Here is a 45,872-nt window from a genome sequence, read left to right as displayed (position 1 = left end):
CAATAAAATATATATTATAGTGAAAGCAATGAATCTCTGTATCAAAGAAATCAGTTCCTTAATGAGAGGCGGAGACTTGCCGACATAATATATTTTTCTTTTATAAAAGAAAGTGATTCTTGGTACTACTTGTGTATTAAGAACCCTCTTTATCCAAGCCAAATTGTAATTCAGACGAATACCGAGGAATTTGTAATCAACAAATTGCTCATAGTTTAAAATATAGTAGTGCGTTTTTATGTAAAGCTTGCTTCTAAAATATGTGTTTTGGATTTGATTTTGTTTTGTTGTTAACTCTGAAACAAATAGTTCAAAAGAATCCCAGTCCAACAAATGACTTTTATCATTGTTGTCGCTTTGTAATATTCTCTCACTAAACCCACCACGAAGATTGTAGAGCTCAATGTTTATAGTCTTAATCCTTGTCTTGTCTTTATAGAAATAAACGAAACCACGTATCAGCTCGATATCTTCGTTTGAAATATTATTTAATTTAACTTCTATTATTTCCAATATCCCTTTTTTAATTTCATCCTTATAGTATCTATGAACACTAACATTTACAAAATCCCCTTCTGTTTCATAATCGAAGGGAGAATATAAATGCTCTTTTATTCTTTCACGTGACTTCCGGTCACTAACTCGCAGCAACTTTAAGATGCTCACTAACACAATTATAATAAGTAACAAACTCCACGAGCTATAAAGCACTTTCATTCCACTTGTAAGTAACCTCTCCTTTTGAGTATCAAATCCCTTTAACACCCCTAAGTTAATGACCACCACAAAAGCAAGTGACAACAAATATATCCTTTTATTGATATTCTTTAATAGCTCCAGTAGATCTTTCATAGCTCCCTCCTATCAATTACACCTGAGGATTTCCGATAACTCCATATCTACGAACTTTGCAAATTAATCTTTTCATAAGAGTATTCGCGAAATTATTGAATTATCCTGCCCGTTAACTAATACTAAGCTAATCGGCAATTGGACAAATTCTTGCTCCTCGACATGTATCGAAACTTTCCAACAACACAATTCCGCAAACTGCCCATTAGTTAAACAAAAGCATCCGAACACGCTGTTACCAGGAGCAGTTCGACGTAGCAGCGTTATAAAACCAAAAAGCCGCTAATATAGCGACTTTAACGAGTCCGGGGTTTTATCCCTCGATGATTTTTTTTTAAATTCCTCAAGATCTGCTGTTTCTTCCATAAACAAAATATAACGTCACGGACGACATAATCATCAAGATCACCGAATAAACCAAGGTCAACGCTTTGGTATCCGCGAGCGCCTGCGCATCCGTGCTGTTCTTGATGACGACGCCTAACGGCTGGTACACCGGATGATAGAGGAACACGGTAACGTCATAATCAGCCAAAATTCCGTTGAAATTCAGTGCGAGAACCGCTAAGGTCGACGGTAGAATGATCGGCAGCAATACTTTTCTGAACGTATAGAACGGTTTGGCGCCCAAATTCCTTGCAGCGTCCTCCAGATTGCTGTCCAGGCTGAAGAAGGAGGCCTTGACCATTCGCAGAGTGAAAGGAATATGAATGATGACATACGCAATCAAGAGCATCCAGACGGTGCCAACCAGCACCGTATTCCCGATAATCAGCTTCGGCGTGTTAAAGGTGACGATCAGTCCGACCGCAATCAGCGTCGAAGGCAGAATCCACGGAATCAGCATTGCATATTCCAAGGCAAGCGCCCACTTGTTCTTATATCTATGCAATATTCTGGACGCGGCCAGCGCCAATGCGACGACAATCACGGAGGCTGCTGCGGCATATAGAATACTTACCAGATAAGGCTTGAAGGCCGACATGGATGAAAACACTTGAATGTAATTATTCAAGGTAAAGCTGTTCAGATTCAACGTAGCGGTAGAGATACTAGCCGCATCGGTGAACGAAAAGATGATGATCAGCACAACCGGAACGATATATAGAACAAACAGGCCGTAAGCCAGAATATGAGCGGCGATGTTGCCGAATTTGCTCCGGATTTTTTGTTTGACCAGCTCCGATTTGACCTTGGAGACCGACATGAAGTTGCCCTTGCGTTCGAACCGGATCATTATGGTCAACAACACCAGCGTGGCCACTCCAAGAATAAGTGCCAATAGCGCAGCCAAGTCCCTGGACGTCATGCTTCTCGAGAACGTCAGAATCATCGGCGTAATCGTCTGGAATTCCTTGCCCCCGAGGATCAGCGGCGCAGACGTTGCAGCCAGGCCAGTAAGAAAGGTCAGGATCGTCAGTGCATAGATTGTAGGCTTCAGCACCGGAAGTACAACCCGCCTTAGGATATACCAAGTAGACGCCCCCATATTTCTTGCGGCCTCCACCGTTTGGAAGTCAATTTTGCGAATCGCATTGCTCAAGAATAGAAAGTGATTGGATGTGCAGGCAAACGTCATGACGAATAGCACCGCCCAGTAACCATGAAACCAAGTTGCATCAAATGAAGGGAACAAGTACACCAGGAGCTTGGTCATAAAGCCCTCTTCGCCATAGACGAATTTATAGCCGGACACGAGCACGACTCCGCTGTAAATCAAGGTCGTAAAGTAACCCAATCGCAAGATCTTCGCGCCTTTGATTTCGAAGTATTCCGAAATGAGTACCAGTGTAATGCCCACCACATTTACCGTAATGATGAGGGAAAATGCGAGAATAAAGCTGTTATACAAGCTTCGCATCGCGCGTTCGGACGAGAGCAGCTTCTCTGCCGCCTCCAGTGTGAATTGGCCATCCTTAAAGAAAATCTCGCCGTAAATATTCAAGTTCGGATAAATCAGAAAGGCAATAACAAACCAGACAATCAGTCCGTATAACAGGATCGAGACAGGGTTGATGGAAGCCAGCCGGGTGCTCAGGTTCCGGGTCTTCATGCTCCCCCCTCCTTCATCGGATATTGCAAAATATCGCAGACCGGGAGGTAGATGTCCACATCGTCGCCGACCTCGTGATGAAATAACCGGCTTTCTTTTTCGATCGTCTTTAGTTGCCCGCCGCCTTTAATCTCCAATACATACTTGCTGTATAAACCGTAAAATTCCCGGTCCGCGATCTTGCCTTTCAGTTGGACCGTATCGATACCCTGCAGGGGCAGCAGGCTTACCTTCTCATTGCGGATATAGGCGATATTGCCCGGCTGAACAACATCTTTAAGCGGGCTATTCTCGATCATCCCCGGATCGATCCGGTTAATATCTCCTATGAAATTGCATACAAACTCCGTTTGGGATTGATTGTAAACCTCCAGGGGCGTACCGACCTGCTCCAAGACCCCATGATTGAATACACCAATCCGATCGGACAGTGTTAACGCTTCTTCCTGGTCGTGTGTGACATAAATCGTTGTGATCCCGAACTTCTTCTGCAGTTGTTTCAGCTCGTTCCGAAGCTGTACCCGCAGCTTCGCGTCCAGGTTGGATAAAGGCTCGTCCAGCACCAAGATGCTCGGCTGCAATACGAGCGCCCGGGCTATCGCCACACGTTGTTGCTGGCCACCGGATAGCTCCGATACTTTTTTGAACAGCTGCTCATCTTTTAAATCCACTTTCCGGGCAATGTCCTTTACTTTCTGGTCCACTTCCGCCTTAGAGAACTTCTTGACACGCAAGCCGAAGGCGATGTTCTCATACACATTCATCGTGGGAAACAGCGCATAGCTTTGAAATACCATCCCGATCTCTCGTTTTTCGATCGGCAACCGGGTAATGTCGGCGTCTTTCAGCAGGATCTGTCCGCTTGTAGGCATAATAAACCCGACCAGACTGCGGAGGGTCGTCGTCTTCCCACAACCCGAGGGCCCGAGGAATGTGAAGAATTCCCCTTCCCGAATATGCAAATTAAGGTTTTTAACCGCATGAAATTCTCCGAATTTTATGTCAACGTTCTGGAATGTAATCATCTTATTCGCTTCCTTTATGTTGTACTTGAATGAACGGCTGCATATGGAGAACACCAATATGCAGCCGGTTTGACTCCATTCCGTGATTTATGGCATAATCTCGAGCTCAATCTTCTCTGCCCACAGATCCATGTTATCCGCAATAAAGGCCCAATCGAAATCTTGTGGTTTTAAGGAATTATACAGCTCCTTGACCGACTCGTTGGCTTGCTCGACCGCTTTCGTATTGGCAGGCATGGCATTGAACTCCGCCGCAAAATCTCCTTGAACTTCGCTCGATCCGAGCCATTCCACGAACCGCTCCGCCGTTGCCTGCTTCTTCGTTCCGTTTATAATTGCTGCATGTTCTACTACCATCGGTACGCCGATTTCCGGACTGACAATCCCTGCTTTCACGTTATATTGCTCTTCCTTCTGCTGCAGGGTTCCGGAGACAAGGGCTCCTAGTGGTGTTTTGCCGCTGGCCAAATTGGCATAGAAGTCTTCGCCTTCGACCGCGCCAACGCCATTGTCATACAATTGCTGAATTTCATTCCAGCCTTCATCGGATATGCCGAGGTCACCATTCGGATCTTGGAATCTTGTCAGAATGCCCGCAACGACAAGGCGAGGCGTATTTTGTCCTAGCAGCGTAGGAGCTTCATACTTCCCTTTATACGCATTGTTCTTATAAAGGTCCGTCCAGTCCTTTGGTGCAGTGTCGGCCGTGAATTCGTTCGGATTATATCCAAGCAGAATCGCTTGCTTCACAAGACCATGATAGTAGCCTTCCGGATCGTTCAACCCTTGTTCAACATCTCCGGCCCAGCTTGGAACAAACTTCGCCAGAACGTCTTCCTTCTTCAAATTCTCATAAAGCATGTTGTTCAGGCCGTATACAACGTCCGCGATCGGATTGTTCTTCTCGGCAATCAACCGGTTCGTCAAGTCAGCGCCGCCCGCGCCGACGATTTCGATATCAAAGCCCGCGCCTTTCGCTTTCTCGATCAGCCATTCGCCGCGGCCGTCAGAGTTCGCATTCGTGTACACGATCAGCTTCTCATTCTTGACCGGTTCGGTAGTTGAAGAATCCGACGCAGCCGGTGTTCCTGCCGGCGCTCCGGACTCCGAAGGGCCTCCGTTAGTACTGCTGGCATTGTTGCCGCCTCCGCAAGCCGATACAATCACACACATAATGAGGAGTAACGCCATGGATAGTTTTCTCATGATTCTTTTAACACTCCTTTGATCGATTCCTTTTGTTTGAATTTAAATGTTTAAGATCAACCCGTCATAAGCTGGCACAATACCGACGGGATCGAAGATGCGGACAAAATCCTCGTGAAGCAGCTTGGAATTATGACTAAAGTGGGTGACGACGATTTGTCCTTCAGGCTTCAGAATGTTTTCTTTATGGAACTCGCGCTGCGCCTCCAGCACTGTTTCCACACACATATGATTGCGGTCGCGGGAATTCCCCGTGTATCCGTGGGTGCAGTCGAGGATGGCGCAATCCAGATTTTTACCCTTTAGCCACGCCCACGTCGCATCCGGAAACCAACCTGAATCATGTCCGTACAGCAGTGTTTTTCCTTCCTTTTCAATCACGTACAACAGGCAGGTCTCCATGCGGTCATGATCTGCCAACAATGGCGTTACCCTTGCATTGCCCATAGCGAACGTCTCAAACGGGCGCACCAGATGGAATGCATACCTTTGTCCTTCGAATCGGCCGATGGCGGCACGCGTGTGGTGCATCACGGCGTCATTGCCGTAAATGTGCATCGGAAGCTCGAGGCCATGCGCAATCCCTTCCCTGCGGCATTCCAGATCCGCAGCATTGTAATGGTCCGAATGCGTATGGGTGACGAGCAGGTGCTCGATGGCCCCCAGATCAATGTTGTCCCGCAGCGCCTGCATATAGGAGTCCGGGGAATAGTCAAACTTGATGACATCGTCAATGATGGCGGAAGTTCGCGTGCGTATATTTTTGCCTCCAAGCTCCCGCGCTTTGCTGCAATGCTCGCAGCGGCAAAATGCATTGGGAAAGCCTTCTGCAGCTGCGGTTCCTAGAAAGTGAATCTTCAAAAGTCATTTCTCCTTGTCATGCAAACTGTAGCAATCCATTCTACGTCCTGAACAGGACGGATTGTCGTTCTACAATCGATGTTTGAATTTTAATGGTGATTGGATTCTCGTTGGAGTTGCCGACGCGCTTCATCAGCAAATCCACGGCCGATCGGGCAAGCTTCTCGGTATCCTGCCTTACCGTCGTGAGCGGGGTCGGAATATATGCCGCTAACTGGATATCGGAGAACCCGACGATGGACAGCTTTTCAGGAACCGGAATCCCCATTTGCAATGCGGTGTGAATTGTCGAGATCGCGACATGGTCATCCCCGCACATGATGGCCGTCATCCGGGGGTTGTCCTGAATAAACCGCTCTTGTTCCGAATCGCGCTCATTAATGCGTCTGGTATCGCAAGCGACGGTTCGAAAATGAATGTTCTGGTATTGTACCGGAATTTGATGGTCGAGAAGCGCTTGAATATAACCTTGATACCGCTCCCTCCTACTTGTGATATGATCGATCGCGTTCGAAGTATATCCGATTTCGCGGTGCCCCTTCTCGATCAAATACTTGGTCATTTGGTAAGAGCCCATATAATGATCGTGATATACGCAATCGATCTCCACTTCATGGAAAATGCGATCGATGATGACAAGCGGCAGTTTTTGCAGCTTTAACCGTAATACTTGATCGCTGCAGGTCTTTCGCCCTTGGGGAAATAGGATAATGCCAGTGATTCCTCCTTCGGCCAGCCTTTCCAGACAATGATCCTCATCGTCGCAATCCTTCGTCATTTTTAGAATGAGGTCGCAGCCGTGCTTTCGCACTTCAGCCTCGGTGGCGGCGATGATTCTGGACGTGTAATCGGACAGGTGAGGCATGATGAGCGCGATCTGCCCGAACCGCTTCTCGGCGGCCGGAAGCACCGCGGTATCCTGGGAAGAAAATCCTCCTTGCGCCCTTCCGTCTTGCGGTTCAGCAAGGAATGTTCCTCTTCGGGGCAAACGGTACACCAGTCCCTCCTCGGCCAGCTTTTGCAGCGCTAACTTACTTGTCATTCGGCTCACGCCGAACAGCTTGGCAAGCTCGCCTTCCGATGGCACCGGATCATGCGGACGCAGCCTGCGGCTTTGAATAATCTCGATGACCTCATCGGCCACCCGGTGATAGAGTTGGTTCTGTTTGGTCAAACGAATATCTTTCATCAAATATCCCTCTAATCGTTGAGTCGACTCGAATCCGCAAGGGATCTAATTTGAACATAAAGAATGTCACTGACATATTCAATGATATCTATGTAAAAGTCTTGTAAAATCTAAGTTAAATCGAGTTTTTGAGTTCTATAATCACAAAATACATATCAGTGATATATGAAATTTAATGCGAATGCTTGCGATCAATGCTCACTATGCGAACGATTGCCATTTCTCTGATCAACGAAAAAAAACCTGCCGGTTAGGCAGGTTGGTTTAATAGAGCTTCAATTTATCGATGCAGGATAATTTTTTTGAGAATGGCCAATCAATGTTCGGTACCGATCTCATAGATGTTATGCAGGGTATGGATGTGCAGCGCTCGTTCATCATCTGACTCTGCGTTCATATACCATTCTACAAGCCTGTATCCAAACATAAGTAGAATCATCTCATAAACGCAGTTATCCGTGATGTGTGAAATGTCCGCATATTCCGAGAAGCCCTTGTAGTACGCCGGGATACATCGACGGTAGTATGCAACCATATGTTCAACATCGGCTTCGTCTGCGATAAGACTTGCCATATCTTCACCTAAATAGCCCCATCCACTGGTATCCCAGTCGAGGAGTATGATTTTACCTTCGGAGTAGAATATGTTTGCCACCCAAAAATCCCTGTGGCAGAGCACGATGGGCAGCTTTTCAATCCGGCTCAATATTTCGTCAGCGCGTTCATCAATGCCGATGAGCATGTCACATATAAGTTTCGGGATTTCACAATCGTCAGAGCGTATATAACCGTACACGCTATCCCATGACCGATAATGAAGATAGAAGTTCTTCATATAATCCACGTTGCTTAGGTTGGTCAGGTCCTGTAACAGAGCTGGCTGTTCTGCATATAACTTGCCTTGGAACCTTCCTAGTTCCTCAGCTGCGTGTTCATACATGTCGCCGGTCAAATCTACACCCGATATGCCGTCGATATATTCCATCCATATCTTCGTTTCGTTTTCTTCTTCGCTCGTCTCGGCGTGATAACATTGCGGCCAGCGGAAAGATTCGGAAAATAGAGCGTCGAAATGGGATCTATACAAATCGTATTCCCTGCGCCACGAATCAGGATCGCTGTAGCGTTCCCATTTCTTCTGTGTCTTTAAAACCATTTTATAGGGGAGTTTCCTGCCGTCAGTGGTTTCTGCATTACCCGTTACGAGTTCTACATTACCCACTGTACCACCATGTAATGGTTTGGTTTGGAAGTCGGCGCAGATTATTTTTGTTCCGAGCATTTTGCTTAGGACCTGTGTTAACGTTTCGTTCTTTATCACGCTCATTGTGATGTCCTCCAATATCCAATAGATACAATTTCTCGCGTATCCTTGTGGACCTGTGGTTTATATAATACTTGGATTCACTGACATAAAATCACAATCCTATATAAACATCATATTTGAAAAGAAGACATCAAAGAAAGGTTGACTATAGATTTAATCAATTACTACCTCTTCCTGCCCGAGCTTGATGAAATCGCGAATGGAGCGGTAATCAGACCTTCCCTTTGTCCTTGGCTCGGGACATGACCTTCTACCGACAAACTATAAAGCCGCCAAGCAAACGACTTTTGCATGGGACATGTTCTTCGTTCGTGAAACATTGGTTATCTTGCCATTTATTGAACGATTCAGTCATTACTTAAAAAAGGCAACCGATCACATTCGACGGCTGCCTGTCTAGAACATCACAACTAGCTTCTCGCCCTTCTCTGAGCTATTTGGGCGCGAAAAGGCGAGGGCTTCAGCTCGCCCTCGCCAGTTTTGCGCTGCGAATTGATGCGGTAGTGTATACCACGAGCGCTGTCCAGATGAGCGCGAATCCGATGAGCAGAACCGGCGACACCGACTCCTTGAACACAAATATGCTCAGTAACAGCATGATGGTCGGCCCGATGTACTGTACAAAGCCGAGCGTGGACAGTGTCATCCGGGCGGCCGCCCGTGCAAAGAAGAGCAGCGGCAGCGCCGTTACCACGCCGGAAAGGAGCAGTTCAATAAACATCGGCGCAGGCAGCGTCCACGCCGTTGTCTTTCCGGCAGCGGCCAAATAGATCCAGTAGCCGAGTGCGATGGGCAGGACGACAGCTGTCTCCGACAATAAGCCCACCGAGGCGTCTTGGGCGATCTTCTTCTTCGCAAGGCCGTACAAGCCGAACGATACGGCGAGCGAGAGCGCAACCCATGGGAACCGCCCGTAATCGATGGCGATGACGAGCACCGCAGCGCCTGCGATGGCAATCGCGAGCCACTGGCCCCGGTTAGGCTTCTCCCGAAGGAAGACGACCGCCAGCAGCACGTTCAGCAGCGGGTTCAAATAATAGCCGAGGCTGGTCTCGACAACATGGCCGTTGTTGACGGCCCAGATGAAGATAAGCCAATTCAAGGCGATCAGCAGTCCGCTGGCGGTGAGCGATAGGATGAGCGAGCGGCTAGCCGCCACCCGCTTCATATCCCCCCAGCGGCGCTGAACGGCAACGAGAATCCCCATGAAAACAAACGACCAGACAACCCGGTGCGACAGAATCTCGCCAGCCGGCACATCGTCAAACAACTTCCAATAAAGCGGGAGAACCCCCCACATGATATACGCAATAATTGCGTTGACTAACCCATTGTTCATCAATATGTTCCCTCTTCTCTCTCTCCTGTATCTGAACGGATTATACGCCTGAACCCCCGGGGAAGTAAAGTAGATATATGAAACCCCGGGGGCTTGATAGCTCGTATCTTAGCCTCCGGGGTTTCCGGCAGGAATGCGTTTATAGGGGAGGGAAGAACTCACACCCTTCTGCGTCCCCAGCCAAAAACTTTCACGTGTACCGTCGCTTTGGTCACCCAATAGGAGAGTACGTACAGCACAATGAACAGGATAAGCAGCGGCCTTAAGAAGAGCATAGCGACAATCCAGGCGATCAGAACTTGCCAATGCTTCAATTTGCGTAGAAACTTGACTGGCCATAGAATGATTTTGAATAACAGCTCATTATGCTGAAGCGCATCTAGAAACTCTTCCTGGTACTGTTTGTTGTCAGGCTCTAAGCGAACGGCATTTCGCATATACGTCTCTTTTAACTTGTAATCCCCCCGGTGGCCAGATGCCAGGCCGAGAAAAAAATATACTTCGGACGACTCCATATTATGCTCGAGGGCGATTCTTTCGAGCCTTACAGATTCCTCAAAGTGAATGAGCAGCGCTTCCGTATAACTTAACACGGCCAAATATAACGGCGCTTCCGGATGGATTTCAAGCGCCTGTAATAGCGCGGCTTTCGCTTGCTTGAGCTTCCCTTTCTTGTTAAACATATTCGCTTGCAAATAATAGTAATGAGACTCATAGGGATCGATTCGGAGCGCTTCCTGCACCGCTTCATCGAAAGCCCGGTCCTTATCGGCGGCATAGTACACGCAGACCCGCACATACCAGGCCAGCCTCTGCTCCGGCTCCCGGCGGAGCGCCTCATTGGACCAATGGAGTGCCTTATCATTTTCATCCATCAGAAGATAGATATTTGCGATCAACGCAAAAACATCCGGGTCCTCCGGTTCCTGTTTTATGAGCTGCTGGGCTTCCTTTAACGCTTCCTTATACCGCCTCCATTCGATAAGCTGTTGCACTTTGGCATAAGCGGAATAATCCTGTATGGTTTCCAAATGCTCAATCCTCCTGGTCGAATTATGATTTGACACCATGCTTCTTTATGTATTCCAACACGATTTGATAATCCTGATTGACATCACTGAAGGTCGCATAGTTTTTGGCGGTTGCAAACCAGTCGAGTGTGGTTGCCTTCCGGCCTTTTACCGACCGCTTTAAATCATCCTGCGTAATGGGCTGAATTTCCCCTTTCTCAAAGGTTCGCTCCATCGCGGCATCTACAGCATCATGAACGAGCTGCTCTAAATCGGCTCCGGAGAAAAACTTCGTCTCGGCGGCAATTTTAGTTAGGTTCAGCGAACCGAGCGGCTTGCCTGACAGCTTAAGTTCCAGAATCGTTTGACGCTCTGCCTCATCAGGCGGCGGCACAAAAACAAGATGGTTAAACCGTCCGGGACGTCTCAACGCGGAATCAAGGTACCAAGGCGTGTTGGTGGCTCCGATGACAAACACATTCTCATTCTCCGCCTGCAGTCCGTCCAGCTCCAGCAACAACTGGTTTACCAGCATGCGGTCATGATGCTGACGCATTTGATGACGGCTGCCTCCGAGGGCATCAATTTCATCTATGAAAATCACGCACGGCTTGTTTTCTCGGGCTTTCTCGAATATATCGTGCAAATTATGCTCGCTCTGTCCGGTGTACATGGAAAGAATGGACTGAAGCTCAACATGAAAAAAATGAGCATCGATCTCGCCTGCCACCGCACGTGCCAAAAAAGTTTTGCCGCATCCCGGCGGCCCGAACAATAGCAGGCTCCCTCCGGCTTGTTTGCCGTAGGCGGCAAAGATCTCCGGCTGTTGCAGCGGCAATATGAAGTTCATTCTGATCTTTTTCTTGACCTCTTCCAGGCCCCCGACATCGGCAAACGTTTCCATGGGTTTCTCGGATTCAACAAACGATTGATCGTCTTTACTGAAATGAATGAGCTTTAGATTTTTCCGCCGATATTTCGCCAGTTCATCATGGTCCGACATTCTGTTCTCTCCTCTGCAGCGTTTTCTTAAGAATATCATATTCCCATAAATTAGGGAGCCACTATAACAGAAAAGAGGCTGAAAATATGACGAAGCATGTCACTTGTATATCGATTTACCTACACATCTTTTCACATATACGTATTTCCACATAAAAACCCCCAGCAATATGCTGAGGGCTTCCGTTCATACCGATATGTTGACCGGCGTATCATCGTCCTTATTCAAAATCTGCTTGATGGCTTGCTCCAGCTGCGCGTCCTCAAAACTCACTAGGGGATCTGTCACGATAGGACAACATGAAGGGACCTCATCCACATCGGACGGGTCCCTGCTAGATTGTGTCTTACGGCTCGGTGCTACCGGTAATCTTCTCAAAGTACGGTGTAAGCTTCGCGCCGAGCTCATCCCACTGCTGTTGTTCTTCGGGAGTCAGCTTCTTTACATCACTGACCCCATATTCATTGGTAATCTTCAGCCTTAACTGCATCAACTGCTTGGTCAGCTCCGTATACTCCTGGAATTCCTCTTCCGTAAGCTTGCCCTTGGCCACTTGAAGCATGGCCTCAATCTCTTGATATTCTTCCTGAGTCCCTCCGTACTGTTCAATGGTTTCAACAGAACCGAAGATCATATCGGCTAGATAAGGCGAAGCGAATACAGCAGACGGAACCAGGATAGCCATTCCAATCACACCTGCAAGTATGCGTTTTTTCATGGAAAATCGACCTCTCTTTTCGTTCACATAATGTTGATAAGATTGCCGGACTCGTCCGTACAGCTCGGGTGGGCAGTTCATTGACGCTGACACCTGGCGAAGCTCTTCCCGCAATTCCTTGTCAATGGACATACGCATCTCCTCCCGTCATTTCGAATCGTTTCCGGAGTTCTTTCATTGCCAGATGATGTCTGGATTTCACGGTGCCAACCGGGATCTGCAGCATGTCTGCGATTTCCTCCAGCGCATAATCGTGATAATAACGCAGGATGACAACGACACGCAGTTTGTACGACAACTGGCGAACCAGACTGAACAAATCATGCTGCATTTCGGACTGCAGCACCGCTTTATCCGTCCATACGAACTCTTCACAAGTCATCTGACGATTGCGCTCAAACAGGCGAATCCTCCGCCAGGCCTTTCTTTTCCAATCCTGGACAAGACGCACCGTGATCCCGTGCAGCCAAAACCGGAAAGGACGGCTCGGATCGTAGTTGTGAAAAGACCGCCACATGCGCATGTACACTTCATTCACAATATCCTCTATGTCCTGTTTGTTATAGACCAGAAAAGCAACCGTCCGATAGACGTCCTCGTGCGTTGCCTGATAGACAAGCTCAAAGGCCGACTCATCGCCGTTCGTCGCCTTTTCCAGCCATGGAAGTAACTCTTTATCATTCATGGGGGCCCCTCCTGAACATGTTACAACTCTTAATTCGCTCTCACGGGGAAAAAGGTTCAGTAAATGGATAAACTTTTATAACTATACTTCAAAAAACACCGCATACATAGCAACTTAGAACGCAATTTCTCGCTTGGCGATACCCCGGAGTCGCGTTCTTATTGTCCGAAAACACCTTATCCGTCCCGAGACCGAGACGAAAACCGTTCTGCCGCCCGTCACTCCGAAGTGGAGCATACGATATCTTGATATTAACGAATAAGAATACATACACTCTCCGGAAGCAGTCATGCAGCAGCAAAGCCATATCACACGAATGGAAAGGAGTAAGAAACGATGGAGATGATCTATCAGTTAGAGCATGTGAATAAAACGTACAAAAAAGGAAAAGTTGTTGCGAATCAGGACATCAGTTTGGACATTCAGCAAGGGGAAATTCTCGGTCTGCTCGGTCCGAATGGAGCTGGGAAATCGACGCTAATCAAACAGATGGTAGGCCACCTTGCTCCCTCATCAGGTACGGTACGCTATAGAGGAGCAAGTGTACAGACACAAACCAAACGAGTTGCGCAGGAGGTGGCCTACTACTCGCAGGAGCCTCACGCCCTGACCAGTTTGAAAACCTGGGAAGCCTTGTATTTTACAGGAAGGCTGCGGGGACTGACCAAGGAGTCGGCCCGAAAACAAACCGAGGAATTGCTGGAGCGCTTTGGCATGCAGGATCTCCGTCACAAGCTGCTGAAGAATGTGTCGGGCGGACAGAAGCGTTTAATCGGGATTGGAACCTGCTTGATCGGCTACTCCCCTGTCATGATCCTGGATGAACCGACCAATGAGCTGGACCCGAAAAAGAGAAGGCTTGTATGGGATCTGATTCAAGAACGCAATCGCCAAGGGGTAACGGTCATTTTGGTGACACATAATGTGCTGGAGGCTGAACAGGTTGTAGATAAAGTAGCTGTAGTCAATCACGGCAGGCTGCTCGCCATCGATCACGTGAGTGTCTTAAAGCAAAGAGTCGATCAGCGGATGAAGCTGGAGATTACGACATCCTTGGGCGAAAGCGAGCATGTTAGCCAATGCTTAAGCGCCCTGGGACAGTGGACCCAAATCGGTGAAAATCGAATCCGAACGCTGATCGAGAAGCAGGACGCCAGCTATGCGATTGAATTTCTGAGCAAGCATCATCTACCGATTCAGGAATATTCTTTGGTACCGCCGAATCTTGAAGATGTCTATTTTCATATCGATGACGAACAGCATAAGCCAGATCAAGCGGAGGTGGTCTAACATGGAACAGCTGAAACCCTCCATACAAAGCCAGAATACGCAGCTGCAGGAGGCTGTTATTCTCCAAGGGCACGAGCAGCAAAGTTTAATCCAACGCAGAATAACCGAATGGCTGATTCTGGCCCGCATTCAATTTACGATCATCCGCGAGGCATGGGTTTGGATATTCATCATGGCATGCATGTTTCCACTAACCACCCTGCTATTTCTCAAATTTTTCACCGTCGATCCAACGCCGGCCGTCATGACACGCATTATTACAGGGAACATGCTCTTCGGCCTTATCGTCATGGGACTCAATTCGATGGCTCAGGAGATATCTTGGCAGAAGCATCAAGGCCACTTCACCTATTATTCGTCCCTGCCGATTGCCAAAGTTAACTTCATCTTCGCCAACCTGCTGCGCGGTTTGATCATGAGCGTGCCGTCTTTTATTATCCTGGCGATGATCGGTCAGCTTGCTTACGGCATTCAATTCCATTACAGCTGGGGGCTTGTCCCTGTACTGCTGCTCACCGTCTTTAGCGTTGTCGGTGCGGGCGTCCTGATCGGCTTCTGGTCGCCTAACCACCAATTGACGAATATGCTGGTCCAGGCGTTGATGATGTTCATCTCGTTTCTGACGCCAGTCATGGTAGATATGGATCAATTGCCCGCGATCCTGCAGTGGTCCGCTTATATCTTTCCGACCACTTATGCCGCCGCAGCCATGCGGGAGGTGCTGATTTCGGGCTGGTCCGGCTCTGTCGCCTGGAACACATTTGCACTATTGCTGTTCTCACTGATTTCCATCATATTGATTTTGAAAAAGGTAGATTGGCGAGTGGATAAGTAAAATAAGCTTCTCTTCCTCAAGCGAGTATATGATTACTCTCCCCCTCCTGCCCTCTAATAGGGGCATGGAGGGTTTTTGAGCAAAAGACAGCTTCTCATTTATTCAATTGACCTTACTCGCTTCACGTTCAAAATTCACCCTCGCCCACTCCCCTTCGTTCTTAAACAGCTCAACGACAGCCTCACGACTTGCCGGCGGTTCATCGATCCAACTTAACAGAGTACGAATGATCGGTTCTTTGTCCGGAAAGTGCTGCAAAAATACTTCACATTGCTCCAGAAGTCTTGTCGTCCAAATCTGAGACCGCGCCATCACCATGGAATAATAGGTTCGAATCAGTTTACGAGCGAAGCCCTGTGTAATGGATTGGAGCTCTTCAACAGAAGCCGTTTCTACCCTAGTAAGTGTCCGCGCGAGGGATTGACCAATATCGCCATTGAAGGAAATGGCAATCTCGGATGTAAGTTTATACGGACCAAAATGTCTGCCTATATCCTCCCCGTACACACAAACACAGAGTTCTCTAAGGAATGCATTCTCGTAATAATTTGATGGATCCATTGTATAATCGTAAAATGCAGCAGCGATGCCTACATCACGTACAAGATAACGATACGGCTCGGACAGGTCTCCGGACAGTTGCTTTAGTTCTGCCAATTTCATCGAATCCTGCTTGCCATAAAACATAGCGATGAGATCTAAATCGGATTGAACTTCAACCGCTTCACCTCTGGCTACGCTGCCGTATACATAAACACTGTGCAATTGCTCCTGGAACACACTTTTGAGACGCTCGACAGCTTCTTCGATGCAATGTTGATACTTGCTGTCTATTTTGTTTATGCTGACATCGCTTATAATACATCCACTCGGATCCAAACCATATCCTGCTTTTAAAATCATCATAATGCCTCCCTCCCTCTATACACCGTAAGTTTACTTGATATGGACCGGGATGGATACTTTATGGTCATAAGTTTTTATATAGTAGAATCCAGGCAACAGCAATTGCTCTGGCTTGTCTGTAGTGTTAAATGAATAGGTCTGCTCCCATAGGATGTTGCCATTGTTCAGATCCCAGGGCCGTGAATTGGAAATCGACGATACGGGCACAATGCTCCCCCCGGCTTGTATGGATAATTGGTCCTTATCCAGGATTGTAAATTGTTTGCTGGCAATGACGATGTCATAGCCTCCATCGGTCTCGGTCACGCTTCGTATCCATAATTTTTCGTCACCTATACGAATGGACTGATCGGATGGTGAAGCAAGCGAAATGGGTTTCTCTACTTGCTGATAACCTTGGAAGTTTGTGAGTACAAGCTCAAGGGACTCCAATTGATCGGTTGGAAGCACATCATAATCCAGTTCAAACCCTGGAAGTTCTGTTTCAGCGTGACGAATCGACCTCATTCCCCAAGACTTGACTTCGGTCCCATTGACGAATAGCTTGGTTTTGCCTGTAAACCTAGGATGGCCGTCTATTTCCAGGTCATAATAGCCTCTTACGATCGTTGAAGATGGCGACGCCGTTATGAAGTCGAAATGAACGGTTCCCAGATCAACTGGAACCGAAATGGACAGTTTTTGTTTAATAATGCTCTTCATCGCTTTATTCGCTTCAAATTGGAAGGAGATGGGATAGGTTATCCGTTTCCCCGAATCCTCCCACCTGCTGAATGTTGCTGTTAATGTTCTGGAGAATGGACTAACCGGCTCGAATTTATATATTCCCTTATACTGCGATCCGTCAGGGCTAAAGGTGCCTGACCCTTCTTTCGGATCGGAATCCGTCAGAAAGCCTTGCAGTGCATCCACGTTGTAGCGAAATGAACGATCATCGGGATCGAATACGGTGCCTTGAGGCAAATCAATGGAGTAATACATAATGAATGCATTATCATCCGCAATCACTCCATTCACGGTAATGGCAGTACCGTCATCAAACGTTTTACTTTTATTCACTGACTGGCCATACCCGTGTTCTTCCACTTCTGAGAAGCTGAGCGAAGTCAATGCGTTTCGATCCAGCAGCTTCGCGCCGTAATAAGCAAAGGCCGGATACTGGTATATGCAGGCAATCAGCATAAGTGCTGCGGCTGCCGATGCAACCCATGGCAGCGCTTTGCTTCTTCTCCGTTTGACCGGCACATTCTCAAGTGCATGCCGAAGTCTGCCCTCAAGCTCTGGCGGGGCTTGTACACTAAGAAAGCTCTGCTTGTGTGCTTGTAATTTCTTCTCGATCGTTCTCATAACGATCACCTCCAATCAAGTCTTTGAGCTTCTTCAGCCCTTGTGTCATTCTTGATTTGATGGTGCCAAGCGGTGCACCGGTCATGTCTGCGATCGTCTGATAGGACAGATCGTGAATATAACGGAGCTCGATCACTTCCCGCTGCTTAGCATTCAGATGGGATAACAATTCCTGCATGTTCATGGCAGACTCGGAATAGCGAAATGGATTATCGTCCGTCATTCCCGCAAGCGATGCTTCCTCTTCTCCTTGCATAGGCAGGTACCGCGTTCTATTGCGCAGTAGCGTTTTGCACCGGTTGACCAGAATGGTTTTGCTCCAACTGTAGAAGGCTTCGCCATGATGCAATTGATCGATCTTTTCATAGATCGTGACAATCATATCTTCCAAGGCATCCATCGCATCATGCTCGTTTCCCATATAGGAGTATGCAAGACGGTAATATGCATCCTGATCAGCCAGAATGAGCTGTAATAAAGCTTCCTTGTTTCCTTTTTGGGCTTGCTTGACAAGACGGCTGACTTTCATGATCCCCCTCCTTTCATAGATAAGAGATGTCAGAGGTTCTAAAAGTTCATTTCGTAATAAAAAACACCACAACCAAGAAGCAGGGAATGAATGCCCTGCATTCCTAAAGGTTGTGGAGGGAGTAAAGCCAAAGCCGCCAATAGGTTGATTACCAATCTTACCGATCACTCCGGGACAAACCTTAAGCGGATGATGTTCGTTTATAAGCCCTAATGGCGAAAATATACGCAACAATAAGAATACCCAGGCACCAAGCGAGCGCAATCCAAATGTTATTGCTGACGGGTTGGCTGGCAAGCAGAGCGCGTATCGCACTTACAATGGGGGTTACTGGCTGGTTTTCCGCAAAGACACGCACCACGAGCGGCATCGATTCCGTAGGCACAAACGCCGAACTGATGAATGGCAGGAAAATAAGGGGATAGGAAAATGCGCTTGCACCTTCTACCGATTTTGCGGACAATCCGGCAATAGCCGCGATCCAAGTCAAAGCGAGCGTGAACAGCATGAGTATACCGGCTACGGCTAACCAAGACAGTATCCCCGCCGATGAGCGAAAGCCCATAAGGAGTGCTACGAGAATAATAATGAACACGGATAAGGCGTTGGATACCAGAGATGTCAGCACATGACCCCAAAGCACGGCGGAGCGCGCGATCGGCATGGTATGGAACCGCTCAATAATCCCCCGTTGCTTATCTAGAAACAGACGATAAGCTGTATAGGAGATCCCGCTGGCGATTGCAATCAGCAGAATGCCAGGCAGTAAATAATTCACATAGTTATCCGTGCCTGTGTCAATTGCGCCACCAAACACGTAGACGAACAGCAGCATCATCGCAATTGGAGTGATGCATACCGTGATGATGGTGTCCATGCTGCGAAAAACATGGCGGATGGAACGTCCGAGCATCACGCCCATATCACTGAAGGAGCGGTTCTTTGCCGTTTCCATTTAGATCGCCTCCTTATTGCCGACGATGGCGAGGAAGATCTCCTCTAAAGTCGGCTGTTTCTCAACATATTCCACCTTCGCTTGTGGAAGCAGCGTTTTCAGCTCGGCGAGTGTGCCATTCGCAATAATCCTGCCTTCATGAAGAATGGCAATTCGGTCGGCAAGCTGCTCGGCTTCTTCCAAATACTGCGTCGTCATGAGGATTGTTGTGCCATTGTCGGCAAGCGCCTTGACAATCTTCCACACCTCGATTCGTGCTTCAGGATCGAGTCCGGTCGTCGGTTCGTCGAGGAAGATGATCTGCGGATTCCCCACAAGGCTCAAGGCGATATCCAGTTTGCGGCGCATCCCTCCTGAATACGTAGACGGCTTGCGATGAGCGGCTTCTGTCAGTCCGAAGCGCTTAAGCATATCATCTGCCACCTGATGCGGATTCTTAAGATGCCGCAGCTTCGCGATCATGATGAGATTTTCCCGTCCGGTCAGAATCTCGTCTACGGCAGCAAACTGGCCGGTTAGACTGATGGACTGGCGCACATGGCCAGGACGTGACGCCACATCATTTCCATTGACAACCGCAGTGCCTCCGTCCGGTTTAAGCAGCGTACAGAGAATTTTGACGATCGTCGACTTGCCGGCCCCGTTGGAGCCAAGCAGTGCGAAAATCTCACCTCGCGTCACTTCAAAATCTACGCCTTTTAGGACTTCAACATCTTTGAAAGATTTCCGCAGTCCTTTCACTTCAATCGCTTTTTCCATGCCGGCAGCCCCTCTACTTTGTTTTTTTCGACACCTTTTGTATGGCTTTATGAACTTCCTGATTAACAGATTCCTGATAGAGATCAGCGTAGGTTTTGGAATCCTTGATGAGGTCGTCGCAGAACGCCGCGACATCACGGCCTGTCACTTCAAGCACGTCTTTCCCCATAGCCGCTCCTTCTTCAAAAAGATCGACGATCCCCGAGAGCAGCTCCGTCCCTTCGGTTAACTGCACAGGCCCGACCTTAAACAGATACTTCTGAATCTCTTTATACACAATCTGATAATCCCGCGGGAGCGCTTTGACACGAGCCACATGTGCTCGCCATTCTTTTCTGCCTTCAATCATCTCTCGTATTCTCATGGTTTCCTCCTCCTATTTCCCTAATTTCTTGGCGACATTATCGTTGAGCTGCTTGCGCCACTTGTCACGGTAGGACGCCGCCCCTTCTTCACCAACCAGCGCTGAACAGAAGCCTTTAATATCGACCCCGAGAACCTCCTGGACGCGCTGACCTTCGGCTGCTGTTTCCTCGAGCAGGCCAAGCACGCCGTCAAGAATAGGCATGAGGTTACGACCCGTGAAATTGGAGTGTGGCCAAAGATTGACGTTGATTTCTTCCCATGCGGCTTGATAGTCGGCTGGCAGCTCTTTGACCCGTAATTCAAAGGATTTCATTTCTTTTGTCATGTCACTGCCCGTGATCATCTCCCAGAAGTTCATCGCTCTCTCTCCTTTAACTCATTCATTTTTGATGATAAGAACGCCCATTTTTCCCAGAACTTTCGCAGCTCCTCGCGCCCCGCATCATTGAGCACGAAAAACTTGCGCGGTGGACCCATATCGGATGGCTTCTTCTCGGTGTCCACAAGGTTGTTCTTCTCCAGCCGCACCAAAATGGTGTAGACGGTTCCTTCCACAACATCTGTAAAGCCAAGGGCATTCAACCGCCGTGTGATTTCGTAGCCGTAAGTTTCTCCGCGGTTTATAATTTCAAGGACACAGCCCTCAAGCACACCCTTAAGCATTTCGGTTAGGTTCTCCAGTACAATCACCTCTTCTATTCTGTATGACTGGTATTCAGTATTACTTATTACCACTACATAGTATCACTAAGTAGTTGGTTTGTAAACAGCATTTGCCTTCATATTCATTATTTATTTGTACGCATGATACGACACGGTGAATCGATGTATTTGCATGATGATGAGATTCGGGAAATACATATGAACCCAATTATGCATGTGGCTGCGGAAGGTAATTGGAGAAGGGCGTTCCATTGATAATACGAGATGATGTGGTCAGCTAACAAAAAAACAACGGCTGTTTGCGGTTTTGAACACAGCAAGGCTGCCGCTTAATGTTACTTACGGCAGCCTTATGTATGGTTACGATCTATAGGCCTTTGGCTAACGATGTATTTATAGGCGGAAATCTATGATGGTTCTTGCCAATAATTCTGGCGCCATTACGACGGCCGAATGATCTTGCCCTGGCAGGAATTGCTGGTGAGCTTGGGGCACAAGATCAGCAATGGCGTGTGCAGCGTCATGGAATAGCGGTTCGCTGTTCTCCCCCGTCATGATCAGCGTAGGGGCAGTGATCAGCCATCTGTCTTTTGGCAATGGCTTGCCAGACTGGGTGTCGCCCATAATCATGCCGTCATACGCAAGCGTATGAGCCAGGGATTCCATCTTCACCCAGGAAGGATCTGCCTTCATGTAGCTGATATACTCTGCAGGAATGCCAAGCGCTTCGGAAGCAAAATATTCGACTGCCTCCGTCCTTTTTCCAGCTGCGATCAGTGAAACTAAACGTTGAACGTAGTCTTCTGGCACTCGCTTCCGGCTGTCATTGATAATGAATGGCGGTTCATAGAGATACAGCCTATTGATTAAATCTCCCAGCTGGCTTGCAGCCTCAAGCGCTAACACAGCGCCGGAGGAGCTTCCGAACAGGCTGGCCTGCCCTCCCGCGATTTGTATCAATGCCTGGATATCCTCCACTTCTCGCTCAATCGCATAGGGAACAGTATCCGTGCTTTGACCGCGCCCGCGACGATCATAATTGTAGACGGTGAAACCCTTGGCCAATTGTTCGGCTAACGAAGCGGCATCCTGATGGTCAGCTGCTGCAGACGATACGAGAATAAGTGCTGGCCCCGATCCTTGTTCCGTATATGCGATGGTTGTACCATCCTTTGAAATACAAGTGTTCATAGTTCCCTCCATTTGATAAGAATTGAAGTAGTGTTCGAACCGATCGCAGGCCTCTGCGAATCCTTCAATCATTCCCATGTTCTCGGCACCTTCCATTTGCTCAGTATTCGCGAATCGTGTAACGATGCGAATCCTTGTTCCGCGAGCAGCCTCCTCAAACACTACGGATGTGAACATTTCGCTGTGGTCCACAACATTCCAATCCTGATCTGTAAAAGAGTCGATGTATGAAAGTTTATAAGGCGCGTTTACCTCATCATAGACGGCTTTGCAGTAAACGGTCTCACCGTTGCTGTCGTCTTTAAGACGGTATCGCCATACGCCGCCGGGCCACACATCCATTTCGTAAACCGTGGCCGTCCAACGTTTCGGTCCCCACCATTTGACAATATGATCAGGTTGTGTCCATCCTTCCCATGCAAGGTTTAGTGGAACGGCTACAATGCGTTCAATCGTAAGCTCTCGGCGCTCCCGGTCTTTATGAATGGTTACTTTTCTTCGCATGGTTATTCATCCTTTGCAGTTCATTTCCATTACAAACCGATCACTCAGCTGAAGCATTCAAAAAACAATGGATTGCTGTCATAAACCCTCCTTGTTATGGTAGTCGAGCATATAATCCTCGAATTGATCCAAACGCTCTTCCCATAAGATGCTGAATGAGTCAAACCATTCATCCAGCTCCTGAAATGGCGTTGCTTCAAGACTATATATTCGCTGCTGTGCCTTGCTGCGGGATCGTACCAATCCAGCCTCGCTGAGGATCCGCAAATGGCGAGAGGCATGAGGTTGGCTGATACCCAACGTTTGAACGATTTCCCCTACGGATCTCGGCCCTTTTTTTAACAACTCAATGATGTTGAACCGATTCGGCTCGGCGATCGTGGCTAATGTATGCTGTAAAGCTGAAATATTCATGATCTTAATATACATATAAGTATATATACATGTCAATGTATATTAAGATAACAATAAAAAGAGGACATCACAAACAGTCTCGTATCCAGACCCTACCTCCTGATTGAGAATCTGGTCTTGGTTATAAAACTGTTCTGTAATGCCTCTTATAGCAGGCTAGGATGCAGCTTGTCATTAGCGACCTATCAGGCCTCGGTTAGTCAAGGGCCAGCTGGCTGCTCTGAACGACGTTCAGCCATTCATTGGCGATTAACCGATGTCCCGCTGTCGTGGGATGTATCCCATCCCAAATCCAATACTCAGGACCTGTCTGCGCTGCTGCATCATCGAAGGCTTTCTGTAAAGGGACAAACAGCGCTGCATAGTCATGTGCCAGTATCCGAACCACCTGACGATATTCATCTATCGTTTGACGCCACTTATCCCAGTTTTGCAAGGTAGTCCCGGTTCTCAATACAAATGGTTCGCATAATATAAGCCCCGTATTAGGGAGTATGTCCTTCGTTTCCTCGAGAATGTGTCGATATGCTTTCTCGAAGCGGTCGCTCGCACCATGCGGAGATCCTTCGATCATTCGTCCTGCATCATTAACGCCGATTAATATGCTGATCAGATTAGGCTGAAGATAGATGGCATCCTCATTCCATCTTGCATACAAATCCGATGCCCGATTGCCGCTGATTCCGCGGTTTATGAACTGATGCCGGGAATCCGCAAGCCGAAATCCCAGTTCAGCAGCAATGAGATACACATAGCCGTGTCCATGAATGTGATTGGGATCATCGCCTCGTCCCCGATTTCCGTCCGTGATGGAGTCCCCTTGAAACAATACAGTTTGGCTTGATTTTGTCATCGTCCTGCTCCCCTCTTGATTATGACAGCGATAATTTCGGATTACTTTGTCCGTACTATGATGATAAATGAATTCTTCGAGCTTTAGTATCTCAGATTGAGATCGAATGACCGAATTGAAACATGCCTTTCCTTTCCTCTTTTCGTAATTTTAGAATTGACAACATTCAGGCCATGCTACTATACTGTTACCGAGTCGAATACTTAAAACCGATTGCGGATGTGGACTTTTCTGGAGAGTAATCTTCATTTTCGCCACACAAAGGCCTTGCTGGTCATTTGTGTGGTTTTTTGCGTTTGGTTCACGATGAAGGAGGAGAATAGATTCATGAAATTGTGGCACTATGCATTGATTGTTTTTCTTGGAGGCTGCTGTTACGGCATATTATCCACGTTTGTTAAACTGGCGTACGCGGCAGGTTATACGGTTTCGGCAGTCACTGGAGGGCAGTACTTATTTGGCGCTGTGCTGGCATGGCTTGCAGCTCTGTTGACCAACAAGAAGAGATTAACCCGTAAACCAATCATCAAGCTGTTGCTGTCCGGAATTCCCTTTGGATTAACCGGCATCTTCTATTATCAAGCTTTGCAGACCCTTAATGCGTCACTGGCGATCGTGTTCTTGTTCCAGTTCGTTTGGATCGGAGCGCTGCTGGAGTGGATTTTCCATAAGAAAAAGCCGACAAAGAGCAAATTGATCTCCATCGGATTGCTGCTCGCGGGCTCTGTGTTGGCCGCCGATCTATTATTTCAGGACCAGATGGCGGTGTCATGGCAAGGAAGTCTATGGGGCATGCTTGCGGCGTTCACCTTCTCCACATTCATTTTCTTAAGCAGCACCGTCGAGAGAACAGCCCCGCCCATGTTAAAAAGCGCCCTGATCTCCACTGGCGGCGTATTGACGGTGTTCATCGTTTTTCCGCCTACGTTTCTAGTGGATTGGGATGTGTTCACCGGTATGATTCCTTATGGATTGGCACTGGGAATATTCGGTGTCGTGCTGCCGCCCCTTCTGTTTGCGATTGGAATGCCGCATGTCGGCTCAGGGCTCGGAACCATTCTCACCTCATCGGAGCTGCCGGTTGTCATTATATTGTCTTCCCTGGTGCTCGGAGAAGCGATTAGTTTCACACAATGGATAGGAGTTGCCACGATCCTGGTCGGGATTGCCAGCAGCAACATTCGCTATGATCATTTGGGCAAGAAATGGTTTAAGATACCGAAGACTTTACATCGATGACTGACCCCTAGTGAATGATACAAGAAGCAGCCGCTCATCAGATGGCGAAAGCGTGATTCGTGACGCAATCTGGGAGCGGCTGCTTCTTAATGTTCATGAGACAAATGGCCTTCATCTGCCCCAATTTGAGCAGGGTCAGATTCTACTCGCTCACTTGAAACCGTGATCTCATGCGGTTGATGATCCGTTGTCCTGTGTTCCTTTGTAACCGTAACGTCCCACATCACGACATTGGTCATCGGATTAGGATCTGAGTTCACAATGGTTACACACGAACAAGCCCGCCATCCTTCACTTCATACACCTGATCGGCGACGCCCTCAAGCAGGCGGGCATCGTGGGAGATAAAGAGGATCGTGCCTGTGTATTTTCGCATCATCGTCTCGAGCGCTTCCACGGCTGGAATGTCCAGAAAATTACTTGGTTCGTCCATAAGCAGGATATTATAGCGTCCAAGCAACAATTTGGCCAACTGGAGCTTGATAATTTCGCCTCCGCTTAATACCGACAGCTCTTTGCGAACATCCTGCTGCGTGAACCCCATGGAGGCGAGAACTGATCGAATGTCGGAAACCGGGTAATCACAGTTTTCCTGCATGAATGCCATGACGTTCTGATTTCGATCGAACTTGTAACCGGTTTGGACAAAATAGCCGATTTCCGCCTTTGGCGATAACGTAATACCGCTTTCCCGATCGCGGATCATGTTGAACAACGTCGTTTTGCCGGCGCCGTTTGCGCCCTTGATCGCAATCTTGCCTCCTAGCGGGAATTGGAAGGATACATGGTCGAAGATCACCTTATCCCCGAATCGCTTGCAGATGTCGTGCCCTGTAATCGGAAATGGATGATGGAGCTCCAGCGCTTTATTCTGTCGAAATTGGACATTTCGCACAGCCTCGGGCGGAGTGACTTCACCAAGCGCTTCGATTCTCCGTTTCGTATTTTTGGCGGCGTTATGAAGCTTTTTTTGCTTGCTGCCTTGGGATTTTTGATGTCCGAGACGTCCGCCGCTTTCCGATCTGCTCTTTCTGCCCGATTCCTTACGGTCAAGCTTCCGTGCCTGATTCTTCTTCTCGATCATAACCTGTTCCAGCCGCTCCCGTTCTGCCACGTATTGATTATATTGGGCTACCTGGGCTTGTCGTTCCTCTTCCTTCAGAACCAAGTAGTCGGTATACCCTCCCCAATATTCCGTGATCTTCCCGTCTTTTAGCTCCCAGATCTTATCAACAACCTGGTCGAGAAAATAACGATCATGACTGATGATGAGCAGCGCACCGGAATAATGTTTAAGCTGGTTCACGAGGAAGTCGATGCCTTCGCGATCCAGATGAGATGTCGGCTCGTCGGCAAAGATGCCATGCGCTTCGCCCGACAGTGCCTGTGCAATTTTCAATCGTGTCTCTTCCCCGCCGCTCATGGTCTCGGCCTGCACTCGGTCAATGCCTAATTTGCCAACGATAGCGTAATCCTGTACATCTTGGACGATTACCTCATCCAACTGGGGGAGATAAGTGAACGTGCCTTCCCTTGCAATCTTGCCGTGCTGCAGAGGCATTTTGCCGAGTAACGTTTTGAGCAGCGTGCTTTTTCCAGCTCCGTTGGCACCAACCAGGCCGATTCGGTCATATTCATACAACTCCAGCTGGTCGATATCGAGCACAGTACGTCCCAAGTATTCCACATAAAGATCCTTTGCTTTTAACAATAACATTTATTTTTCCTCCTTCGAAAATCGCAGTTTCCGTCGTTCCGTTCGCAGGTTGACCTGCGATTTAACAAAGGGAGGATTATATAAAGAAGTACCAGTGTAACCTATGCATTGTCATGCCTCCTTTTCACATCAATGACTTTGACGTTTCAATTCCAACATGAAAGCAATAAAAAATGCAGATCCAAGTCCACATGTGGGCTTGAATCTGCATGGGTTACGTGCCAGAACAGAGCGAAATAAAGCACAGCAAATATGCCGTCCGGGTCGCAATCCATGTCCTCATACGTAAAAATAAGCAGCTCAAAAAAAGCCCACCTGAGTGGAAATCCGCTTCTTTATCGCATACTTACCATAAACGCATGGAGTGAACCATTGATTGCAATCCCCCTCTTCTTTAATAGCCGTATCTTAACATTGGCATTTGACAGCTGTCAATTGATAAGCTTTCCCAATCCATTATTGCAAACGGCAATACCTGCCGGGATTCGAAGCTTGATCCGTTCAATATTCATGTACAAGCGTTCATTTGATGCAATGAAAAACAAACGATTTGTGTTCAGGCCCCGCTTGTTTCAACTCCCAATCGCCATAAGTTGTGACTCGCGTAAAACCTGCCTTTTTTAGCGACTCGGTGAGCTCCTCCTGATTCCGGAACCTGATCTGCATTTTTTCATGAATCAACACTTCGCCTGTCCCTGCATGTTTGACGGTTTCATAAAAAGTGAAGATATCTCCCTCGAACCCTTCATATTTCGTATGAATTTCAAGCGGATCTCCGGTTGCCATATCTTTGGCTGCATCAGGAGCCGTATCCTTCTCCCACGCTTCCCAAGCCTTAGCTAACGGGTTTCGTGTATCAAATATATAATGTCCCCCAGCTCTCAAGGAGCGGTATACATCCGAGATCGTCTGCTCCCAGCTCTCGTCGGTCAGAAATACCTGGGCAACATTGGCTGTCATGATAACGGCATCATAAGCATTGGTTTGCAATATCGTGCTATCCCCAATAATCCAAGTGACATGGTGTGCATCGTCCTTGGCTTTGGCCACTTCAATCGCTTCCGGATTGGGGTCAATAGCTGTAATGTCATAGCCTTCCCGAGCAAGATGCATCGTCCATCTTCCTGTGCCGCAGCCTAAGTCTGCAACCCTTTTCACATCCAGGCTCTTTAGAAGGGCCAGGAAAAATTCATCGTCTCTTCCCCAGTGATTAACCTGGTCGTATACCAACGGAATCATATAAGGTGTCCACTCGCTTTCTCATCGTTCATGATTACAACCATGATAAAAGCCGAATGCCGTGAGGTCAAAGGAATGATCAATTATAAATGTATTCTACCTGCCGCTCTGCCTGCCAGCTTTACGCACGCACATCAGCTTGTGTTCACCACATTATTGCTGCCTGCCCCAGGGCCTAATCCTCGGCCCTCTGAACGAAGGGGATCCTCATGGCTGTAGAGGACATTCCCAATCGTACCCGCTGCTCCTGTCAGTAACAGTCTCCGTTTCATTCGATTCATCCCCTCTATCGCTTCATCATTATACGATTACTCTGCTGTTAGTCATTACCCTTTAGAAGTAGGATATATGCGATATTTTCGCCGCCACTTGGTTTAATAGGGGGGAATCTTTATGAATTGGAGCACTAGAGATCTCGGGAATCGTCTGAATGCAAGGGGTCTCCACTTGGATAAGCTATGCTCATTTACTTCCCAGCCTTGGCCGGTACTGAAAAATAGGTCATCTGAACAGCGGACACAGGCTTAGCTACCGGTTCTTCCACCGCTGACGGTGACGTCAACGCTGCATCATTCCCGCTTCCATCCGAGCAATTTCGGCGATACCGTCCCTCTTCCAGCTTCATATCAATAAAATCGACGACCTGCTGCAGCGAGGCAATCTGGCTGACGATATTCTCCCGATGGTTCCTTAAACGTTCCACCAGCTCCGGGAACTCCCCGGGATCGGCATCGATGGCTACCCCCAAGAATGGACGCATCTCATCCAGTGGCATCCCTGTCTTCTTCAGACAGGATAACAGCTGGATCGTCTCAATGTCCTCCTGCCGATAGATGCGATGTCCATTTTCTTTCCGCTCCGCTCGGGGGAGCAAGGAGATTTTTTCATAATAACGAATCGTATCCTCAGAGATGCCTGTCAGCTCGGCCGTTTGCTTGATCGTAAATACCTGTTGTGCCTCCATCCGATTCCCTCCTAAAAATTATGTTATGTGCAATATATCTTGGAGCTGGCTCTAAGTCAACTCTCTTCTCCCTTATCCGCGAGAACTACATTTCACTTCTTGACTTGGAGTCGACTCCAAGTTCTACAATGTGTGAAATCACGGGGAAATGTCCCTATCTTAGGAGGAAGAAGAGACCATGAACACTCACCAGCAAGGATTTACCGCACTGATTACAGGAGCTAACGCCGGGATCGGCTTGGCGTTAACGAAGAAACTGCTGTCCGAAGGCTGGCAGGTGGCCGCCTTGAACCGCTCAGCCTTTTCGCCTGAGGACTCGTTCATCCAGCAAGCGCTCTTGAGCAAACAGCTTCGTCTTTATCAAGTCACAGACCTTACGGATTACGCCAGCTTGAGAACCACACTGCATACCATTCGAACCAGCGAGCAGCAGATTGATATTATGTTCAATAATGCCGGCGGCAGCTTCCCGGAGCTGGCTTATTCACCACAAGGACGTGAGAAGCATTATGAACTGATGACGGTAGTACCGTATATCATTCTGATGGAGCTAAAGGATCTACTAAAGCACGGCCGTTTGAAAACGGTCATTAACACTTCATCTGCAGTGCTTCGGATGACGAAGAAGTTTAGTCTGGAAATTCTGGAGGAGCCCAGGACCTTCCGTAAACTGATCGGACCTTACGCCAGTTCTAAGCTGGGACTTTCGCTATGGACACACGCCATTGCCCCTCAGCTTGCCCTGGATAACATTAAGATTCGCAGCGTCGATCCCGGGAGCAACAATACGATCCGAAAAGGGAAAACGTCCGGACTGCCTGTTCTGGTCCACATGTTAATGAAGCTGTTCTTTCCTCCTCCAGCCCATGGTGCGGACAAATTGTATGAAGGCGCTCTTGGACAACACCGGGATAAGACGGGGGTGTTTATATCCAACAATCGGATGATGGAGTTGAAATATATCGATCAAGCGCCTCGTATTTTGGAGAGAATGCATGCGATTTACAAGCACGAATATTTGCAGACATAAAAACAAAGAGGGCGAACTCGCCCTCCTTGGGAAATATTAAATGCCGGAAGTTGCTTTATAGGTAAAGCGTGCTCTATAAGAGCCTTGTAATACCCCAACCTTCGTGCCATCCTGCTTGCTAATCGTTTGAGGCAATTTGAGATCATAACGAACCTCGAACTGATGCGTTCCTCCGCCGAAGGACGGTCTGGCTTGTATAATGGCCTGCGATGCATTCGAGAGAACAAGTTGAGACACCAGCGTCCCCTGTCCCGAACCAAAATGGATAGGAGCACCGGTTACCGGCCCTTTATACGCTGTCGTTACCTCAACCGCTGATGCGGGAATGTAGAATTTTTCCAGGACACCATTGATTACTTTCTCGATTTCAAAATCGGTAGAGCTCATACTGACTGTATAACCAGCGTCAGTACCTCTTCCATCAACGACCGTCATCATTGTCTCCGCTTGTGATGACTGAGCCTGTTTGACATCCAGGCGTATGTCATCAAATTTCAGAGGCGTTTGAAAAGCCCTTAACCCCGAGCCGACAACCTCCAGCTTTTGTTCCGACACGTCAGCTGCAAAGGTGGAAGTACCCAGAGAAAGCAGCAATACAGACATACTCATAGTGCAAAGCAGCATCTTCTTATACCGACTTATCATATTATTTCCTCCATCGTTTCTTTTTCAGGAATGGTTAGGCAGGTTGGGCATGCGCTCATTCCCCTCCTGCAATCAAATTCCTTTGGCCAAAGAGAAGGTGAACAGGGATCTGTATACGCCCACTCTCAAACCGACTCTGTCTCCTGCCTGATGTGCACTTCCCGCTCCTGCCGAGACGACTTCCACCGAGCTAGGGACGCGGAATGTAAAATCCATAGGAATATCGTAGTAACCCATTCCATGGAATGGTTCGGCTTGTGCCAAGGCTTGTTTTTGAGCACCCAAAATATAATTCCCTGTTCTAGCAACTTGATCTGGTGAACCGGCAAGAACTTTTGCAGATTTCACATCCACACTCAGAGACGAAGATGGAATCTTAACTATGAGATCCGAGGTGTTTAAGCCGGTGTCAAGAACTGGATCACTCACAAAGTCGGTGATCGACAAGGAATACGTCCAGCCATCACCTTGGCCGGTACTATCTTCAAGCAGCGCACTCGTGACACTGTTGATCATCTGGTAATCATGGACGGTCTGGATTTCGATGTTGTCCAGCAGCAAACCATGAAACTGTGAAGAAAGCCCCCCGCCTATGACGTTTAGAATCGCTTCCTGATCCGCTGCCGTTACCTCGGTTCCCCAGGTTGGGTCTACACCCGGACTCGGATTCGGATTAGCGCCATTTAAGGCGGGTGTGATATATTCTTTGTCTGTCAGAATATATCCCGTTGACGAATCCAAGACTCTGATTTTGATCGGAAGATGAGCCCCGACGTCAATCGGACCAACATATTCATGATAATTTCCGCCATGATCGAGAGAGTATTCTTTCATCCAGTTGCCTGTTGGAAGATTGGAGAAATCAATCACCAGTTTATCGTTCGCGTCACGAAGGAATGCAGGATCATAGACTACGCCTGTGACCACAAGCGTCGTCTCGGCACTGACATTCACCCCGTCTGTGACACGTGCTTTATATACGGAACCAATGACGTTAGGAATCATGAAGGTGTACTTCCGCTCCGTAGAGTCGGGATCAAACGATGAGCCCGTATAATGGTTGAAAATGTCAGGCTCGTCCACCCAAAGGCCGTGATCATGCTGGAGCTGGAGGAACCCTTGGGTTGGATTAAAGCTAAATGATAAGGACCGCTGATCGTTCGAATCGACATCACCCAGATGGCCAATAGGTGCCGTCAGCACGCCTGGAGTAGCCGGTGACACATTGATGTTATCAGTGACCCTTGCTAGCTCGGCTCCAAAGGCATTAAGAATGATTGCAGAAACCGTATGGTTACCATTCATTAACTGGATCGGCGATACGTAGTCGGATACCTGGCCGTTTACCTCCACTTGAACTTGTACCCGGCTCAAATCAATCGCTCCGGTATCAACGGTCACAACCCCATCTTGCTCAAGCAATTTAGGGTAACCCACCGGAATCTCGATTGGATCATTGCTGATGTTCATAATGAGTGGATCACTGTAGATGATATTGGTGCCGGTATCTAAACCTGCTCGTGCATGAATCGTCACAGATCCGACGGAAGTGACTACAATCGGATGAGTGTAGTTCACCCAAGTGACGCCGTTGTCCATAGAATACTCTTTGATCGTTGCTGAAGCTGGGTAATCCAGGGTGACGACAGAATTCTCGAATTTATCGTAAGAGAGGGACTCTATAGGCTTGTCTATCATTGCTGGCACAGGCGTATAGCCGGACGGGTAGATGCCAGTTACTCCACTCTGCATAACCGGGCTGGATCCTTGGAAGTAATACAAATTACCATCTTCTCCGATTCCGTATACTTCATTTCTAGCATCAGTCCCAGTATATGTTGGAGGAACTTCCAGCAGCCCGACATAACGTACATTATTTATTTTGCCGTATTGTGTATTCGAAATAACATAGACCTCACCATTGTCACGTAGCGCATATAAATGGTTGTAAGAAGCAGCAATGTCGACTATATCTTTGACTTCGTTGTCTGTTCCTTCGATTGGAGTAGGAACCGTAAGCTTCCCTCGAATTCCGGTTAAGGAACCGATATTCCCCGTGCCCAAGTTGGCTGGATCATTCCCGTTGCTGCCCAATGCGTATACCCTGCCGTTGTCCTGCAAAATAATGACGACCGATGAAGAAGTATGCGGTGCAACTAAGTATTTGACAACACTAGAAGCAATTAAAGTTTTGCTCGCGTTATAGTTTCCGGAACTATACCCCATATTTCCAATTGGAATCCCCCATGACACAAGGTCCCCATTAGACTGCAATTCGAAGAACGTGTTATCTAATCTTGTTGAAAGAGACGCATTCCCTATAGCTTTAAAATCAGTTAACGCTCTGGTTACATTTTCTGCGTTGGAGACTGGAAGCGGGTATAGCTGTGTTGAGCGAAGTTCGTCGTAACCGTATCTGCCCAATTTTGTCATATAAGGTGCCGGTTGAGCAGAGTCAGTTAACGTATAGTAGGAGCCGTTAATTTTAAAATATCGCATGTCCAATAAGGGTTGGATAGTTTGGTTCGCTGAATAATCCTGCCACAAAGCATGTCTGCCAACATCCTTATGCAAGTATCCCATTTCGAAATCATCCGCAGATGTAAACGCTGGAAACATCCTAGTTATGTTAATCGGCTTAGCATCATGAAAGGAATCCGAATTAAAAGCTCTTCCGATCTTATATACTTGTCCATCCGTGACAAGAAGCACATTGTTATAATTGAGTTGAATAAATTTCCTTACACCCGTCAATGGAGTGTCCGTATCCGGGTTAATGACCTCGGTCGGGGCGGTTTTATCTGACTTTGTGCCGGTACCTAGCTGTCCGTTGGTTCCCCCACCAAAGGCATATACGCTGCCATCCGCTTTTAACGAAAACCAACTCATCGTTTGCAATTGCATGCTCGTATGTTCCCCACGACCATCCAAGTATGCAAAATCAACGACGTTCGTATCGCGGAGTGTTAAAGGGTTATTATTTGTACGAATCAATAGGTCCCCATTGTTCATCAGCTTGATCTGCATGTTCGTTGTAAAACCATTGTGTGCGCCAGCTGTAAAGATTCGTTTGGCATTATGGTCATGTGTAATGAATTTTGAATCGACGGGCAGATTACTCCCGGTATTGACCCCAATCGTTCTTCCATCGCTTAAATGAATTTGTGTCTGAGTACCTTTGGAAATTTGATCGTACTCATAGGTTGTACCATCAATATTCCCATAACCAGCTCCCTGAGCTGTATTCGTACCCTGGAGCAGAAGCGCAGGAGCGAATAATACCGCAGCTAGCACAACGGAAAGTGTCCGTTGAAAGGATGATCGCCTTTGTCGTTGAACCATGAACCCAACCTCCAATTTCATTTAAATGTACTTTCGAAACCCCAATGTTTTTTCATTCGTTAAGCTCCTTTCATTACATTGTCATCATCCCCTTTCAGGTTGTGGGATAGCTCCATTGCCTGACTTGTATTAAGCGTCTGATTCCATTTCGGTTCTTCCCCTTCCGCTATGTATCCAAGCTTCACCACATAGAGGGTGAATGTTGTACGATCAAGCTGTACTTTTCTCCTGGTCCTTTCAAAGGAATAGCCTTTGTTCATATATCTGCTGATCCGTTCTTCAAGGTCCCCCTTCTTCCGTTTGACCAGTAACCATAACAACAGGAGTACAAGAATGGATATCAGGATGACGCCAGCAATAAGAACAGATCTCAACCAATCTGGAATCCCGCCGTCGACTTCGATTTTCCCCGCATACTCCATTAATGCCTGTGCTTCATTCTTTGCCTCTGGAGTAACGGTAAACTTAAACATCCTCCACGCTTTTTGACCCGCATAATTCGCCTCAAAGTAGGCTTCATACTCCCCAGGCATCAGGAGCTTGCCCCTGGCGATGCTGACCATGCTGGCTGTGGTTCCGTAATAGATCGAGCCGGCTTCGTAATCATTGCGGTATATGATATTTTTTGAAGTGTCGCGTATCTCCAGATAACCGGTGGGCTGCTCCAAAATCGTGCCCGTATTCTCCAGAGACACTGTGAACCGCGATTCCCCCGTTGCAATATAATCATGCTTGAAGGAATGAATCGCCAATCCGTGCCGGGCCTTCTCGAGTTCGTAGTCCATGACAATCCATAGTCCGCTTTGGTTCTCAATATCCGGTGCGACTGTTGTGTTTACCATGTTGGTCTCAACGGCTGGTCCCTGAAACTCGTTATATTCCGACACCGCGACAACGGCAATATGCTGTCCGGGCTCCAGGTCATCGGGAATGGATGCTCTGTATGTATACTCTCGCATCTCATTCGGGCCAAGGGTAATGTCCTTGGGGCCCTGAGGATGCAACCAGGCTCCAGCATGGGTCACCCCCGCATTATACGACTTGAAATCCTTGCCGCCGTTTTGAAGCGGGATCGGATCAGTGGCGTATATTTTCAAGCTGAGCTCAGTATTCTCCAGATTTTTAACATAGAATTTGTAATCCTTGGTTTCCCCGGGCATAACGTCTTCACGGTAATAACCAAGTCCGTTCCGGGCTTCCTTGGCGCTGGGTGCAAACCAGAATGATGCCTTCGGAGCCTGCGCCGGAATTGCAGCCTGGCTTGCATAAGATGGCGAGCTTATCAGTGAAAGAAGCCACAGCATAAACAGCACCGTTAACCCACATGTAAGTAACAAAGATTTGGATTTCATTCCATTCACCTCTCGACTAAGTTCAGTATTCATAAGCAATCCATCCATGGACAACAAAAAAAGCACCCCCGACACAGGCGATAGGCCCATGCCAGAGGTGCTTCCTCTATTCCGTATGTAATTAAGCTTATGATACAACATATTTCCATTCATTCCAAGAGTTTAATTTTCATAGAACGGCTGTTTTTCAACAAGCTTCTGAGTACCTTAGTGCTCCGTAACTTCGTGAAAATCCTTCCCTTTACGCTTTTGCCGACCTTTTACTAGAAAGCTCGCCAATAAAGGCACCGATCAGGCTGGCCGCATACACGATAAGGACACAAGCGTAACCGAATGCTTCATACGGCAGCGTCGGCATGAAATGTCTCAGTCCATAGACTGGGCCTAGAATAATAATCCCTACAGGCACTGCAATGATCCAGGCTTCGACGAAATACATGAGGAACACACCAATGATCGAGATAAGGCCGTATACAGAGCTGAATCTGATAAATAGAGAAGGCTTTCTGTCCTGTTGACCGGAATAGAACGCCCATGCCAACCATACAAGCAGAAACAGCCCGGTACTTAGGACGTGAACGGCAGAGGGAGCATTGCCTTTTAAGTAAGCGTTAAAATTAATGATGGTAAACGGGACGCTTAACAGCACGGCTAACAGCAATTTCATCGTCATGGTTAGACATCGTGAGGCCTAGCCCGCTATTTACGAGCTCCCCCACATCTCCTTTATTTTTTCATGAACTGTGCTGGCCTCTTGGATGTGCGGTCTCACCTCTCGCCAGCCACTTCTGTTGCACAATATCCAGACAGCCATACCTCATGAAGCAGTGTTATATCCATATTATCGCTTACTGGGTTCGCTTCATCAACCACATTCTCCGTTATATCCCTATATGCAGAATATGCTTGTGTCATGCCTTATTATAGAAGTTCGCCATATGGATGTACGTAAAACAGGTGTTCCGGTTTAGACCTGATTTTTCTGAGATGCCAGTTGTTGATAAACAGGGTATGTTTCCCCGAACCTGTCTTGCTATATTCCAATGCCATTTCCAGCATACCAATCCATATGAGGTCGATATCATCCCAGTCCTTCTTTACAGGCTTGAATTGGCTGCTCAGTCATTGGTCTGCTTCATTTCACCGGGGGCTTATTGTAACCGCGATCCCCATAAGGCTGCAACTGCTCTAGCCACGGCTTTAGCATTTGCTTTCTTTCCCAACGTATATCGGTCACTTCGTCGATTTCTTTCTGCTCCAGCACCTCATATTCAAAAGCATCGCCCCCGAGTTCATTCCAGTCCTCCTGAAGCTGTGCATTCGCAAATCTGCCCATATCCAGCTGCATTCGCAAGGTGAACCATTTGTTCTTCAAATTGGGATAGCTGTCGATGTAGATTTTGCCGTTGATTTTGTTCTTGATTTGGATGACTCCCATATAAATCTTAATCTGCTTGTATTCCTCAAGAAGCTGCTTCCGCTTATCTTTATCCATGAATACTCTCCTCACCCTTATGAATTTACTAATTTACTAAATTACTAAATATAAGATTCACTTTATCCTGGATTTTACCGTTCGTCAACCCGTTGTTTATGAATAGGCGAACATTTTCCTGCTCCACGGTTTGGATACCTCTATCCGAAGAGCAACCATATTATGGTAAATGGAGATTCAAACAATTTATACCCGGTTTATTTAAGGTTGTTAGCTTATTTCATGAAGGGAGAGGAAACGATGAACCGAAACAAAAGATCTCATTTACTGCAGCAGTATCTCTACGTCGGACCTACTGCCCTATTTTTTCTATGTATGGTGCTGGTTCCCTTCTTCCTGGGAATCTATTATTCATTCACCAGCTGGAATGGAATATCCAGTCATGTGGGTTGGAACGGAATCCAAAACTACGTACATATCTTCACCCGCGACTATTCGTTCCTGAATGCTTTCTGGTTTACGGCCAAGTTCACGGTTGTTGCGCTTATATTGACCAATCTGCTTGGTTTTGCACTTGCCTATATTCTGACTCGCAGGTTGTTTGCCCGCAACACCCTTCGGGCGGTATTCTTTATTCCTCACGTCATCGGGGGACTGCTGCTCGGTTTTATCTGGCAGTTTATTTTTGTCCAGGGTTTCTCTTCTATCGGGGAGCTGACCGGGTGGTCCTTCTTCACCCTTCCCTGGCTCGGAACGGGCACGACAGCCTTCTGGGCGATCGTCATCGTCTTCGTGTGGCAGAATGCCGGCTATTTGATGGTGATTTACATTTCCGCGATCAACAACGTCCCCTCCTCGCTCATTGAAGCGGCCAAGGTGGACGGTGCGGGCCGATCCCAATTGCTGCGAAAGGTTATTGTACCGCTGATTATGCCCGCGGTTACCGTATGTCTTTTTCTCACCATCTCCTGGTCCTTCAAGCTGTTTGACCTGAACCTGTCCCTGACGGAAGGCGGCCCGTTCAAGTCCACGCAGACCGTATCGCTTAACATTTATGAGGAAGCGTTTACGATCAGCCGGTTCGGGCTCGGTTCCGCCAAAGCGATGATCTTCTTTATTATCGTTGCTATTATTTCTCTTCTGCAAGTTCGAGCAACGAAGAAAAAGGAGGTTGAAATGTAATGGATTTTATCGCACGTAAACGCAATGGTTCACGGATTGTGACGCAAATCGTCGTCATCCTGCTCGCTATTCTGTTCCTTGTGCCCTTCTATTTCCTGGTCGGCAATTCATTCAAGGGCTATGGCGAGATACTGTCCAATTCCGCATCGTTCCCTGGCGCCTTCAACGGGGACAACTATACGCAGGCCTGGCATGCCACGAACTTCTCTTATGTTTTTATGAACTCGCTTGTCATTACCGTGGTCAGCAACGTTCTTCTTGCTCTGCTCTGTGCCATGTGTGCCTATAAAATGGTTCGCAACGACAATCTGTTCAACCGCGTGCTGTTCGTTGCCTTCGTCGCGGCGATGGTCATTCCGTTTCAGGCGATCATGATCCCGCTCGTGCAAGTCATCAGCGGCATCGGACTGATGAATACCCGGATTGGCCTCATTGTCGCTTACCTCGGGTTTGGCGCGCCGCTCACCGTGTTTCTGTTACATGGATTCGTCAAATCCGTGCCGGTCGATATTGAGGAAGCCGCTACGGTCGATGGAAGCAGCCCGAACGGCATCTTTTTCCGGGTAGTGCTGCCCCTGATGCAGCCGATTATTGTGACTGTCATTATTCTGAACACACTCTGGATCTGGAACGATTATCTGATGCCGTCCCTCATTCTTCATGATCCGCAGCTCAGAACCATTCCAATCGCAACGTATATGTTCTTCGGTGAATATACGAAGCAGTGGGATTTGGCGCTGCCCGCCCTTGTGATGGGAATAACGCCGATCGTAATCTTCTTCCTGGCCATGCAGAAATACATTATCGAAGGGATTGCGCAGGGCTCGGTCAAAGGTTAATCAACGACAGCTACTTTCGTAAGGGAGGATGACATTCATGAATAGATGGAAAAGAGCGCTGCTGGTGCTGCTCCCCCTGCTCATCGTCGTTGCGGGAGGCTGCAGCCAGAGCAGCGGAACGGCCGGTGTCGTTACGGTGGACGTCTTTCAGTTCAAAGCCGAAATTTCACAGCAGCTGGATGAGCTAAAAGCTGAGTTCGAGCGGGAGCACCCGAACATTCGCTTGAATATCCAGACGGTTGGAGGGGGAAGCGACTATGGTGCTTCCCTGAAAGCAAAATTCTCCTCCGGTGATCAACCCGACCTGTTCACGCTTGGCGGGGATCATGAGCGGGATATGTGGCTGGAGTATCTGGAAGATCTGTCGGATCAGCCTTGGGTCGCTGATGTGAAGGAAGTCGCGCTGGATCAGATGACGGTGGATGGGAAGCTGTACGGCATGCCGATGAACCTGGAAGGCTACGGCTTTATCTATAACAAGGATCTGTTCGAGCAGGCTGGCATAACCGAGGAGCCGCAGACGCTCAGCGAGCTGCGGGAGGCTTGTGAGAAGCTGCAGGCCGCAGGCATTACGCCATTTGCCAATGGCTATCAGGCATGGTTTGTGCTCGGGAATCATTTTGCCAACGTGGCTTTTGCCCAGCAGCCGGATCCGGAACAGTTTATTGCCGAGTTAACGGAAGGAACAGCCGCCTTCATGGGCAACGAAATATTCCAGCAATGGATCGATCTTCTGGATCTAACGCTTGAATATGGCAACCCGAACCCGCTCTCCATGGACTACAGCAGTCAGGTGTCCACCTTCGCTACCGGACAAGCGGCCATGATGCAGCAGGGCAACTGGACGCAGGTGCAGATTGATGGTATCAATCCGGAGCTAAATCTGGGCATTCTGCCGATGCCGATTCACGATTCCGATACGAACCGAGGCATGATCTATGCCGGAGTTCCCGGCAATTGGGTGGTTAACAAAAACTCCAAGGTGAAGGAAGAGGCAAAAACATTCCTGAACTGGATGGTCACCTCGGAAATGGGAAAACGATATATTACGAGCGAGTTTAAGTTTATACCTGCGCTGGACAGCATTGAAGGCACTGAAGATGACCTCGGCCAGCTCGGGGTCGAAGTGCTGAAATATGCCGATGCAGGCAAAACACTGAGCTGGAACTGGACCCGGCTGCCGAACGGCATGCCACAGGAAATGTACAGCAGCATCCAGGGCTATATCGGTGGCAGTCTGACACGTGAAGAAATGCTGGAACAGTTTCAACGCAACTGGGATAACCTGAGTTTCCAGTAACACCTTGAACGTCTTCCGAGCTACGGCTTGGGAGGCGTTTTAGCATTTTCCCAGGACGAATCGTCCCGGAACCTTTTCCGAAGATGATCAAAACCAAGTTGGTTGAAATTAGAGGATTTTCGCCGTATGGGCAAATTTTCCTGTAAAACCTTTACACCAAATAGTAAAATAATACTAGGTAAAGAGTCTTGTATACATATATAGTAGATAGACCTTACTGACTAGATTCTACTCAAAAGGAGAGTAAAAAAATGAAAAAAAAGGTAGCAATTATCACGACGCTGCTGCTAACACTCATTTCCCCCAGTGTTTTGCCAAGTGTAAACGCAGCACCCGTGAGTAAGCAAGTGGTCGTGGATGGACAGAGGGTTATTTTCGATCTAAACCCTATTATTGTTGACGGAACTACACTAGTCCAATTCACGCCTGTATTTAAGAAGCTGGGCATCACCTCCACCTGGAATCAAGAAAAAAAGCAAGTTGTTGCAACCAAAGGCAGTACGAGAATTATTCTTAATGTTGGAAGCAAGACGGCTTATGTCAACGGCTCTCCTGTTAATCTTCAGGTTGCACCTACCGTTGTAGCGGGGAAAGTATTCGTTCCACTTAGATTTATCAGCGAATCCACAGGTGCTTCATTAAGTATTAGAAACAATGGTAATGTTATTGAAGTCTTTAGTGGGAATGGTAGATCCATTTCGCAGCCTGCAGCACAAACAACCAAATCTGCCCCTACATCCGTACAGGTTAGAAATTATCTGGACCAAAATTACGGAGCCTTAGGATCGGGTCGCGATTTATATGATGTATATTATACTTCGGTTGTTCAAAACGAAACCATACTCGTAGGTATTTACTTTGATTTTGATGATTATATGATCCTAATGGACAATGCATTGGACGACTCCTATATTTATAAACTGACCAAACCTATCGCAAAAGATCTTCAAGCTAGATACGGGTCATCATACGATGTCAATCTTCTTTTATACCTAGAGTTTGAATCTCCTTTCTATACATCAACCTTTGGTATTGATAACATCACACCTTTAAGTAATGGGAATTACCAAATTCTGAAACCAAGCTTCTATTCAGCGTTTTCCGCGGATTCAGGAGAGGCTGAAAGTTATTTCATTGATTTTGAAGGCGAATTGTATCCTATGTATTATTCAGCATATTAAAAAATTAACAGGGGCAGTCCGCAATAGGGACTGCCCCTTTCTTCAAGAAAATCTCACCGCTTTATCTCACATTCCGTTATCCGGCCCATCTGCATCTCCTACTCCCACCTGCTTCATTTCACCCATTTATGCAGCAACGGCCCATCCTCTCCGAACACCGGGTCCATGCTTGGAACCGGCACGCTGCGAATCTCCGTGATCGACTGCGTCCGATCGGTCGGATTCCGTTCTCTCATGTTTGGTGTCGTGCCATTCGGATAAGCGCCAACAACGGCAAAATCAGGGCTTGCCTCAATCAGCATATGCGCTGTGCCTGCAGGCAGCACGATTACGTCACCGACTTGAAGATCAAGCCGCTCTCCGGCGTCACCGCCGACCAGAACGGTCGCATTGCCGGACTGAACACCAAGAACCTCGTGGGTATTGCTATGGTAATGGTGGTAGTCGTAGATGCCACCCGTCCAGCTTCCAGTCCATTGATGGCGGCTGAAGGCCGGCTCCAGACCGTCAGGACGTTCAGCGAATACTCCTGGATAGACCACCACCGGCAAGTCCGGGTTGTTCGGAACCTCTCCATCATCCTGTACGAAGAATGATCTGATTTGTATATCCACATGTACCCTCTCCTCTCATAGGAATGATGTACTTGTAGTACCAGTACCCGAACCCAAGCTAGATTAAACCTACCGAATGAAAAAGGCCACTCCTGGCCTCAATCGGAAGATTCTTGGAGCTTCACCTCTTGAATGGACCAAGCCACGCACCAAGGGCGCTGATTCTGCTTATCCTTCGGAATCCAGTAACAGGAATCGATCTGTTCTGCATGTGGCACCAGCATCAGCATGCGGAGAATCAGTTTTCGGACATCACCCGGATGACCGGCACGAGGATAAGGATAATCGAGCTTCACCCCTATTTTCTCAGCAACTTCCGAGCTATGGGACAATTCATACTCAAAGCTGGTGTTCCCCCCCATGCTTAATATACCCGAGTAGCCGGCCGTAATTTCTCCGGACACGGTACTGCTGGTAATGTTCACGGATGATGTCTTCTTCTCGAAGAAGGCCGAGGTTTCGCCGGGAACCCAGCTGACATCCAGAGCAAGACTTTGCTTCACATCCGCATAATGAGGTACGGACGGGAATCGCTGCAAGAACGTGGTATAGTCATGGGTGTTCGGCTGGTTCACATAGGTATGGAGGATCGGAAGCACATCAAAGTCGATATCTGCTTTGGATGTATGAAAAACATAAGTGCGAACCCCGAAAGGCTTTTGCATCTTCCAGTCATACAGCTCGTATGTCGTTCGAACAATATGCGGTGTCAGATATACGTAAGTGACGGAATTCTCTCCCGGAATGGGAACGATCGTCTTGTCAATGTGCCGCGTAATTTCAGAGATCTCCGAGCTGTGGTCAGCTTGCTGAGCAGAAAACTTCACTGAAGCCTCCGCTCCAACTGGGAGACTGGGGCCTGCTTGCATGTACGAGCCCATCTGAAAACGGGTGGAGATGGCAATCTGCTCCGTGGATGAACGCCCATAATAGAAGGTAGAACCGTATTCACTCCTTGTACTTCCATTGGTCACATATGGAGGTGCTCCTTCAATAACTCCGACAAGGGCTCGAAAATCATCCTTTACCTTCTCTTCTTCTCGATTCACGAATCTCATAACATCCGACTTGTAGCGGCACAGAACGAGATTGCTTCCCCCTTGTTTCACGAAGTTTTCGTCATTATAGTTCATATACAGCCAGATTTCTTGCCGCATCTCTCCGTTTGTTCCGATCGGAACAAAGTATTGAAACGCCCCCATATAGACCCATGTTGGATACTTGGTGTGTCCATGCGTTCTTGTGAAAACCTTGCTCCATTCGCCGGTAAGGATGTTATATGTTTTCATCTGGTTATTTTTGTACCCGGCCCAGCTGTGTGGACGATGCCATCCATTGATGAACAGCTGTACCGAAGGATCCTGCACACCGTCCTCTACCGTCCCCGCCTCGATCGCGAGAAAGTCAACGCGTCCGTCCTGCTCCTCGTGATGTTTGTCTGCAATTTGTCTTAAACCGCTGCCTGTACCGGGATTTACACCGATATCAGAGCGAAAGATCGCGGTCCACAGATTGGCATGCGTGGTCACCACGCCGACCATGATATCAAAGTAACCGCCGGGATGAGCGTATGCGCATGCACATACGTGCTTTACGTTTTTCCAGGCGGTGTTCGCATCGATCCGCCACACGCCGTTATCGTCCTGATATACGATGCCGATTCGATTCTCCGAATTCGCATGATGGGCACCGAGTAGAATCAAACGGCCATGAACCGAAAGGGCTGCGAACTGGGTGCGCCGAATAAAGGAATACGGAAGCTGTACCGAAGGTGACCAAGCCTTGCCGTCTGTTGATGTAACATAATGGATATGTCCGTCCTCCGTCCAGAAGACATACAGAATCCCCAGATGCACGACGCTCGCAAGATTCGATATCTCACGGTGTCCGTTGACGTTATAGCCGAGCTTGTCGTAAGCAATCCCGTTCGCCTCCAGACATTCCAGCACTTCCTTATCCTTCTGCGGCTTCAGCCGGACCCGGGTATAGAGGATTTGATCTCGGTTATTGCTTGAAGAACGCTTGTGGTAAAAAAAGAACGCACTTTCGTTAAAATAGGTTCCGTTAACGCCTGTGAACTGCAGACTCGCCTCGGGGATCCGGTGGTTGGCATATGTATTGGACATCATTTCACCTTTCTTTAACCATTCATTTATAGTAACCCTTTCATTTTAATAAAATCTGGATTTGCGCGAATCTATCTTTAGTTAACATTCCTGTTCTCTTGGCGTAAAAAAATCAGCAGGCATGCATGCCTGCTGATGTATAAACTATTGATCTGTCTCCATGACACCCGTGACTCGCGCCAGCAAGACAGCTAGCTCCGCCCGCGTCGCATAACGCGCAGGCTCCAGCTTGTTATCCGGTGTTCCGGCCAGGAGGCCCGCATTTCTAAGCTGGTCGATTGCACGCTCGGCCCAGGCCGCGGTCGATGACTGATCCGCATAAGGGTTATGCATCTCCTTCTCGTTCGCTTCATAACCCGCAGACTGGAGTGCGCGAGCCAACATCACGAACAGCTCCTGACGTGTGACATGAGCATCTGGACGAAATGTCCCGTCCGCGTAGCCTTGAATCCAGCCGGCCTCATAAGCGGAGTGCACCTGCTTGGAATACCATTGACTAGCTACGTCGCTGAATGGCTCAGAGGTTCCCTTCTCCGTCCAGCCAAACATTCTCACCAACATGCTGGCTAGCTCCGCCCGAGTGACTGGACGGGCTGGTTCATACTTGCCTTGACCGGTACCCTGTACAATAAGCCTGCTCGCCAGCTGTTCTGCCGCGCCTTCGGCCCAATGTCCGCGCATATCCGCAAAAGACGGGGTCATCTCCAGCAATGCATATAATGGAACGGTCCTTAGAGTAAGCTCCTCTGAACCAGGCTCGAAGAGATGTGTAAATGCATAAATGAACTCATCGGTTGCCTCGTTCACCGTAGCGACTGTCACCTGGTGATTGGAGCCACTGATCCCGCTTGGTCGAAACTGTACGAGTGCCTGGACTGGGACAAGCTGCTCGGTGTTCCCCCCTTTGCCCACGGTTGCCATCGACAGAGAGAAAGCTCTCCCTTGTAAGGTCGCACCCAGCCTGAAAGCCATGCTCTCCACCTTGGATTGATCCTTGTCGCTCGCTGCCCGAATGGATAAGATAATCTCGTCCGAAGAGCCTGACAATGTATCCCCTATTTCTGCAATCGGCAGCACCATCGTTCCGAGCGGTGTGTTCCATGTCACAACCATGGCATCGTCGATCTTCCGGAGTTGATCCAGGGTGGTTCGCTTCATGTGCAGCGTCCACTCCCGCTCCCCTTCCGTCGTGTCAATGACAATTTCCCCCGACTTGAGGTCCGTCGCGTTCAGTCGAATAAGCTGGCGTTCATTTCCATCCAGCTGCAGTTCAAACATCAGGGCAGGTTCCGGAGCCGGTATTGGAGCCGCCGGGAGAGACGCAGGAGAATCATTTCTAGGTGCCGGCGGTGGTATAGGAGATGGCGAAGGCAATATCTCCACTTCAGCCACAGTCTGCAGGCCTTCAAAGCTTATGATGATCTCCGTGCTTCCAGGTTTAAGCCCAAGCAAACGTCCTGACACGTCAATGGCAGCAAGGCTATTATCCTTCAGGACATAGTCGGCTTCCAGGCTTACGTCCCTCTTCGTTCCGTCGGAATACTCGGCAAATACCGCAATCTGTGCATGCTCCCCTTCTTTTACCGTGTACCGCAAAGGATCTAGCACCAGGTTGGTTGGCACTGCAAACACCGTGACGGGGGCATAAGCTGCAATCGGGCCGGACTCGGCCTGATAAACCGCCTGAATCACCGTCGTCCCGGTTTGAAGGCCTGTGATATACCAGTAACCGTCATCTCTTCGGGCAACTTGGATCATACCATGATCATAGTGGAAATCAGACTCGG

General features: G+C 48.1%; 42 protein-coding genes (1 of these 42 only partly in view). 8 read left to right on the top strand and 34 right to left on the bottom strand.

Annotated features, from left to right (window positions below; translation table 11 throughout):
- From CHH67_RS15885 to CHH67_RS15830, 12 genes are all read right to left on the bottom strand, one after another.
- Positions 1-852: hypothetical protein (locus CHH67_RS15885; RefSeq protein WP_144029271.1), on the bottom strand; the 852-nt coding region annotated here is incomplete at its 3' end.
- Between the two features lie 343 nt (positions 853-1,195).
- Entirely contained in the window at positions 1,196-2,905 is a 1,710-nt protein-coding gene (locus tag CHH67_RS15880) for an ABC transporter permease (protein WP_095266178.1), read from the bottom strand.
- Positions 2,902-3,930, bottom strand: a complete 1,029-nt coding sequence (locus CHH67_RS15875) for an ABC transporter ATP-binding protein (protein WP_095266177.1) — start codon at positions 3,928-3,930, stop codon at positions 2,902-2,904. The genes CHH67_RS15880 and CHH67_RS15875 overlap by 4 nt, the downstream gene beginning before the upstream one ends.
- 87 nt (positions 3,931-4,017) lie before the next feature.
- The gene (locus tag CHH67_RS15870; RefSeq protein ID WP_095266176.1) at positions 4,018-5,136 is read right to left on the bottom strand and encodes an extracellular solute-binding protein; all 1,119 of its coding nucleotides are present in this window, start codon (positions 5,134-5,136) and stop codon (positions 4,018-4,020) included.
- Between the two features lie 42 nt (positions 5,137-5,178).
- Entirely contained in the window at positions 5,179-5,997 is an 819-nt protein-coding gene (locus CHH67_RS15865; protein ID WP_095266175.1) for an MBL fold metallo-hydrolase, read from the bottom strand.
- Between the two features lie 40 nt (positions 5,998-6,037).
- Positions 6,038-7,186: a GntR family transcriptional regulator gene (locus tag CHH67_RS15860; protein ID WP_095266174.1), complete on the bottom strand. Its 1,149-nt coding sequence runs from the start codon at positions 7,184-7,186 to the stop codon at positions 6,038-6,040.
- A 316-nt stretch (positions 7,187-7,502) separates the two neighbouring features.
- On the bottom strand, positions 7,503-8,513 hold the full coding sequence (locus CHH67_RS15855; RefSeq protein ID WP_095266173.1) for an aminoglycoside phosphotransferase family protein: 1,011 nt from the start codon (positions 8,511-8,513) through the stop codon (positions 7,503-7,505).
- A gap of 460 nt (positions 8,514-8,973) precedes the next feature.
- Complete coding sequence (gene rarD, locus CHH67_RS15850; RefSeq protein WP_095266172.1) at positions 8,974-9,852, bottom strand: EamA family transporter RarD; 879 nt, start codon at positions 9,850-9,852, stop codon at positions 8,974-8,976.
- A gap of 158 nt (positions 9,853-10,010) precedes the next feature.
- Positions 10,011-10,883, bottom strand: a complete 873-nt coding sequence (locus CHH67_RS15845; RefSeq protein WP_095266171.1) for a tetratricopeptide repeat protein — start codon at positions 10,881-10,883, stop codon at positions 10,011-10,013.
- A gap of 22 nt (positions 10,884-10,905) precedes the next feature.
- On the bottom strand, positions 10,906-11,865 hold the full coding sequence (locus tag CHH67_RS15840; protein WP_095266170.1) for an ATP-binding protein: 960 nt from the start codon (positions 11,863-11,865) through the stop codon (positions 10,906-10,908).
- A 346-nt stretch (positions 11,866-12,211) separates the two neighbouring features.
- Complete coding sequence (locus CHH67_RS15835; protein ID WP_095266169.1) at positions 12,212-12,715, bottom strand: DUF3600 domain-containing protein; 504 nt, start codon at positions 12,713-12,715, stop codon at positions 12,212-12,214.
- Positions 12,705-13,268: a sigma-70 family RNA polymerase sigma factor gene (locus CHH67_RS15830; protein WP_095266168.1), complete on the bottom strand. Its 564-nt coding sequence runs from the start codon at positions 13,266-13,268 to the stop codon at positions 12,705-12,707. Before CHH67_RS15830 ends, CHH67_RS15835 begins: the two co-directional genes overlap by 11 nt.
- 336 nt (positions 13,269-13,604) lie before the next feature.
- On the opposite strand from CHH67_RS15830, the gene CHH67_RS15825 reads away from it, so the two are divergent.
- Together CHH67_RS15825 and CHH67_RS15820 are read left to right on the top strand one after the other, a co-directional pair.
- A complete protein-coding gene (locus CHH67_RS15825; RefSeq protein WP_095266167.1) occupies positions 13,605-14,558 on the top strand; it encodes an ABC transporter ATP-binding protein in 954 nt (317 codons plus the stop codon).
- Between the two features lies 1 nt (position 14,559).
- A complete protein-coding gene (locus tag CHH67_RS15820) occupies positions 14,560-15,393 on the top strand; it encodes an ABC transporter permease (RefSeq protein WP_095266166.1) in 834 nt (277 codons plus the stop codon).
- Positions 15,394-15,495: 102 nt separating this feature from the next.
- Here CHH67_RS15820 and CHH67_RS15815 read toward each other — a convergent pair whose 3' ends face one another.
- The 11 genes from CHH67_RS15815 to CHH67_RS15760 form a co-directional block, all read right to left on the bottom strand.
- Entirely contained in the window at positions 15,496-16,299 is an 804-nt protein-coding gene (locus CHH67_RS15815; RefSeq protein WP_095266165.1) for a nucleotidyltransferase family protein, read from the bottom strand.
- Positions 16,300-16,329: 30 nt separating this feature from the next.
- Positions 16,330-17,646, bottom strand: a complete 1,317-nt coding sequence (locus CHH67_RS15810) for a DUF4179 domain-containing protein (RefSeq protein ID WP_095266164.1) — start codon at positions 17,644-17,646, stop codon at positions 16,330-16,332.
- Positions 17,597-18,175: an RNA polymerase sigma factor gene (locus tag CHH67_RS15805; RefSeq protein ID WP_095266163.1), complete on the bottom strand. Its 579-nt coding sequence runs from the start codon at positions 18,173-18,175 to the stop codon at positions 17,597-17,599. Before CHH67_RS15805 ends, CHH67_RS15810 begins: the two co-directional genes overlap by 50 nt.
- Before the next feature lie 181 nt (positions 18,176-18,356).
- Positions 18,357-19,130: an ABC transporter permease gene (locus CHH67_RS15800; RefSeq protein ID WP_095266162.1), complete on the bottom strand. Its 774-nt coding sequence runs from the start codon at positions 19,128-19,130 to the stop codon at positions 18,357-18,359.
- Positions 19,131-19,889, bottom strand: a complete 759-nt coding sequence (locus tag CHH67_RS15795; RefSeq protein ID WP_095266161.1) for an ABC transporter ATP-binding protein — start codon at positions 19,887-19,889, stop codon at positions 19,131-19,133. It abuts the gene before it with no gap.
- A 13-nt stretch (positions 19,890-19,902) separates the two neighbouring features.
- The gene (locus CHH67_RS15790) at positions 19,903-20,253 is read right to left on the bottom strand and encodes a DUF1048 domain-containing protein (protein WP_095266160.1); all 351 of its coding nucleotides are present in this window, start codon (positions 20,251-20,253) and stop codon (positions 19,903-19,905) included.
- A 12-nt stretch (positions 20,254-20,265) separates the two neighbouring features.
- Positions 20,266-20,613: a DUF1048 domain-containing protein gene (locus tag CHH67_RS15785; RefSeq protein WP_095266159.1), complete on the bottom strand. Its 348-nt coding sequence runs from the start codon at positions 20,611-20,613 to the stop codon at positions 20,266-20,268.
- Positions 20,610-20,918 (bottom strand): PadR family transcriptional regulator, encoded by a 309-nt coding sequence (locus CHH67_RS15780; RefSeq protein ID WP_095266158.1) that lies wholly within the window; start codon positions 20,916-20,918, stop codon positions 20,610-20,612. The genes CHH67_RS15785 and CHH67_RS15780 overlap by 4 nt, the downstream gene beginning before the upstream one ends.
- 393 nt (positions 20,919-21,311) lie before the next feature.
- On the bottom strand, positions 21,312-22,613 hold the full coding sequence (locus CHH67_RS26790) for an alpha/beta fold hydrolase (protein WP_244908214.1): 1,302 nt from the start codon (positions 22,611-22,613) through the stop codon (positions 21,312-21,314).
- A gap of 78 nt (positions 22,614-22,691) precedes the next feature.
- Positions 22,692-23,027 carry an ArsR/SmtB family transcription factor gene (locus CHH67_RS15765; protein ID WP_095266185.1) on the bottom strand — a complete coding sequence of 112 codons (336 nt, stop codon included), beginning with the start codon at positions 23,025-23,027 and terminating at the stop codon, positions 22,692-22,694.
- Between the two features lie 196 nt (positions 23,028-23,223).
- Positions 23,224-23,880 (bottom strand): SGNH/GDSL hydrolase family protein, encoded by a 657-nt coding sequence (locus CHH67_RS15760; RefSeq protein WP_095266157.1) that lies wholly within the window; start codon positions 23,878-23,880, stop codon positions 23,224-23,226.
- Between the two features lie 327 nt (positions 23,881-24,207).
- On the opposite strand from CHH67_RS15760, the gene CHH67_RS15755 reads away from it, so the two are divergent.
- Positions 24,208-25,119 (top strand): EamA family transporter, encoded by a 912-nt coding sequence (locus CHH67_RS15755; RefSeq protein WP_095266156.1) that lies wholly within the window; start codon positions 24,208-24,210, stop codon positions 25,117-25,119.
- Positions 25,120-25,384: 265 nt separating this feature from the next.
- Here the strand turns inward: CHH67_RS15755 and CHH67_RS15750 are convergent, their stop codons facing one another.
- From CHH67_RS15750 to CHH67_RS15740, 3 genes are all read right to left on the bottom strand, one after another.
- Complete coding sequence (locus CHH67_RS15750; protein WP_095266155.1) at positions 25,385-26,836, bottom strand: Msr family ABC-F type ribosomal protection protein; 1,452 nt, start codon at positions 26,834-26,836, stop codon at positions 25,385-25,387.
- A gap of 522 nt (positions 26,837-27,358) precedes the next feature.
- Positions 27,359-28,075: a class I SAM-dependent methyltransferase gene (locus tag CHH67_RS15745; RefSeq protein ID WP_095266154.1), complete on the bottom strand. Its 717-nt coding sequence runs from the start codon at positions 28,073-28,075 to the stop codon at positions 27,359-27,361.
- A gap of 466 nt (positions 28,076-28,541) precedes the next feature.
- Positions 28,542-29,039 (bottom strand): MerR family transcriptional regulator, encoded by a 498-nt coding sequence (locus CHH67_RS15740; RefSeq protein WP_095266153.1) that lies wholly within the window; start codon positions 29,037-29,039, stop codon positions 28,542-28,544.
- 178 nt (positions 29,040-29,217) lie between these two features.
- On the opposite strand from CHH67_RS15740, the gene CHH67_RS15735 reads away from it, so the two are divergent.
- Complete coding sequence (locus CHH67_RS15735) at positions 29,218-30,069, top strand: SDR family NAD(P)-dependent oxidoreductase (RefSeq protein WP_095266152.1); 852 nt, start codon at positions 29,218-29,220, stop codon at positions 30,067-30,069.
- Positions 30,070-30,105: 36 nt separating this feature from the next.
- Here the strand turns inward: CHH67_RS15735 and CHH67_RS15730 are convergent, their stop codons facing one another.
- The 5 genes from CHH67_RS15730 to CHH67_RS15710 form a co-directional block, all read right to left on the bottom strand.
- Complete coding sequence (locus CHH67_RS15730; RefSeq protein WP_141235792.1) at positions 30,106-30,672, bottom strand: WxL domain-containing protein; 567 nt, start codon at positions 30,670-30,672, stop codon at positions 30,106-30,108.
- 114 nt (positions 30,673-30,786) lie between these two features.
- Positions 30,787-34,056 carry a hypothetical protein gene (locus CHH67_RS15725; RefSeq protein WP_179292144.1) on the bottom strand — a complete coding sequence of 1,090 codons (3,270 nt, stop codon included), beginning with the start codon at positions 34,054-34,056 and terminating at the stop codon, positions 30,787-30,789.
- 59 nt (positions 34,057-34,115) lie between these two features.
- Entirely contained in the window at positions 34,116-35,408 is a 1,293-nt protein-coding gene (locus tag CHH67_RS15720) for a COG1361 family protein (RefSeq protein WP_144029270.1), read from the bottom strand.
- 241 nt (positions 35,409-35,649) lie between these two features.
- Entirely contained in the window at positions 35,650-36,075 is a 426-nt protein-coding gene (locus CHH67_RS15715; RefSeq protein WP_218832024.1) for a hypothetical protein, read from the bottom strand.
- A gap of 468 nt (positions 36,076-36,543) precedes the next feature.
- Entirely contained in the window at positions 36,544-36,903 is a 360-nt protein-coding gene (locus CHH67_RS15710; RefSeq protein ID WP_095266147.1) for a GIY-YIG nuclease family protein, read from the bottom strand.
- A 240-nt stretch (positions 36,904-37,143) separates the two neighbouring features.
- Here CHH67_RS15710 and CHH67_RS15705 point away from each other — a divergent pair, with 240 nt between their 5' ends.
- From CHH67_RS15705 to CHH67_RS15690, 4 genes are all read left to right on the top strand, one after another.
- Positions 37,144-38,025 (top strand): carbohydrate ABC transporter permease, encoded by an 882-nt coding sequence (locus tag CHH67_RS15705; protein WP_095266146.1) that lies wholly within the window; start codon positions 37,144-37,146, stop codon positions 38,023-38,025.
- Positions 38,025-38,864, top strand: a complete 840-nt coding sequence (locus CHH67_RS15700; protein ID WP_095266145.1) for a carbohydrate ABC transporter permease — start codon at positions 38,025-38,027, stop codon at positions 38,862-38,864. The genes CHH67_RS15705 and CHH67_RS15700 overlap by 1 nt, the downstream gene beginning before the upstream one ends.
- A 37-nt stretch (positions 38,865-38,901) precedes the next feature.
- Positions 38,902-40,164, top strand: a complete 1,263-nt coding sequence (locus CHH67_RS15695) for an ABC transporter substrate-binding protein (RefSeq protein ID WP_244908213.1) — start codon at positions 38,902-38,904, stop codon at positions 40,162-40,164.
- Between the two features lie 251 nt (positions 40,165-40,415).
- A complete protein-coding gene (locus CHH67_RS15690) occupies positions 40,416-41,345 on the top strand; it encodes a copper amine oxidase N-terminal domain-containing protein (protein WP_095266143.1) in 930 nt (309 codons plus the stop codon).
- Between the two features lie 113 nt (positions 41,346-41,458).
- Here the strand turns inward: CHH67_RS15690 and CHH67_RS15685 are convergent, their stop codons facing one another.
- The 3 genes from CHH67_RS15685 to CHH67_RS15675 form a co-directional block, all read right to left on the bottom strand.
- Positions 41,459-41,959 carry a cupin domain-containing protein gene (locus tag CHH67_RS15685; protein ID WP_095266142.1) on the bottom strand — a complete coding sequence of 167 codons (501 nt, stop codon included), beginning with the start codon at positions 41,957-41,959 and terminating at the stop codon, positions 41,459-41,461.
- Positions 41,960-42,057: 98 nt separating this feature from the next.
- Positions 42,058-44,088: a hypothetical protein gene (locus CHH67_RS15680; protein ID WP_144029269.1), complete on the bottom strand. Its 2,031-nt coding sequence runs from the start codon at positions 44,086-44,088 to the stop codon at positions 42,058-42,060.
- Positions 44,089-44,229: 141 nt separating this feature from the next.
- Positions 44,230-45,872, bottom strand: the 3' end of a protein-coding gene (locus CHH67_RS15675) for an invasin domain 3-containing protein (RefSeq protein ID WP_244908216.1). Its footprint extends 3,319 nt past the window's final position; the window shows 1,643 of its 4,962 coding nt (coding positions 3,320-4,962); the start codon falls outside the window, past its right edge; the stop codon is at positions 44,230-44,232.

Origin of the sequence: Paenibacillus campinasensis (assembly GCF_002272015.1) — a bacterium.
Taxonomy (GTDB): domain Bacteria; phylum Bacillota; class Bacilli; order Paenibacillales; family Paenibacillaceae; genus Paenibacillus_AQ; species Paenibacillus_AQ campinasensis.
Note: the sequence above shows the minus strand (reverse complement) of the source record. Positions and strands in the feature narration are given on the sequence as shown.

Coding starts and splice junctions, on each gene's coding strand:
- CHH67_RS15745 (WP_095266154.1), bottom strand. CDS start 28,075: ATGATTCCGTTGGTATACGACCAGGTTAATCACTGGGGAAGAGACGAT.
- CHH67_RS15820 (WP_095266166.1), top strand. CDS start 14,560: ATGGAACAGCTGAAACCCTCCATACAAAGCCAGAATACGCAGCTGCAG.
- CHH67_RS15815 (WP_095266165.1), bottom strand. CDS start 16,299: ATGATGATTTTAAAAGCAGGATATGGTTTGGATCCGAGTGGATGTATT.
- CHH67_RS15800 (WP_095266162.1), bottom strand. CDS start 19,130: ATGGAAACGGCAAAGAACCGCTCCTTCAGTGATATGGGCGTGATGCTC.
- CHH67_RS15825 (WP_095266167.1), top strand. CDS start 13,605: ATGGAGATGATCTATCAGTTAGAGCATGTGAATAAAACGTACAAAAAA.
- CHH67_RS15860 (WP_095266174.1), bottom strand. CDS start 7,186: ATGAAAGATATTCGTTTGACCAAACAGAACCAACTCTATCACCGGGTG.
- CHH67_RS15700 (WP_095266145.1), top strand. CDS start 38,025: ATGGATTTTATCGCACGTAAACGCAATGGTTCACGGATTGTGACGCAA.
- CHH67_RS15840 (WP_095266170.1), bottom strand. CDS start 11,865: ATGTCGGACCATGATGAACTGGCGAAATATCGGCGGAAAAATCTAAAG.
- CHH67_RS15750 (WP_095266155.1), bottom strand. CDS start 26,836: ATGTTATTGTTAAAAGCAAAGGATCTTTATGTGGAATACTTGGGACGT.
- CHH67_RS15835 (WP_095266169.1), bottom strand. CDS start 12,715: ATGTCCATTGACAAGGAATTGCGGGAAGAGCTTCGCCAGGTGTCAGCG.
- CHH67_RS15765 (WP_095266185.1), bottom strand. CDS start 23,027: ATGAATATTTCAGCTTTACAGCATACATTAGCCACGATCGCCGAGCCG.
- CHH67_RS15805 (WP_095266163.1), bottom strand. CDS start 18,175: ATGAAAGTCAGCCGTCTTGTCAAGCAAGCCCAAAAAGGAAACAAGGAA.
- CHH67_RS15760 (WP_095266157.1), bottom strand. CDS start 23,880: ATGACAAAATCAAGCCAAACTGTATTGTTTCAAGGGGACTCCATCACG.
- CHH67_RS15790 (WP_095266160.1), bottom strand. CDS start 20,253: ATGAGAATACGAGAGATGATTGAAGGCAGAAAAGAATGGCGAGCACAT.
- CHH67_RS15795 (WP_095266161.1), bottom strand. CDS start 19,889: ATGGAAAAAGCGATTGAAGTGAAAGGACTGCGGAAATCTTTCAAAGAT.
- CHH67_RS15785 (WP_095266159.1), bottom strand. CDS start 20,613: ATGAACTTCTGGGAGATGATCACGGGCAGTGACATGACAAAAGAAATG.
- CHH67_RS26790 (WP_244908214.1), bottom strand. CDS start 22,613: ATGCGAAGAAAAGTAACCATTCATAAAGACCGGGAGCGCCGAGAGCTT.
- CHH67_RS15740 (WP_095266153.1), bottom strand. CDS start 29,039: ATGGAGGCACAACAGGTATTTACGATCAAGCAAACGGCCGAGCTGACA.
- CHH67_RS15730 (WP_141235792.1), bottom strand. CDS start 30,672: ATGTCTGTATTGCTGCTTTCTCTGGGTACTTCCACCTTTGCAGCTGAC.
- CHH67_RS15875 (WP_095266177.1), bottom strand. CDS start 3,930: ATGATTACATTCCAGAACGTTGACATAAAATTCGGAGAATTTCATGCG.
- CHH67_RS15680 (WP_144029269.1), bottom strand. CDS start 44,088: ATGATGTCCAATACATATGCCAACCACCGGATCCCCGAGGCGAGTCTG.
- CHH67_RS15715 (WP_218832024.1), bottom strand. CDS start 36,075: ATGAAATTGCTGTTAGCCGTGCTGTTAAGCGTCCCGTTTACCATCATT.
- rarD (WP_095266172.1), bottom strand. CDS start 9,852: ATGAACAATGGGTTAGTCAACGCAATTATTGCGTATATCATGTGGGGG.
- CHH67_RS15735 (WP_095266152.1), top strand. CDS start 29,218: ATGAACACTCACCAGCAAGGATTTACCGCACTGATTACAGGAGCTAAC.
- CHH67_RS15880 (WP_095266178.1), bottom strand. CDS start 2,905: ATGAAGACCCGGAACCTGAGCACCCGGCTGGCTTCCATCAACCCTGTC.
- CHH67_RS15690 (WP_095266143.1), top strand. CDS start 40,416: ATGAAAAAAAAGGTAGCAATTATCACGACGCTGCTGCTAACACTCATT.
- CHH67_RS15705 (WP_095266146.1), top strand. CDS start 37,144: ATGAACCGAAACAAAAGATCTCATTTACTGCAGCAGTATCTCTACGTC.
- CHH67_RS15695 (WP_244908213.1), top strand. CDS start 38,902: ATGAATAGATGGAAAAGAGCGCTGCTGGTGCTGCTCCCCCTGCTCATC.
- CHH67_RS15855 (WP_095266173.1), bottom strand. CDS start 8,513: ATGAGCGTGATAAAGAACGAAACGTTAACACAGGTCCTAAGCAAAATG.
- CHH67_RS15725 (WP_179292144.1), bottom strand. CDS start 34,056: ATGGTTCAACGACAAAGGCGATCATCCTTTCAACGGACACTTTCCGTT.
- CHH67_RS15780 (WP_095266158.1), bottom strand. CDS start 20,918: ATGCTTAAGGGTGTGCTTGAGGGCTGTGTCCTTGAAATTATAAACCGC.
- CHH67_RS15810 (WP_095266164.1), bottom strand. CDS start 17,646: ATGAGAACGATCGAGAAGAAATTACAAGCACACAAGCAGAGCTTTCTT.
- CHH67_RS15720 (WP_144029270.1), bottom strand. CDS start 35,408: ATGAAATCCAAATCTTTGTTACTTACATGTGGGTTAACGGTGCTGTTT.
- CHH67_RS15870 (WP_095266176.1), bottom strand. CDS start 5,136: ATGAGAAAACTATCCATGGCGTTACTCCTCATTATGTGTGTGATTGTA.
- CHH67_RS15830 (WP_095266168.1), bottom strand. CDS start 13,268: ATGAATGATAAAGAGTTACTTCCATGGCTGGAAAAGGCGACGAACGGC.
- CHH67_RS15710 (WP_095266147.1), bottom strand. CDS start 36,903: ATGGATAAAGATAAGCGGAAGCAGCTTCTTGAGGAATACAAGCAGATT.
- CHH67_RS15755 (WP_095266156.1), top strand. CDS start 24,208: ATGAAATTGTGGCACTATGCATTGATTGTTTTTCTTGGAGGCTGCTGT.